The sequence below is a fragment of the Mesorhizobium sp. M0159 genome (genome assembly GCF_040322295.1).
Taxonomy (GTDB): domain Bacteria; phylum Pseudomonadota; class Alphaproteobacteria; order Rhizobiales; family Rhizobiaceae; genus Mesorhizobium.
In genome coordinates this window covers 1-56,841 of sequence record NZ_JAMYTF010000016.1, presented here as the reverse complement: position 1 = coordinate 56,841, position 56,841 = coordinate 1, and the positions used below count along the sequence as shown (strand labels likewise).

50 protein-coding genes, 1 tRNA gene and 5 pseudogenes are annotated in these 56,841 nt (G+C 60.5%); 37 read left to right on the top strand and 19 right to left on the bottom strand.

Going from position 1 to position 56,841, the window contains the following annotated elements:
• Positions 1-33: 33 nt before the first annotated feature.
• Positions 34-510, bottom strand: a complete 477-nt coding sequence (locus NKJ32_RS17470) for a glycosyltransferase family 9 protein (RefSeq protein WP_352828201.1) — start codon at positions 508-510, stop codon at positions 34-36.
• Between the two features lie 26 nt (positions 511-536).
• On the opposite strand from NKJ32_RS17470, the gene NKJ32_RS17465 reads away from it, so the two are divergent.
• Positions 537-722 carry a hypothetical protein gene (locus NKJ32_RS17465; protein ID WP_352828199.1) on the top strand — a complete coding sequence of 62 codons (186 nt, stop codon included), beginning with the start codon at positions 537-539 and terminating at the stop codon, positions 720-722.
• Between the two features lie 549 nt (positions 723-1,271).
• Here NKJ32_RS17465 and ppdK read toward each other — a convergent pair.
• Positions 1,272-3,950, bottom strand: a complete 2,679-nt coding sequence (ppdK, locus tag NKJ32_RS17460; protein ID WP_352828197.1) for a pyruvate, phosphate dikinase — start codon at positions 3,948-3,950, stop codon at positions 1,272-1,274.
• Positions 3,951-4,098: 148 nt separating this feature from the next.
• On the opposite strand from ppdK, the pseudogene NKJ32_RS17455 reads away from it, so the two are divergent.
• From NKJ32_RS17455 to NKJ32_RS17440, 4 genes and pseudogenes are all read left to right on the top strand, one after another.
• A pseudogene (locus NKJ32_RS17455) lies at positions 4,099-4,436 on the top strand (VOC family protein).
• A gap of 113 nt (positions 4,437-4,549) precedes the next feature.
• A tRNA-Gln gene (locus NKJ32_RS17450) sits at positions 4,550-4,624 on the top strand.
• A 636-nt stretch (positions 4,625-5,260) separates the two neighbouring features.
• Positions 5,261-7,450, top strand: coding sequence for a calcium-binding protein (locus tag NKJ32_RS17445; RefSeq protein WP_352828194.1), 2,190 nt, complete (start codon positions 5,261-5,263; stop codon positions 7,448-7,450).
• Between the two features lie 546 nt (positions 7,451-7,996).
• A complete protein-coding gene (locus NKJ32_RS17440) occupies positions 7,997-8,884 on the top strand; it encodes a LysR family transcriptional regulator (protein WP_352828193.1) in 888 nt (295 codons plus the stop codon).
• 29 nt (positions 8,885-8,913) lie between these two features.
• Here NKJ32_RS17440 and NKJ32_RS17435 read toward each other — a convergent pair.
• Both NKJ32_RS17435 and NKJ32_RS17430 read right to left on the bottom strand, forming a co-directional pair.
• Positions 8,914-9,140: pseudogene (locus NKJ32_RS17435) on the bottom strand (DUF2274 domain-containing protein).
• Entirely contained in the window at positions 9,106-9,813 is a 708-nt protein-coding gene (locus tag NKJ32_RS17430) for a hypothetical protein (RefSeq protein ID WP_352828190.1), read from the bottom strand. Before NKJ32_RS17430 ends, NKJ32_RS17435 begins: the two are co-directional and overlap by 35 nt.
• Before the next feature lie 146 nt (positions 9,814-9,959).
• Here NKJ32_RS17430 and NKJ32_RS17425 point away from each other — a divergent pair, with 146 nt between their 5' ends.
• Both NKJ32_RS17425 and NKJ32_RS17420 read left to right on the top strand, forming a co-directional pair.
• Positions 9,960-10,124, top strand: coding sequence for a hypothetical protein (locus NKJ32_RS17425; protein ID WP_023678731.1), 165 nt, complete (start codon positions 9,960-9,962; stop codon positions 10,122-10,124).
• A 60-nt stretch (positions 10,125-10,184) separates the two neighbouring features.
• Positions 10,185-10,553 (top strand): hypothetical protein, encoded by a 369-nt coding sequence (locus NKJ32_RS17420; protein WP_352828309.1) that lies wholly within the window; start codon positions 10,185-10,187, stop codon positions 10,551-10,553.
• On the opposite strand, the pseudogene NKJ32_RS17415 reads toward NKJ32_RS17420, so the two are convergent.
• Positions 10,465-10,910 (bottom strand): annotated as a pseudogene (locus tag NKJ32_RS17415) (sugar phosphate isomerase/epimerase family protein); the annotation flags it as partial. The gene NKJ32_RS17420 and the pseudogene NKJ32_RS17415 sit on opposite strands and share 89 nt — an antisense overlap.
• 317 nt (positions 10,911-11,227) lie before the next feature.
• Positions 11,228-11,542: a hypothetical protein gene (locus NKJ32_RS17405; RefSeq protein ID WP_352828188.1), complete on the bottom strand. Its 315-nt coding sequence runs from the start codon at positions 11,540-11,542 to the stop codon at positions 11,228-11,230.
• Positions 11,543-12,031: 489 nt separating this feature from the next.
• Here NKJ32_RS17405 and NKJ32_RS17400 point away from each other — a divergent pair, with 489 nt between their 5' ends.
• From NKJ32_RS17400 to NKJ32_RS17385, 4 genes are all read left to right on the top strand, one after another.
• On the top strand, positions 12,032-13,219 hold the full coding sequence (locus NKJ32_RS17400) for a magnesium transporter (RefSeq protein WP_352828186.1): 1,188 nt from the start codon (positions 12,032-12,034) through the stop codon (positions 13,217-13,219).
• A gap of 486 nt (positions 13,220-13,705) precedes the next feature.
• Positions 13,706-14,980, top strand: a complete 1,275-nt coding sequence (locus tag NKJ32_RS17395) for a tetratricopeptide repeat protein (RefSeq protein ID WP_352828184.1) — start codon at positions 13,706-13,708, stop codon at positions 14,978-14,980.
• Positions 14,981-14,991: 11 nt separating this feature from the next.
• The gene (locus NKJ32_RS17390) at positions 14,992-15,801 is read left to right on the top strand and encodes a FecR family protein (RefSeq protein ID WP_352828181.1); all 810 of its coding nucleotides are present in this window, start codon (positions 14,992-14,994) and stop codon (positions 15,799-15,801) included.
• A gap of 15 nt (positions 15,802-15,816) precedes the next feature.
• Positions 15,817-17,853, top strand: a complete 2,037-nt coding sequence (locus tag NKJ32_RS17385; RefSeq protein WP_352828178.1) for a CHASE2 domain-containing protein — start codon at positions 15,817-15,819, stop codon at positions 17,851-17,853.
• A gap of 89 nt (positions 17,854-17,942) precedes the next feature.
• On the opposite strand, the gene NKJ32_RS17380 is transcribed toward NKJ32_RS17385, so the two are convergent.
• From NKJ32_RS17380 to NKJ32_RS17370, 3 genes are read right to left on the bottom strand one after another with little or no spacing between them, the layout of a single operon-like run.
• Complete coding sequence (locus NKJ32_RS17380; RefSeq protein WP_352828177.1) at positions 17,943-18,734, bottom strand: sugar isomerase domain-containing protein; 792 nt, start codon at positions 18,732-18,734, stop codon at positions 17,943-17,945.
• Positions 18,735-18,771: 37 nt separating this feature from the next.
• Positions 18,772-19,542 carry a GntR family transcriptional regulator gene (locus NKJ32_RS17375; RefSeq protein WP_352828175.1) on the bottom strand — a complete coding sequence of 257 codons (771 nt, stop codon included), beginning with the start codon at positions 19,540-19,542 and terminating at the stop codon, positions 18,772-18,774.
• Positions 19,539-20,414, bottom strand: coding sequence for an ROK family protein (locus NKJ32_RS17370; RefSeq protein WP_352828171.1), 876 nt, complete (start codon positions 20,412-20,414; stop codon positions 19,539-19,541). Before NKJ32_RS17370 ends, NKJ32_RS17375 begins: the two co-directional genes overlap by 4 nt.
• Before the next feature lie 449 nt (positions 20,415-20,863).
• Here NKJ32_RS17370 and NKJ32_RS17365 point away from each other — a divergent pair, with 449 nt between their 5' ends.
• The 7 genes from NKJ32_RS17365 (at position 20,864) to NKJ32_RS17340 (ending at position 26,781) form a co-directional block, all read left to right on the top strand.
• Positions 20,864-22,156 carry an ABC transporter substrate-binding protein gene (locus tag NKJ32_RS17365; protein WP_352594049.1) on the top strand — a complete coding sequence of 431 codons (1,293 nt, stop codon included), beginning with the start codon at positions 20,864-20,866 and terminating at the stop codon, positions 22,154-22,156.
• Positions 22,157-22,199: 43 nt separating this feature from the next.
• Entirely contained in the window at positions 22,200-23,090 is an 891-nt protein-coding gene (locus tag NKJ32_RS17360) for a carbohydrate ABC transporter permease (protein WP_352594048.1), read from the top strand.
• Entirely contained in the window at positions 23,087-23,962 is an 876-nt protein-coding gene (locus NKJ32_RS17355; RefSeq protein WP_352594047.1) for a carbohydrate ABC transporter permease, read from the top strand. The genes NKJ32_RS17360 and NKJ32_RS17355 overlap by 4 nt, the downstream gene beginning before the upstream one ends.
• 641 nt (positions 23,963-24,603) lie before the next feature.
• The gene (locus NKJ32_RS17350; RefSeq protein ID WP_352594046.1) at positions 24,604-24,759 is read left to right on the top strand and encodes a hypothetical protein; all 156 of its coding nucleotides are present in this window, start codon (positions 24,604-24,606) and stop codon (positions 24,757-24,759) included.
• A 104-nt stretch (positions 24,760-24,863) separates the two neighbouring features.
• Entirely contained in the window at positions 24,864-25,469 is a 606-nt protein-coding gene (locus NKJ32_RS17345; RefSeq protein WP_352828167.1) for an ABC transporter permease, read from the top strand.
• A 75-nt stretch (positions 25,470-25,544) separates the two neighbouring features.
• Positions 25,545-25,670, top strand: coding sequence for a DUF982 domain-containing protein (locus NKJ32_RS35510; RefSeq protein WP_502897048.1), 126 nt, complete (start codon positions 25,545-25,547; stop codon positions 25,668-25,670).
• Positions 25,671-25,854: 184 nt separating this feature from the next.
• A complete protein-coding gene (locus tag NKJ32_RS17340; RefSeq protein WP_352828164.1) occupies positions 25,855-26,781 on the top strand; it encodes an ArsR/SmtB family transcription factor in 927 nt (308 codons plus the stop codon).
• Between the two features lie 425 nt (positions 26,782-27,206).
• Here the strand turns inward: NKJ32_RS17340 and NKJ32_RS17335 are convergent, their stop codons facing one another.
• The gene (locus tag NKJ32_RS17335) at positions 27,207-28,130 is read right to left on the bottom strand and encodes a glycoside hydrolase family protein (RefSeq protein WP_352625310.1); all 924 of its coding nucleotides are present in this window, start codon (positions 28,128-28,130) and stop codon (positions 27,207-27,209) included.
• Between the two features lie 419 nt (positions 28,131-28,549).
• On the opposite strand from NKJ32_RS17335, the gene NKJ32_RS17330 reads away from it, so the two are divergent.
• The 3 genes from NKJ32_RS17330 to NKJ32_RS17320 all read left to right on the top strand — a co-directional run bounded on the left by NKJ32_RS17330 (position 28,550) and on the right by NKJ32_RS17320 (position 31,233).
• On the top strand, positions 28,550-29,722 hold the full coding sequence (locus NKJ32_RS17330) for a glycosyltransferase family protein (protein WP_352828162.1): 1,173 nt from the start codon (positions 28,550-28,552) through the stop codon (positions 29,720-29,722).
• A 2-nt stretch (positions 29,723-29,724) separates the two neighbouring features.
• Positions 29,725-30,867 (top strand): UDP-galactopyranose mutase, encoded by a 1,143-nt coding sequence (glf, locus tag NKJ32_RS17325; RefSeq protein ID WP_352707750.1) that lies wholly within the window; start codon positions 29,725-29,727, stop codon positions 30,865-30,867.
• Positions 30,868-30,960: 93 nt separating this feature from the next.
• Positions 30,961-31,233 carry a DUF982 domain-containing protein gene (locus NKJ32_RS17320; RefSeq protein WP_352828160.1) on the top strand — a complete coding sequence of 91 codons (273 nt, stop codon included), beginning with the start codon at positions 30,961-30,963 and terminating at the stop codon, positions 31,231-31,233.
• A gap of 22 nt (positions 31,234-31,255) precedes the next feature.
• On the opposite strand, the gene NKJ32_RS17315 is transcribed toward NKJ32_RS17320, so the two are convergent.
• From NKJ32_RS17315 to NKJ32_RS17300, 4 genes and pseudogenes are all read right to left on the bottom strand, one after another.
• Positions 31,256-32,422, bottom strand: a complete 1,167-nt coding sequence (locus NKJ32_RS17315; RefSeq protein WP_352625313.1) for a beta-glucosidase — start codon at positions 32,420-32,422, stop codon at positions 31,256-31,258.
• On the bottom strand, positions 32,419-32,691 hold the full coding sequence (locus tag NKJ32_RS17310; protein WP_352828157.1) for a cell division topological specificity factor MinE: 273 nt from the start codon (positions 32,689-32,691) through the stop codon (positions 32,419-32,421). The genes NKJ32_RS17315 and NKJ32_RS17310 overlap by 4 nt, the downstream gene beginning before the upstream one ends.
• Positions 32,688-32,861, bottom strand: a pseudogene (locus NKJ32_RS17305) (septum site-determining protein MinD); the annotation flags it as partial. The gene NKJ32_RS17310 and the pseudogene NKJ32_RS17305, both read right to left, overlap by 4 nt.
• A 134-nt stretch (positions 32,862-32,995) precedes the next feature.
• Positions 32,996-33,520 (bottom strand): YciE/YciF ferroxidase family protein, encoded by a 525-nt coding sequence (locus tag NKJ32_RS17300; RefSeq protein WP_352784238.1) that lies wholly within the window; start codon positions 33,518-33,520, stop codon positions 32,996-32,998.
• Between the two features lie 1,668 nt (positions 33,521-35,188).
• On the opposite strand from NKJ32_RS17300, the gene NKJ32_RS17295 reads away from it, so the two are divergent.
• The 5 genes and pseudogenes from NKJ32_RS17295 to NKJ32_RS17275 all read left to right on the top strand — a co-directional run.
• A complete protein-coding gene (locus NKJ32_RS17295; RefSeq protein ID WP_352625317.1) occupies positions 35,189-36,364 on the top strand; it encodes a zinc-dependent alcohol dehydrogenase in 1,176 nt (391 codons plus the stop codon).
• 7 nt (positions 36,365-36,371) lie between these two features.
• Positions 36,372-36,932, top strand: a complete 561-nt coding sequence (locus NKJ32_RS17290) for a hypothetical protein (protein ID WP_352828155.1) — start codon at positions 36,372-36,374, stop codon at positions 36,930-36,932.
• Positions 36,933-37,595: 663 nt separating this feature from the next.
• Positions 37,596-38,465, top strand: a complete 870-nt coding sequence (locus NKJ32_RS17285) for an MBL fold metallo-hydrolase (RefSeq protein WP_352594034.1) — start codon at positions 37,596-37,598, stop codon at positions 38,463-38,465.
• Positions 38,466-38,808: 343 nt separating this feature from the next.
• A complete protein-coding gene (locus NKJ32_RS17280) occupies positions 38,809-39,261 on the top strand; it encodes a YidB family protein (protein WP_502902691.1) in 453 nt (150 codons plus the stop codon).
• A 201-nt stretch (positions 39,262-39,462) separates the two neighbouring features.
• Positions 39,463-39,732: pseudogene (locus NKJ32_RS17275) on the top strand (IS481 family transposase); the annotation flags it as partial.
• A 215-nt stretch (positions 39,733-39,947) separates the two neighbouring features.
• On the opposite strand, the gene NKJ32_RS17270 reads toward NKJ32_RS17275, so the two are convergent.
• Positions 39,948-40,646 carry a type 1 glutamine amidotransferase domain-containing protein gene (locus tag NKJ32_RS17270; protein WP_352828150.1) on the bottom strand — a complete coding sequence of 233 codons (699 nt, stop codon included), beginning with the start codon at positions 40,644-40,646 and terminating at the stop codon, positions 39,948-39,950.
• Between the two features lie 168 nt (positions 40,647-40,814).
• Here NKJ32_RS17270 and NKJ32_RS17265 point away from each other — a divergent pair, with 168 nt between their 5' ends.
• The 3 genes from NKJ32_RS17265 to NKJ32_RS17255 all read left to right on the top strand — a co-directional run bounded on the left by NKJ32_RS17265 (position 40,815) and on the right by NKJ32_RS17255 (position 45,183).
• Positions 40,815-41,726: a LysR family transcriptional regulator gene (locus tag NKJ32_RS17265; RefSeq protein ID WP_352828148.1), complete on the top strand. Its 912-nt coding sequence runs from the start codon at positions 40,815-40,817 to the stop codon at positions 41,724-41,726.
• A gap of 362 nt (positions 41,727-42,088) precedes the next feature.
• Entirely contained in the window at positions 42,089-42,814 is a 726-nt protein-coding gene (locus NKJ32_RS17260; RefSeq protein ID WP_352707764.1) for a phytochelatin synthase family protein, read from the top strand.
• A gap of 512 nt (positions 42,815-43,326) precedes the next feature.
• On the top strand, positions 43,327-45,183 hold the full coding sequence (locus NKJ32_RS17255; RefSeq protein ID WP_352594030.1) for a TPR end-of-group domain-containing protein: 1,857 nt from the start codon (positions 43,327-43,329) through the stop codon (positions 45,181-45,183).
• A gap of 383 nt (positions 45,184-45,566) precedes the next feature.
• On the opposite strand, the gene NKJ32_RS17250 is transcribed toward NKJ32_RS17255, so the two are convergent.
• The 3 genes from NKJ32_RS17250 to NKJ32_RS17240 form a co-directional block, all read right to left on the bottom strand.
• On the bottom strand, positions 45,567-46,676 hold the full coding sequence (locus NKJ32_RS17250; protein ID WP_352828144.1) for an IS110 family RNA-guided transposase: 1,110 nt from the start codon (positions 46,674-46,676) through the stop codon (positions 45,567-45,569).
• 105 nt (positions 46,677-46,781) lie between these two features.
• The gene (locus NKJ32_RS17245) at positions 46,782-47,027 is read right to left on the bottom strand and encodes a hypothetical protein (protein WP_352594028.1); all 246 of its coding nucleotides are present in this window, start codon (positions 47,025-47,027) and stop codon (positions 46,782-46,784) included.
• Positions 47,028-47,251: 224 nt separating this feature from the next.
• Complete coding sequence (locus tag NKJ32_RS17240; RefSeq protein WP_246804769.1) at positions 47,252-47,911, bottom strand: Crp/Fnr family transcriptional regulator; 660 nt, start codon at positions 47,909-47,911, stop codon at positions 47,252-47,254.
• 236 nt (positions 47,912-48,147) lie between these two features.
• Between NKJ32_RS17240 and NKJ32_RS17235 the strand changes: the two genes are divergently transcribed.
• Positions 48,148-48,309 carry a hypothetical protein gene (locus NKJ32_RS17235; protein ID WP_167522729.1) on the top strand — a complete coding sequence of 54 codons (162 nt, stop codon included), beginning with the start codon at positions 48,148-48,150 and terminating at the stop codon, positions 48,307-48,309.
• 165 nt (positions 48,310-48,474) lie between these two features.
• Positions 48,475-48,741, top strand: a complete 267-nt coding sequence (locus tag NKJ32_RS17230) for a YjiS-like domain-containing protein (protein ID WP_352828142.1) — start codon at positions 48,475-48,477, stop codon at positions 48,739-48,741.
• 346 nt (positions 48,742-49,087) lie between these two features.
• On the opposite strand, the gene NKJ32_RS17225 is transcribed toward NKJ32_RS17230, so the two are convergent.
• Complete coding sequence (locus tag NKJ32_RS17225) at positions 49,088-49,606, bottom strand: GNAT family N-acetyltransferase (protein WP_352643182.1); 519 nt, start codon at positions 49,604-49,606, stop codon at positions 49,088-49,090.
• A gap of 626 nt (positions 49,607-50,232) precedes the next feature.
• Here NKJ32_RS17225 and NKJ32_RS17220 point away from each other — a divergent pair.
• From NKJ32_RS17220 to NKJ32_RS17195, 6 genes are read left to right on the top strand one after another with little or no spacing between them, the layout of a single operon-like run.
• Positions 50,233-51,237, top strand: coding sequence for an ABC transporter substrate-binding protein (locus tag NKJ32_RS17220; RefSeq protein WP_352594563.1), 1,005 nt, complete (start codon positions 50,233-50,235; stop codon positions 51,235-51,237).
• 32 nt (positions 51,238-51,269) lie between these two features.
• On the top strand, positions 51,270-52,379 hold the full coding sequence (locus tag NKJ32_RS17215) for an ABC transporter substrate-binding protein (RefSeq protein WP_352594565.1): 1,110 nt from the start codon (positions 51,270-51,272) through the stop codon (positions 52,377-52,379).
• Between the two features lie 26 nt (positions 52,380-52,405).
• The gene (locus tag NKJ32_RS17210) at positions 52,406-52,963 is read left to right on the top strand and encodes an SCO family protein (RefSeq protein ID WP_352625526.1); all 558 of its coding nucleotides are present in this window, start codon (positions 52,406-52,408) and stop codon (positions 52,961-52,963) included.
• Positions 52,929-55,037, top strand: coding sequence for a sensor histidine kinase (locus NKJ32_RS17205; RefSeq protein WP_352594568.1), 2,109 nt, complete (start codon positions 52,929-52,931; stop codon positions 55,035-55,037). Before NKJ32_RS17210 ends, NKJ32_RS17205 begins: the two co-directional genes overlap by 35 nt.
• Positions 55,034-55,399, top strand: coding sequence for a response regulator (locus NKJ32_RS17200; RefSeq protein ID WP_352594569.1), 366 nt, complete (start codon positions 55,034-55,036; stop codon positions 55,397-55,399). Before NKJ32_RS17205 ends, NKJ32_RS17200 begins: the two co-directional genes overlap by 4 nt.
• A 12-nt stretch (positions 55,400-55,411) precedes the next feature.
• Positions 55,412-56,560, top strand: a complete 1,149-nt coding sequence (locus NKJ32_RS17195; protein ID WP_352594571.1) for a response regulator — start codon at positions 55,412-55,414, stop codon at positions 56,558-56,560.
• Positions 56,561-56,841: the final 281 nt, after the last annotated feature.

Genomic DNA, 56,841 nt, shown 5'->3' with positions numbered 1-56,841 from the left:
TGACCGCCGGCCTGACCTTTGGCAAGCGCGAGGTCACAATGCGTGCTCCACGTCCTTAACCTTACGTGAAAGGATCGCGAGCACCGCGTCGACCACCGCTTTGACCTCAAGTCGCCAGACGCAGCAAGCCTTGCTCGGATCGGGTCGGCGGCACAGGTCCCTGGCTATGCACTCGCAAGGCATGGAGGGCCGCGGCGTAACACTGGCCACGCCGACAGGGCCCCAGACGGCCGGGTCGGTCAGGCCGAACAGGCCGACAACCGGCGTTCCCGCGGCGGCGGCCATGTGCATCGGGCCACTCTCGTTTCCCAGAAACAGGCGTGCCTGGCCGAGAACCGCCAGCAGCGTTGGCAGCGACAGCGCCCCGACCACGTTGACGACCGGCGAAGCGGCCTTGGCGACGATGCGCTCGGCAGATGCCCGTTCATCGGGGCCGCCGACAAGCAGGAAGTCCAATCCGGTCTGCCGCGAGATCTCGTCGATCGCCAGCGCAAACGTTCCGGCTGCCATTGCCGCCCCCGGAAGCTCGCTCCTGCATGAACGGCTATGAAGGCGTTATGCCGGAGATGATGCCGGTCGAGAAGCGCCAATGCCCTGGCGGTCTCCAGCGGCAGCGGCTCAATCGTTGGGACCTGCGCACGCAACTCCACGCCAAGCGCCTCAAGCGGCGAAAGATAGCGGCAGAGATAATGCTGGCCACCAAAGCCAAACGGCTTGGCTAGGACGTTGGCGGGCTGGCGTTCCAGCCAGCGCAACGGTTTTTCGGGAGGATCATATCCAACGCGGGTCTTGGCGTTGACGAGCCTGACGATGATGCGTGAGGTTTTGGAATCGGCCAGGTCGATGGTCAGGTCAAACCGGAACCGGCGCAGAGCGCGCACCATGGCGTAAAGCTCGCGACCACGCTGCACAGGGGTGCCACGCATCCGTACGCGTCGGAACGCCACCACGTCCGAGGCGATGCCATGAGCCAACAGGAAACTGGCAAAGTTCGCCTCGCAAAGGAACACTATCCTGGCCTTTGGATATTGGAGGCGCAGGTTTCTGGCGAGCGCGGAGGCGAGGACAAGATCGCCGATGAATTTCGTCTGGAGGATGAGAATCGAGCGGACGTGCGTGGGCGGGTTCTGCAACATCTGTTTCTGGCACCGGGGCGGGTTCGGGGGCCGGAAACTGGGCAGAAACGATGTCGGGATTTGGAGCCGACAGACGCACGTTCGCGTGAATTCGGTTACAAATCGGTAAGGTCAGATGCCGGTGGACTCCAACTCCTATCCGCGGCCGTTCTTTGCAGCCTGCACCGCCGCTTGCGCGGCGGCCAGCCTGGCGATCGGCACCCGGTATGGCGAGCACGAGACGTAGTCGAGGCCGACCTTTTCGCAGAAATGGATCGAGGCCGGGTCGCCGCCATGCTCGCCGCAAATACCGAGCTTGATGTCGGGCCGCGTCGCCCTGCCCTTTTCGGCCGCCATCCGCACCAGCTCGCCGACACCCTCTATGTCGAGCGACACGAACGGATCCTGCTCGATGATGCCTTTTTTCCGGTAGGTCTCGAGGAACGAGGCCGCATCGTCGCGTGAGATGCCAAAGGTGGTCTGGGTCAGATCGTTGGTGCCGAACGAGAAGAATTCGGCCGCCTCGGCGATGATTTGGGCGCGGATCGCGGCACGCGGCAGTTCGATCATGGTGCCGGTGAGGTAATCGATCCTGACACCGGTCTCCTCCATCACGCTTTTGGCGACCGCATCGATGCGTGCCTTGACGAAGTCGAGCTCCTTCACCAGCCCGACCAGCGGCACCATGATTTCGGGGACCACCAGCGCGCCGGCCTTCCTGCCGGCTTCGACGGCGGCCTCGAAAATGGCTCGTGCCTGCATCTCGGCGATTTCGGGATATGAGACGGCAAGCCGGCAGCCGCGATGGCCGAGCATCGGATTAAACTCGTGCAGCGCTTCGGTGCGCCGCCTGAGCTTGTCCGGCGATACGTTCATGGCAGCGGCGACCTCGGCCACCTCCTCCTCGGTCTTCGGCAGGAATTCGTGCAGCGGCGGATCGAGCAGGCGGATCGTCACCGGCAGGCCGGCCATGATCTCGAACAGCTCGAGGAAATCGGAGCGCTGCATCGGCAACAGCTTGGCCAGCGCCGTTCGGCGGTCCTTTTCCGTATCGGCCAGGATCATCTCGCGCATGGCAATGATGCGATCGCCGTCGAAGAACATGTGCTCGGTGCGGCAAAGCCCGATGCCTTCGGCGCCGAAGGACCGCGCCATGCGCGCATCCAGCGGCGTCTCGGCATTGGTGCGCACCTTCATGCGGCGCGCGCCGTCGGCCCACTCCATGATAGCGGCGAAATCGCCCGAGAGTTCCGGCTGCAGCATCGGTACGGCACCCTTCAGCACCTGGCCGTTGCCGCCGTCGATGGTGATGATGTCGCCCTTGCGGAAGGTCGCGCCCATCGCCATCAGCGTGCCGGCCTTGTAGTCAACGCGCAGCGAGCCGGCTCCCGAAACGCAAGGCTTACCCATGCCGCGCGCCACAACAGCTGCGTGGCTGGTCATGCCGCCGCGCGTCGTCAGGATGCCTTCGGCCGCATGCATGCCATGGATGTCTTCGGGGCTGGTCTCGATGCGGACCAGGATCGCCTTTCGGCCTTGCGCCTTCGCCTCCTCGGCGTCGTTCGAGGAAAACACGATTTCGCCGGTGGCAGCACCTGGCGATGCCGGCAGGCCGACCCCGATGATATCGCGCGCCGCCTTCGGATCGATCGTGGGATGCAGCAATTGGTCGAGCGAGGCCGGATCGATGCGGGCGACGGCCTCCTCCTTCGTAATCAGCCCGTCCCTGGCCATGTCGACGGCAATCTTCAGTGCCGCCTTGGCGGTGCGTTTGCCTGACCTGGTCTGCAGCATCCACAATTTGCCGCGCTCGATGGTGAATTCGAGATCCTGCATGTCGCGGTAATGCTTTTCCAGGCGGTCTGAGATGCTGACGAAAGCCTGGAAGGCGTCAGGCATCAGCTTCTGCAGCGACGGCTTGTCGGAACCGGCGGCAATGCGCGCCGCCTCGGTGATGTTCTGCGGCGTACGGATGCCGGCAACGACATCCTCGCCCTGGGCGTTGACCAGGAACTCGCCATAAAGCTGCTTTTCGCCGGTCGACGGATTGCGGGTGAAGGCAACGCCGGTGGCCGAGGTGTCGCCCATATTGCCGAAGACCATGGCCTGGACGTTAACCGCCGTGCCCCAGCTTTCGGGAATGTCGTGCAGGCGCCGGTAGGTGATGGCGCGGTTGTTCATCCAGCTGGAAAACACCGCGCCGATGGCGCCCCAGAGCTGCTCGTGCGGATCCTGCGGAAACGGCTGGCCGAGCTCCTCCTCGACCTTGGCCTTGTAGAGCGCGATCACGCCTTGCCATTCGATGGCCGTCAGGTCGGTGTCGAGTTCATGGCCGAGGCCGCCCTTCTGATCTTCGAGGATTTCCTCGAACACCTCATGGTCGAGACCCATGACGACATCGGAATACATCTGGATGAAACGGCGGTAGCTATCATAGGCAAAGCGCGGATCGCCTGAATCGGCGGCCAAGGCTTCGACCGTCTCGTCATTCAGGCCGAGATTGAGCACGGTGTCCATCATGCCCGGCATCGAGGCGCGCGCACCTGAGCGAACCGACACCAGAAGCAGTTTCGAGGGATCGCCGAAACGGCGCCCGGTCAGCCGACCGATATGGTCGAGCGCGACCGCAACGTCCGCTTCCAGCGAAGCCGGGTACTTGTGGCCGTTGGCGTAATAGGCGTTGCAGACCTCGGTGGTGATGGTGAAGCCCGGGGGCACCGGCAGGCCCAGGCTGCACATTTCGGCCAGGTTGGCGCCCTTGCCGCCGAGCAGATTGCGGTCGCCGGCACGGCCTTCCGCGGCGCCATCGCCAAAAGTGTAGACCCATTTGGTCATGCTTGCTCCCCGGTTGCAGGAGATTGGAAATACGGACAAATCGAGCGATATGATGCTGCAGTGCGAAAGGCAAGGCGTCGACCAAGCCGGCCGGCCTCTACAATCGATTAATGAAAAGCGGGGCCGAAAAGACTTGCTTTTTGGAAAGATGACCGGAAAGCTCGATTATCTGGAAATGCCGGCGACGGGCGGACGCTGGACAGCGTGAAGGCTTTCTACAGCGCGGCCTTCTCATGGTCGTTCACCGATTACGGGCCGACCTATTCAGCTTTTGCCGAAGGGCTGGACGGCGGTTTTCAGGCGGATGGCCAAGATGCGCCGGCCAAGCCGCTGCCCGTGCTCTATTCCGAAAGGCTGGAGGAAATACTGAGCGCCGTCGAAAATGCCGGCGGCACCATCGTCAAGCCGATCTTTTCATTCCCCGGCGGCAGGCGGTTCCATTTCGTCGATCCGGCCGGCAATGAAATGGCGGTATGGGGTGAATAGATCCGTTCAAAGTGGCGATTGCAAAATGGTGGATCGGTCGCGCATAGTCGGCATTGAGCTTTCTCCCGGCTCGTCCTATAAGGCCGCGCGCACAGCGGGCAGGCTCCGGCTGTTGGGGCGTCGCCAAGTGGTAAGGCATCGGTTTTTGGTACCGACATTCCCAGGTTCGAATCCTGGCGCCCCAGCCAGTTCTCCAATTCTGACGATCTTCCGAGTCGTAATCTCAGTTGCAGACACCTAGGTCGAGGACTGGTATCTGCGGTATCTGTCCACAACAAATTGGTGTCTCCGGCAGAGAGCGCGATGCGGCTGGCATCTTAGTTTAATGTCGACTCAATTGGCCGGCAGTCAAATGCATCTTGTGGAGAAAGCAGTTTTTCTGCCACGGTTTGGCGTTCGATCTTATAGTTTGAGACTTTTATAATCCAAAACATTGGATTTTTTGTCGCTTTTCTTCAGATAAATCAGCGCCTCCAACGCCTCTCTAGTAGCAACCGGCCAATCATCAAACTAATTTTAATAAAACTCAATTTCTTTTTTAGACGGCATCGATCATGTTATCTTATGCTGTCAGCAACAAGTAGAATGTAGTAGAAATATCAATAAGTATCTATCGGAAAACAACGTGGGCATCTCTGAAGATAAATTTTCTTTTATCGCACAATGTCGACTCTCCCTAAGTATATTTTTCGCCGCGATGTGACAATCCTGCCGCCGATCAATCATTCTATCAGGGCGTGCAGGTATGTGATTTGGCGCTAATATACACCTTCTAGTAGGCAGGCATCCGCGGGGCGCTATCGAATCAAAATGAGGGATTATGGATGGCGACTCTCCATTACACGTCGGGCGGATCCGGCACGGACATTGCAAAAGCCGGATTCAATCTGGCTAGCGTGCAATATGTCGACCAGGTCAACGAGCTGCCAGAGGGCATGAAAGGCTTGGTCTACCTCGACGAGGCCAACGGAGTAACCCAATCCTTTATCGACAAGGTTACTCCTTTCCTCGGCAATCCGAACGTATTTGGGTTCTTCCTGGTTGACGAGCCGGATCCCACCGGCCAATGGGGTACCTACGCCTCTGCCGCAAATCTGAAGGCAGAATCCGACTGGATCCATGAGCATTTTCCAGGCGCCAAGACCTACATCACAATGATGAGCTTGGGGACGTCGGCGAATCCGGATTTCAGGGGCACGTACAATCCCGCCAATACGGGTATCGATTACTACGGCATAGATGTCTATCCGGTCCGCACGGATGGCCCGGTCGACTACAACATGATCGATAAATTCGTCGCCGCCGCTCAGGCATCGGGCATCCCGACGAGCCAGATCGTTCCGGGCTACCAGGCGTTTGGAGGTGGCGAGTATAACACCGACATGGGTGGCAAATATGTGGTGCCCACCGCCGCCCAGATGGAAACCATGATGGAGCACTGGGCCAAGCTGGTTCCGTCACCCGCCTTCGACTACGCATACGCTTGGGGTTCGCAGCGAGGCGACACCGCACTTGAGAGCTCCTCGGAACTGCAGGCCGTTTTCCGGGAGCACAATCTCGCAACGACTGGGACCGCTCCGCCTCCCGTCGACACAAGCGACACCTTGTATGGCACCAGCGGCGACGATGTGTTTCACGGGGCCGGCGGCCACACGATGATCGGCTATGGCGGCAATGACACCTATTATGTCGATGACGTCCGCGATAAGGAGATTGAGGCGGTGGGCGGCGGTACCGACAAAGCACTTGCCTCCGTAAGTCATGCTCTTGCGGCCGGCTCCGAGATCGAGCTTCTCGCCACCAACAATGCATCAGGCACGGCGGCAATCAACCTCACCGGCAATGAGTTCGCCCAGACCATCCAGGGCAATGCCGGCGCGAACGTCATCAACGGCCTCGGCGGTACCGACACCATGACCGGCTATGGCGGCAACGACACCTATTATGTCGACAATGCTGCCGACAAAGTGGTCGAGGCCGCTGGCGGCGGCTCCGACAAGGTGCTCGCCTCGGTGAGCTATGTCCTTTCGGCCGGCTCGCAGGTCGAGCTTCTTGCGACCACGAACCCCTCCGGTACGGCCGCAATCAATCTCGTCGGCAACGAGTTCACGCAGACCATCCAGGGCAATGCCGGTGCCAATGTCATCAACGGCGGACGCGGCGCGGACACCATGATCGGTTATGGCGGCAACGACACCTATTATGTCGACAATGCTGGCGACAAAACGATCGAGGCGGTAGGCGGCGGCACCGACAAGGTGATCACTTCGGTGAGCCATGCGCTTACCGCCGGCTCGCACATCGAGCTTCTCGCCACCAGCAACTCGTCCGGCACGGCGCCGTTCCACCTCAACGGCAACGAGTTCGCCCAGACCATCCAGGGCAATGCCGGTAGCAATGTCTTCAATGGCCTCGGTGGTGCCGATACGATGGTCGGCTATGGGGGCAACGACGGCTACTATGTCGACAATGTCGGCGACAGAGTGATCGAAGCGGTAGGCGGCGGTCGCGACAACATAGCCACCACGGTGAGCTATGCGCTTGCGGCCGGCTCGGAGGTCGAGCTTCTCGCCACGAGGTATCCGTCCGGTACGTCTGCAATCAACCTGACCGGCAACGCCTTTGCCCAGACCATCCAAGGCAATGCCGGCGCGAACATCATCAACGGTGGCGGCGGTGCCGACATCTTGACCGGTAACGGGGGCAATGATGCATTCGTGTTCAACAGCGCTCTTGGAGCCGGCAATATCGACAGGATCACGGACTTCAACAAGCTCCAAGACAAGATCCAACTCGACGACGCGGTTTTTGCCGGCCTAAAGCTGGGTGGCCTTTCATCCGATGCTTTCTTCGCTGGCACGGCCGCGCATGACAGCTCCGACCATATCATCTACAACAGTTCAACTGGAGCGCTCTCTTTCGACAGCGACGGGATCGGCGGCGCAGCTCAAATACAGTTCGCCACGCTCTCTCCAGGTCTGTCGCTTGCAGCAGGTTCGTTCCTTGTGATCTGAAAGAGCCAGAGCGGCGGACCTTCATTCGAGCCGGTCCGCCGCTCCGTCTTTGTTCAAGCACCGGATTTCCGAGATAGATGTTTTGGCCGGTGTTGTCGCTGGAGCTAGCGGGCGAGCCCCTCCATTAGATGAGCGAGAAAACGGAGTGGTCTCTTTCGAGTGAGTGTCCTTCGGGATCATCGCTGCGTGCGCCCTACCATCGCTGATCGGCTCGTGCGAGTCCTCCCCTGCTGACCCACCGTACCGACGCAGCATGAATGACGGCGAGGCGCCGTGGCCGACCATGAGTGCCACTCGATAAGGTTCCCCTCAGGTCAAGCGGCGCAAACCATACACACATTCGAGCTCGTCTACTCCGATGCGCATTCAGGGATCGCTCCCGGTGATCGCGAGAGATTGCTGCACGCCACCTGACCGTCCGTTGTTTCTTTCATAAGAGGCGTCGGTGGCCTCATCTGAGTCAATACTGAGATTTGGTGATAGCCCGCCGCGGCCAAAAGCGCTCAAACGTCTGCGATTTTGTCGTTGCCTTGACGTCGAGCAGAGATGCGGAACTCCATTCAACTAGCGACTCTCAATTATGCGCTTGTAGTCGCCGAGGAGGGCAGCTTTCTGCGCGCGGCACGGCGCACTGGGATCGATCACACCGCGCTCAGCCGGCGCATCCGCGATCTCGAATACGAGATGGGAACGAGGATATTTCATCGCCATGCCCGCGGCGTTGGCCCAACCCCGGCCGGCGAGCGTTTCCTCGATCGTCTTCGCTCCGTGCTGCTCGAACTGGACAATACTCTGACGCTGGCCAGGACGGGCATCAAGGATGAACAACAAAGGCTTTCCATCGGCTCCAACGGACTCATCCTCGCCGGGCGAGCGCTGGGTGCAATCATTGAGTTCGGGAAATGTTATCCAAATGTGACTGTCAGCTTGATAGAAGGTTCTCATCCTGAGCCCAGGGCTGCGATGGGCGGCACGCAGGTCGACGTCACCGTCACTTCCTCCTCCCGATCCACTGGCGGCGCATTCGAACTGAAATTGTGGAAGGATACCCTAGCCGTCGTTCTCGCTTCCAGTCATCCTCTCGCAAGCCGTCCCGTGATCGAGTGGTCGGAGCTAGGCCAGGAGACGCTGCTCGTGCGCAGGGGCGAAGCATTTCTGCTCGCCGACGCTGTTGGAAATGGCGTGCAGCTTCCCGCGATCGTCGAACATCACGTCTGTGCGGGCATCCTTCTGCGCCTTGTCGGAAATGGCCTCGGTGTCGCTCTGATCCACGATGGAGACGCCAACAGCGTTCCTGAAGGCGCCGTCTGCCGTAAGCTGCGGATCGCGGGCAAGCCGATCCAGATCTCCAATTTTGCCCGTTGGCGCCCGGACAACGCCAATCCTGCCCTGCCGGTCTTCATCGCGTTCCTGCGCGATCGGTATTCGTCCTGACGGCGGTCCGATCGCGATGACCCAAATAGTTATCTCGGCCTCAGCGTTCGTCGGGCTCTGGCAAACGCTCTGTCCGTTGTCATGAACCGGGTCACCATCGGCACTATCAGCTTTGCCGGATGGGCGGTTATCTGTCCGGTCTCGCGGCCAAGCAATTCAGCATAGGCGACAGATCGCGATGAACCGTGCCGGTCAGTTCGACGGAGATCTTGACCGGACGGTTATCGGGAATGGCGGAGAGTTTCAGCTTGGTCATGACGAATCCTTCGGCGCCGCGCCCGTTCAGCACCAAAGCCTTCGGCGATGCGCACTAGATCGCAGAGCGCTGTGCGGATTTGCGGCCAAGGGAAGTCGGAGCATTCCTCCCACGCCTCACCCTCGCGCAACACGGCATCGAGCTTGCCCGCCACACCGGCAAGAGTCGTCGCGTGGGTGGTTGAGAACGCTCCCAGAAGATCCTTCGCCCGGTCGCAAGCCTCGCGTTCGGCCCTGAGAGCAGCGGTGTAACCTGTCTCCTCCGCAGCCGAATCCCAGCGTGCCTGATGCGCCGCGAGATCAGCTTCGGCTTTATCGCGGAGAGCCGCCATATCCGGCGCTTTGCCGAGCACTTCATTGAGCATCTCGATCGAATGGACCGTCACCTGCTCACCCTCGGTCAGGCGGACGGTCACACAGGGAAAGCCGACGCTCTCGACAAGCCTTGTCTCCAAGCGCTGCTGCCTCCGGCAAAGCCGCTCGGTCTGTTTGTAGACTCTCTCCCATTCCCGCCAAAGCGCCAGTGCAGGATCAGAACGCACATTCGTGCTTCCGGCGCCGCTTGCGGGCGCGTTGCCTTGGAGCGTCCACGCGGTGGTGGCCACGACTGTTCCCTCAAGTACTCGCCTGCGGGTGACGTAAGGCAGAGTCGTGGTATTGTCGGAATCAGCCATGATCCGAGCTCCAATCAGCTTGGGTTGTGGTCAGGCTGACTGGAGTGTTGGCGCACTCTGGCCAGCCGCCGCACGTGCGATGCAAGTGCGATGCACGTGCATATCTATACGCCTTTTGAAACTGAATATCAAGCCGCAGAGCGAAAATGACAAAAAAGCCGTTCACCACCCGCCTTGATCCGCCGGTGTTGGCCTTGGCGCAACAGCTTGCAGACGCGGAGCGGCGTTCTATCACCTCGGTGATAGAACTCGCATTGATCGAGTACGCGGAACGGCGCGGAATCAAGATAAGTGCGAAGGAAAGGGAATAGTCAGAAGGGAGCTGGCGGACGCCGCCAAGGTACCGGGTTGGCGAGCACGCATGCGATCACATGGAGCAGAAATCGGCCTATGGCCCGGCTGGCGAACGGGTGGATGACTTGTATGTTTCCAGCCCCTGCCCGCGCTCGACCACCAGGGACAAGCCAACTAATGCTGGCCGTCGTATCGTGGACCGGCAGGCGAACTCTTCTTACAATCTCATCGAAACAGACCGACAAAACTCGACCTTGCCAATGCGGAACGGCTCGCTGCCAACGAGTTCGGCAGCTCTGGCCGACATTGGCAGCACAACAGCCGCGGATTCTCCGTTTTTACTCCGCCGCTCCGCGCTCAGCGCGATCGTTCAACGTGACGAGATTTTTTTGCCCGGGCCAGGCAATCGGGTTGCTCGTTGGGATAGCGGGGCCCGATTTCCATGATGAGGACGGTCCCGGGCAAGAAGGCCAGCTCACTGAAGATGCCATCCTATTCGATATCGCCCCAGCCAAGCGGCATGTGCAGGTCGCCTATACCCAGCGCTGCATCCTCCTGCGAGAGATAGGTTCTGTGGAAGCCCTGCGGGCGCCCGAAGGAGTCATGGACATGCAGGTGCCCCGCCACCGGCGCCATTGCCCGCAGAAGTTCAGGCCGCGATGGGTGGATTCAATATAGGCGTGACTGAAATCGATAAGCGCCACCAAGTTCGGATGGCCGACCGCCTTAACCGTCTGCGCCACCTCGGCCGGGGTCTGCCGGCACTGACCCGGTTCCATTACGAAGAGGTTCTCGAAGGCGATGATGATCACCGCCAGCTTGCGGGGCCACCGCGACGCCGCCTCTGCGGTGGCAGGAGCGTTTGGCGGTCGCCTCACCCCAGCTCTTGACCTTGTCCCTGCCCTTGAAGCGGATCACCAGACCCGATACCGCCTCGCAGAGCGCACGCCGCACATCCGAGTTGCCGGCTTCGAGATCCCTAGACGTCAATCGTGTAGCCGGATTGCCACCGCCGCGCCAGCGAGCGTGCCGAGGCATGGTTGCACGGCTTCGACGGCCTGCCGATTGGCGGTGAGCCGAAGCCGATAAGCAACCAACTAAAGACCGAGTTCGAAAGCCGTCAGCGGTCGGTCCACCAACCGCTGGCACGGGCGGCATCGAAGCACACTTTCCTAGGGTGGGGGCCTTTGAGCGCGGCTTTCAGAGCGGCAACGCCACGATTGTACTCTTTCGTTTTGTCATACTTCCCATCCTCAACAAGAAAGTCGCCAAAACGTCTGTCGTTATAGATCGATTGAGAGCAAAATAAATAAGCCGCCATCTGATATCCATAATCGAAGGCAACCGAGTTAGCGCGGGCGCCGGTTGGAACGAACGAGTTTGCGCAAATCACCATTGCCGCGACCGGCATCATGCCTACGCAAGATAATTTCATTGTTGTTGCCCTCTCCCAAGACGCAACGAACTTGCCGAGTTTTTGCCTTGGTGCAAGACCGTCATGAAATCGTCCTCGAAGGAGCTCGTGCTCCACATCCTTCTGTGCAAGCAGTCGCAGATCTTAACCGGCCGTGGCGTCAATAGCTGGTGAAACTGGCAAGATGCGCCGGATGAGGCAATCAATTCGAACGCCGGAGACCCTGCCTCTGCAGAATTTCCGGGTTTAAGTTTCATTGGTGCGGCGTGCTCGCAAAGCCCAAAAGACCGGTGAAGTTCGCAACACGTCAAATTCTCGGCGACACTCTGACGTTACAGCCCGCCTGTATGCACCCACGCAATGACGCAGATCTGTCTGGGTTCGGTCCACTCGGGCCCGAGAGGCGAAGATTTCGGGATCGAGGCGCTTGGGCCACTGCGCGCCAGACAGAGCGATCCGATCCGTGTCATACTGTCAGGCAAGACACTAGCAATTTGGGGGCGGCGGCAGATGAAAGAAGAGAACGACGTTCAGAAGTTGGTGCGCACGCTGCGTGCTCGAGCACCTGATGACGCGGCTGAATTGCTTGCCCGAGAGTCTCCCGAGTTCATCCGGGACACACTAAAATTGTTGCCGCATGGGCACGCTCGCAAGGTGGCGGAGCATTTGCCAGCGCATATGAGGCCTATCAAGCCTGATAGCGATGGCAAGGATTTCGTGATCCCCGATTCGCTCGTCGAACTGATAGACCCGATTCCCGCCAGCGTTCCAGTCGGGACGACGGTATCCGCCGCAGTGGAGACCGTCAGAAGTGCCCAGGTGCCGACCGAGCTCACCTACCTCTACGTCACGGAGGGGGGCGATAAGCTGGTTGGCCTGGTGGTCTTGCGCGATCTGATGCTGAGCGAACCGGACGCGATGGTCGATCAGATCATGCTGCCCAAGCCGTTCGCCCTTAACGTCGGTTTGTCTTTGAGCGACGCCTGCAAGGCGGCGGTACGCCGTCACTACCCTGTCTATCCCGTGGTGGACGCGAATAACCGGCTGCTCGGGCAGGTTCGCGGCTGGCGGCTGTTCGAGCAGCAAATCATCGAGATTTCCGCCCAGTCTGGCCAGATGGTGGGTGTCCAGAAGGAGGAGCGTTCTTTTACGCCGCTGTTTTCAGCCTTCTTGAAGCGTCATCCGTGGCTGCAGCTGAACCTGCTGACGGCCTTCATGGCCGCTTTCGTAGTCAGTTCATTCACAGGCACGATCGAGAAGATCGTCGCCCTGGCGGCGTTCCTCCCGGTCTTGGCCGGGCAGAGCGGAAACACCGGCTGCCAGGCACTGGCTATGACGCTGCGTGGCCTTGCCCTGGGGGATGTGGACAAACGACCGAAGCTGCACCTAGTGATGAGGGAGGGCGCGCTCGGGATCGCCAACGGCGTGCTCGTCGGTCTTGTGGCGGCTGCGGCGATGTGGTTCTACGCCTCGCGGCAACCGGAGTCGGCGGCCCAGGCACCCATGCTGGCACTTGTGATCCTGCTCGCCATGTCCGGATCGTGCCTCATGTCCGGAATCTCCGGCGTGCTGATCCCGCTGGGCCTGCGCCGGGTCGGCGCCGATCCGGCGGTCGCTTCGGCGATCTTCCTCACCACCGTGACCGATATTGTAGGCATGGGCCTGATGCTGGGGCTGGCCACCATGCTCGTGCTGTAGCAAGACGCGTCCGGTGACGCGTCCCTGGGAGTCGGGGCGATAAGCTGACCTCGTCGCGTTCAACGAAATAGCAAGAGCCAGGCCGCATCGCGCACGCGTCGTGAGAAGCACCTTCCGGCAGCTCTCCGACCCCTTGCGCAACGCGACGGAAGATCTTTGGATGAGCCGTGAGTGACCTTGAAGCCTCATTCGATGACCAGATACGCGCAGAATCACGCAAACAATATTAATCTTGTCGGCTATGCGATCCGCCACTGATGATGATTTGAGTTAGTTGCCACTGGTGCCGAATACTTCAATTATGTACAGCAACGCTGAGAAGATGTTTTGATAACCAGCGCAGCCGAAATACGAATCAACCCGATAGTTTGTTGCGCCGCTGCAACAGCTGCTGAGACTCGCATGGTCCGATGACAGTTCAGTCGCCTTTTTCTTGTGGTCGTGCTAAGTCCTTCGCACTAGTCGGGTTTGGGGTGGGTTCTCGGCATGCAATCTTCGTTTCGAACGATCGTCGGCTGCGCCGCGGCGCTGCTTTATAGCGGCTTATTGCCGGCCGGCGCGCAGGGTCTTTTTTCGGCCTATGACGATGCGTTTTCAGCCCGCATCGCCAGTCCGGCCGACAACGGAACGCTCGCCCAATTCGTCACGGTTGCCGTCAATGCCGGGCAGTACGATCAGGCGATCTCCTCAATCGAGCAGTATCTGATCAAATATCCCCGCGATGCGCGCGCCCGACTGGCGGCCAGCCGATTGTACTATCATGTCGGCTCCTATGAATTGGCCCGGCGGCAGGTGCAGTACGGCATCGAAGTCGGCGGCCTGACCGCAAGTGAGCAACAGGAAGCTGTTCACCTGCTCGCCCGCATCGAGCGCGCGTTGCGTGGCGTCACCTGGGAACTCGCCCTGACCGGCGGCGTGTTCAGCGCATTTACCGATTTTGAGCCGGGCGGGGCGCAGGACGACGACAGCTTCGTCTCGCCTTATGGGCGGGCGGAAGGCTTTGTCCGGTGGGACCTCGGCACGCCAAGTGCCGACGCTCTCGTCCTTTCAGGGTCGTTGACGGCGACACAGCGCTTTTTCACGGAAGACCTGTCGGTTCCGGGCAGCGAGAAGACCTTCATCCACGGCGACGCAGCGATTACCTGGGACAAGGGGCTACCCAACAGTGGGATCGATTCGCTGCGCCTGCTGCTTTCGGCGTTCACAGTTACGGATCGTTTCGACAGCGATATCCACGAGACCGGTATCGGCGTCAGTGGGCGCTTTCTTGTGCGCCCGACGGTCGAAACGACGCTTTTCGCCGGCGGCGGCTACATCGATCTAAGCGCCTCGCAAGGCATTTTCGCCGATAGAAGGGTCTTCTATGAGGCAGGCGGCAGCTACCGCTTCCGCAATGGCCAGGCGCTCGGACTGCGCTTTGTCGGCTCGAATGACTTCGCTTCCGGATCTGGCGAAATCGGCCGCAGCTACACGGGCGAAGTCCGCTATGGCGGCCTGTTGATGAACGTACCGGATCTTTTCGCATGGTCGCACCAGATCGCCTTCTCGGCCGGCCACAGCGACACTCCCGATCTGTCCGTCGGCATCGGCACAAATATCAAGAGCGACTTCTGGCGCATTGCCTCCGAAAGCGATTTCCAGCTCACCGAGGCGCAGAAGATCAGCGTCGATCTCGCCTATCGCGAAACCAACTTCGACATCGCAAACCGCGACCGAAAATCGTTCGAAATGCTCATGAGCTATACGTTGACGCTCAATTGAAAGAGGCCGCGATGAGGACCCCGTACCGTCAGATCGCCATTTTTATTGCCTGCCTTGCCTTCGCGGCACCATCCGCCGCTGAGACGGTCGGGTCGATGACGGCCTATCAGACCAACATCGTCCGCAACAACGCCGGGACAATGAACGTTGGTGCCGGCGTCGAACTCGGCGACCAGCTGCGCAGCAATCCCACCGGTCTTGGAATGCTGGTGTTCCGGGATGAATCGAGCGCCAAGATTGGTCCGAACACCAGCCTGACGATCGATGAATTCGTCTACAATCCGGGCTCCGGATCGGGAAAGATCGACATCGGGATGAACAGCGGCCTGGCCCGTTTTTATGGCGGCCAGGTTTCGAAAGGGGGCGTCATGCAGGTTGCGACGCCGCACATGGTGCTCGGCGCGAGAGGCGGCATCATCGAAGTGCTGGTGGCAGCCGGCCAGACCGTCGGCATACTGCGCGCCGGCCGCATGACCTGCACGATCAATGGCAAACGGCTGGTCATCACAAACCCGGGCTACGCCTGCACATCGGAAGATGGCAAGCTGCTGACCGGCTACGGCGGAATCGACACCTTCCCGATATTGGACAGCATCGACCGGATAGCCGGCACCGGCCTGCCAGGCGCACCGGGTCCTGGATTGGACGTAAGCGCGATTTGTGCGTCGGCACTCGGCGGCTCGCTCAAAGTCTGCGATTCCACGGACGGTGCATTGCCAGGAGTGGTCATGGAGTTCCCTGACAGCCCAACGCCACCTGTTGGCGGGGGCGTGGATAAGGGCGAGTGTGAGGGTGAGGGTTGCTGCTACTACTGCAATTAGGCCTGGCCGCATGACATGAGCCTCTTGGTCGGTTGGCGCTGGGCTGATTGGCGGCAAGCTGGCAGGCGCAAAATATCCGGCCTTGTGATCGTGCTCCTGCTGCTCGCTTGCCATTTGACTTTTGACGGGCCGTTGTCGCGCCTGCGTGAGCGTACCTACGACTTCTACCAGTTTCTGGCCCCGCGCCAGGCGACGAGCAATCCTGTCGTGATCGTCTCGATAGACGATGCCAGCCTCAAGGCACATGGGCGATGGCCTTGGAACCGTGGCCTACTGGCCGATCTGGTCGATGGCATCACCGAATCCGGCGCGGCGGTGGTCGGGCTTGCGCTGGTACTCCCCGAGGCCGACACCTCGCCTGAGGGCATCGCCGGAGACAAGCGCCTGGCAATGGCACTGGCCAAAAATCGAACGGCGCTTGCCGTCAGCCTGGGCAATGAGGCGACGGTTTCAGAAGCAGAACCCAAAGCCGGCTGGTCGATCGTCGGGCAGGTACCCGACACACTTCCCGGCTTCACCGGCCTGACCGGCTCGCTTGCCGAATTCTCCAACGCCGCCGCGGGCCTCGGCGTGATTCGCACCTTGCCCGATCCCGACGGCGTACTGCGCCATGTGCCGCTGCTCTGGCTTCGCAACACCGCTCAAGGCGTGCAGCTGTGGCCGTCCTTCGCACTCGAGCTCCTGCGCCTTTACGCCGGACAGGATGGTTACATAGCCCGGATGAATGCAGCCGGGTTTGACGCACTCAGGATGGCCGGCGCCATTGTGCCGCTTGAGCCGGAGGGGGGCATCCGCCTCTGGGAAACCAACACCGATACGCCCCGCCTGTCTGCCAGCACTATCCTTTCGGGCGCCGGCGATCCGCGGCTGCGGGACGCCATCGCCATTGTCGACCTGTCGGCTGTGGGACTGACGCAGTACCTGCCCACCCCGACGCGTCCAGCGCGACCAGGCGCGGATATCCACGCCGAAGCGATCGGCCAGATGCTTGCCGGGCGCTACCTGGCAGAGCCAACGCACGCGCGCATGCTCGAGCGGCTCTGGTTCGTCCTCAGCGCCATCGTTTTCATCGGACTTTCCGGAGTGCTCGCCGGGCGTGTCGTGCTTGGTGCCCTGGCTCTCGTGCTGCTGGCCGTCACGCCGTTCGTGTTCGGCGCTCTCGAATACAGCCTGCAGGGTGCACTCTATGACCCGCTGCAGCCGGCGCTTGCGACGATCCTGGTAGCCGGCTTCGAAGGCTATGTCCTCTACAGGCGCAGCGAGCAGCGCCGGTCCACCCTGGCACGGCAATTCTCCCAGTATCTATCGCCTTCCGTGGTGCAGCGCCTCGCAAGCTCGGACACCGAAGCGATCCTGTCCGGCGAGAAGCGCGAGATCACAATTCTGCTCAGCGACATACGCGGCTTCACAACGATGAGCGAACAACTCGATACCCAGGAAATCGCCAAGGTGGTCAACCACTTCCTCGGCATTGCGACCGATGAGATCCTCAAGCGCGACGGCACCATCGACAAGTTCATGGGCGATGCGGTGCTCGCCTTCTGGAACGCGCCGCTTGATCAGCCGGACCATCGCGAGCGCGCGCTCGACGCGGGGCTTGCCCTGATCGAACGGGTGAAGCGTGAAGACGCCGCCTTCAGTGCGGACGGCCACCCCTCCATCGCAATCGGCGTCGCCATCGAGACGGGCATTTGCTCGGTAGGCAATTTCGGCTCCGAACGGCGCTTCGATTACACCGCGATCGGTTCGCCGGTGAACCGCACGGCACGGCTCGAGTCGACGACCAAGAAGCTGGGTATCCCCCTGGTGCTTGGTCCCGGCTTTGCGGCAGGAGCATCGATGCCGGTCGTCCAGGCGGGCGCCTTTGAGCTCCAGGGTTTCAAGGGCGAGGTGCCGGTTTTCACCATTCCGGAGATGCACCAAGGTATGAGCCCCGAAAAACAGGTCCAACGTGGTGAGCAGTCTGGCGCCCCTGCCATGGTGGTTGGTTCGCCGCCGTCCCGGGAAACAGCTCCGCCTGATCTTGCACCCCGAACCCGAAGCACACGCTGACCGGATTCAGCGGATCGAGGGGTGCCGACCTGCATTGGGAACTGATTACCGCTTGGGGGGCCCAGCGGTTTGCGTGCCCTCCCCGGTTGTCATTCGCCGCGCATGGTCGCCTGGAAGGTCGGCAGGTGCTTCTTCTGCGCCTCGAGCATTTTCTCGCGATAGACGCCATAGATGACGTCGGTGTCGTGCAGTGTGACGCCGGCAATTGTCGGCGAGGCAAAAACCGGCAGTTCGATGCCGCGTTTCGAAAGCGCCTCGGCGGTGCGGGCGATCAGCTCATGCGCCAGGATCATGGCAAGCACGGTCGACGAACCGGAGACCGGCCGGCTCCAGCCCTCGACCGGCACGATGGCATCCTCGATCGGCGAGCAGGTGTCGATGACAAGGTCGGCGGCATCGGCAAGCCGTTTGCCGGACGAGTGTGTCGCCGGCTTGTCGAGATTGTTCTTGCTGGTCACCGCGACGACGAAGATGCCGCGTTTTTTCGCATAGAGCGCCGTGTCGATGCCCGACGAATTGCGGCCGCTGTGGCCGAAGATGATGATCGAATCGCCTTTGTTCAGTGGCTGGTGGTCTAGGAATTTCTCGGCGTATTTCTCGGTTCGCTCCAGCCACAGAAGTTCGCGCACGCCACCGGCGCCGAGCACGTTGTGCCACATGACGCGCGGGTCGGTCAGCGGATTAAAACCGACATAGCTGCCGTAGCGCGGAAACACTTCCTGGACCGGCAACACCGAGTGGCCCGAGCCGTAAAGATGAACCAACCCGCCGCTCTCGAGCGTGTCGGCAAAGCGGCTGGCCGCCACGCCAAAGGCTTCGGCATTGGCTTTGGACGCCTGTTCGATGAGGGCGGCAAGGCGAGGTATGTAAAGATCGGACACGTCGGTACTCCTGTTATGTGTCGGCTTCGGTAATGGCTCAGCTTCTTGCGTTTGGCGGGGCGCGGCCGGCGCGCAGCGTCGAGCGGATTTCATAGCGGTCGCCACGCATGACCGAGACGGTGAATTCGAACGGGCCGCGCTCGTCGGTGGTGATGCGCTCGACCACGAAAGCGGGACTCCCCGCAGGCAGATCGAGCAACTCGGCATCCGCCGTCCCGACAGCGCCGACACGGTAGTTTTCGCGCGCCGCGACCGGCACGATGCCGTAATGGCGTTCCAACGCTTCGTAGAGTGAGCCCTGCAACAGGCCGGCATCGAGAAAGCCGGGCACGCGCGCGGCCGAGAGTTGCGCCGTCTGAATACCGATCGGTTCGTTGTTGCCGAGCCTGAGCCGCCGGATGCGCACCACCGGATCACCCTCCTCGATCTCCAGCGCTCCGGCCGCGGCGGCATTGGCGGTGGTCAGGCTGCAGTCGAGTAAGCGCGAGCCGGCGACCACGCCCATATTGCCCATTTCCTGGGTGAAGCTGGTGAGTTCGCGGGTGCCAGCGACCAGCGTGGTGGAGCGCACGAAGGTGCCACGGCCATGTTCGCGCCTGAGGAGCCCGTGCTCCTCCAGATTGCGCAGCGCGTGGCGCAGCGTGATGCGGCTCACCCTGAACAAGGCGCACAATCTGTCTTCGGCCGGAATCTGGTCACCGGTCGCCCACTCGCCGCTCTTGACAATGGTGCGGATCGCTTCCTCCACCTGATACCAGAGCGGCTCGGGCCTGCTGCGGTCCGGTTGCTGAAAGCTCGGCGCGCTCACCTTATCTGCCTCCACTGTGCTCCGGCGAGACCGGCCAGCGAGGCGCCGACGAGACCGGCGCGAGAGCCGAATTCGCCGGACCGCAGAACGACATCGCGCAGATGCGGCGGCAGCTGACGCCGCAATGCCGCAAGCAGCGGCGGCCCTATCACGTCCAGTGCATCGGCAAGGCCGCCGGAAATCAGGACTGCCTGGGGATCGAGCAGCGCGACCGCACCCGCAAGGGCAGTGCCCAGCCGGCGCGCCGGCAGCTCCAACGCGTCAAGTGCGGCCGTCTTGCCAGCCCGGGCGGCCTCGACCAACCTGCCGCCATTGGCCAACCCGATCTGACGCGCCGCGGCGTCGAACGCCCGCCCGGAAGCGAAGCGCTCCAGCCAGCCGCTGCGGTCCTCGCCTTCATCCTCGACGTCGGCGCAGGCCCAGCCGAATGAGCAGGCGCCGCCACGTGCGCCGGCGACGATGCGGTCATTGGCCATAACGGCGGAGCCGATACCGGTACCGATGGCCAGCAGGATGGCATCGGAGAGGCCCTTTGCAGCACCTTCGACCGCTTCGGCCAGCATGGCGACCTGCGCGTCATTGCCTATGGCGACACGCAGGCGAGGAAACAAGGCCGCCATGTCGATGCCGTCGAGATAGGGCAGGTTCGGGATCCAGCGGCAGACCGAGCCCTCGACAAGTCCGGGCACCGCAAGCCCGAGGGCGTCGACCGGACCGGCCTCGGCTCGCAACGCACCGATACGGGCGACGAAGGCATCAAGGCTTGCCGGCGCAGGCTCGCGGCCCAGCATCTCCAGCCAACGAACATCGCCGGTATGGATAGCGGCGCGCAAATTGGTGCCGCCGAGATCGATGGCGAGAACGCGTGTCATGGAGAGCGGCCCCGACTGGCGGCCGCCCGCTCCTCGGTGCGCCAGCTCCCCAAGGTGTCGGCGACTCTGGTCGGCAGTGCGGTACATGCCCCGGTGCACGCGGCGGCAAAGCCGCCGAGCAGACTGAGCGCGTCGTGTCGATGAATCGAAAACATGCTCAATTCTCCCGTCTTATCGACATCCGCATCCCTGTGGCTTAATGTCATTATAACGACATGACTTCGATCGCAAGAGCCTCGCGGCATGTTTGGGCCTGGCCGGCAGGGAGAAACAGCTTGAGCTGTTTCAGATAATTGTTTGTTTTTAAAATGCGATCTCGCACTTTATAGATTGAAGTAAGAAATCGCCGCAGCGCCGGCAGGAACTCTCCAGGAAGATAGCGCTTGCATCATTGCTTCAGGTTGTCATAACGTCATTGATATCGCTGTGCGGCTACGCGGAGGATCCGGATGTCTTTGGCTTGGATTTCGAAACTGGCACTGGCTGCAGGGTTGTTGACATCGCCCACCGTCGGCTGGGCTCAGTCGGTCAACATCTCCTATCTGACCCACTGGTCGCCGGAGACGGTGGCGTTGCTGGACGCCGCGGCCAAGGACTACGTCAAGACCAATCCGGATGTGACCGTCACCGTCCGCGCCGTTCCCTTCGGCGACCTCCTGACGACACTGCGTTCCCAAGGCGGCAGTTCCGATGGGCCGACGATCAGCGGCATCTACGATTTGTGGCTGCCCGAACTGGCGCGAGACAAGCTGGTCGCGCCAGCCCCCGACACGGTTGCCGGCGAGGTCAAAAGTGCGTGGCCGGCCGGTGTCGTCAGCGCAGCCTCCGTTGGTGGCACGCTCTACGGCATTCCAAACGAGATCGACGTCTATGCGCTGAACTACAATAAGAAGCTGTTCAAGCAGGCAGGCATTACGGCGGCACCGAAGACCTGGTCCGAATTGAAGGATGCGGCCCAGAAGCTGACCAGGAAAGACGCCGGCCAGCAAGGTTTCGGCATGATCAACTCCTGGGCGGCGGGCGTCGTCCATCCCTTCGCCTCGCTGCTGGTCTCCAATGGCGGCGACTTGGTCAAGGACGGCAAGCCGGTGCTCGACAGTGCTCAAGCCGGCGAGACTTTCCAGCTCTACGAGGACCTGATCAAGTCCGGCGCCAGCGATCCGGCGATGGCCACCGCCGACGCCAACACCACCGGTCCCTTCCTTGACAATTTCGTCTCCGGCAAGACCGGCATGATCATCATGGCCAACTGGTGGGAAAGCGCGTTGAAGACCGGCATGGGCGACAAGTTCTCCAACATCGCCACCGCACCGATCCCGGTCGGTCCGAGCGGCGACAAGCCGCATTCGATCTCCTATTCGTGGATGACCGTCGTCAACGCCAATGCCGGTGAGGCCGAGCAAAAAGCGGCATGGGATTTCCTGGCATGGCTGAACAATCCAAAGTCCGGCAAGAACGGCGCCTCGGCCATGTCGGATATTCTGATGTCGATGGGCATCCTGCCGTCGCGTGCCTCCGATATCGAAGCCCATAAGGACAAGCTCGGCTCCGAGTTCCTGTCCGGCTATGTCAGCGTGCTTGCCGACGCCAAGCCCTTCCCTGTCGTGCCGGGTGGCCAGGAGTTCAGCGAGTCGTTGCAGCAAACGCTCGAAGCGTTGCAGTATGGGCAGCTCTCGGCGAAGGATGCGCAGGCGAACGCGCAGGCCGATGCCGTTTCGATCCTGGAGCGTGCCGCCAAATAGTGAAGGCGCTGTTTCGAGAGCTCGGCGCTTTGGAAGCAGAGCGATGATCAAGACCTATCGTGCCTCGGCGGGCATCATGCTGGCGCCCGCGGTGACATTGATCGGCGTGTTCATCCTGCTGCCGATGCTGCTCACCATCTGGCTGTCGTTCCAGGACTGGTCGACGCAGACGCCTTTTTCCAATGCGAGCTTCATCGGCTTCGACAATTTTCGCGAAATATTCGGCCCGACCTCGGTCGGGCGGGATTTCAAGAGAGCGCTGCTCAACACCGCGATCTACACGGCGCTGTCGGTGGTCCTCATCCTGCCGCTCTCGCTAGCATTCGGCCTGATGGTCTACCAGCGTGATGTCGCAGGCGGCACGGCACTCAGGACAGTGTTGTTTTCCACCTACATGGTGCCAATGATCGCCGTGACGCTGGTCTGGTCGAAGCTCTATTCGCCGAGCGAAGGGCCGGTCAACCAGATGCTCGGTTTGATCGGCATCGGCGCGCAACCATGGCTATCCTCGCCAAGCTCGGCGCTGATCTCGATCGTCGTCCTCAACGTCTGGCAGCAGATCGGCTATTTTACGGTGCTGGCGGTTGCCGGGCTGACCCAGATCCCGGGCAGCCTTTACGAGGCGGCGACGCTGGACGGCGCCAACCGGCGCGAACAGTTCCGCTTCATCACCTTGCCGCTGCTGCGGCGCACGCTCCTGTTCAGCGCCGTAATCGCCATCATCAACGCCGTGCAAGTATTCGAGCCGGTTGCGCTGATCACCCAAGGCGGCCCGGTCGGCTCGACTAACGTGCTGACCTACCATATCCGCCGTGTCGGCATCGAGCGCGCGCAAGGCGGATTGGGCTCGGCCATGGCAGTGATGCTGATGCTGGCGCTGATCGTCGTCGTGTGCGCGCTGTTCGCCTATGCCGACCGGAAGGACGCCGAATGAGCGCGCCTGGCCGCTCGGGATGGTCGAGCCGGTTGGCGCGCAAACGCCCGGCGGGCCGCAGGGCGCTGCTCGCGACGGTGATGCTGCTGGTTGCCGTGGCCTCTGCCTTCCCGCTGTTATGGATGATGCTTTCCAGCCTGAAGACGCCGGCCGAAACCATGCAGGTGCCGCCGGTGTGGATACCGCGCACGCCGAGCCTCGAAGCCTACGAGAAAGTGTCCGGCGTGATCAATGTCGGCCGCTCGATGTGGAATTCGCTGGTGATCGCCACCATCACCACCGCCGGCATTCTGGTGACCAGCATGATGGCTGGCTATGCCTTCGCCAAGCACCACTTTCCCGGCCGCTCGCTGCTGTTTTCGGTGCTGATCGCCACCATGTTCCTGCCGCCGATCGTCACGCTGATTCCGCTTTATCGTCTCGTCGGATCGATCGGCCTGAATGCCAGCCTTGCCGGCATCATCGTGCCCAACCTCGCCAATGCGTTCGGTATTTTTCTGATGCGCCAGTTCATCGCCGGCGTGCCGGACGATTTGATCGATGCCGCGCGGATGGATGGGGCGTCGGAACTTCTGATCCTGTTCAAGATCGTCGCCCCGAGCGTGGCGCCCGCGATCGCGGCACTGGCGCTGTTTGCCTTCGTCTATCATTGGAACAGCTATCTGTGGCCGCTGACAGTTTTGCAGGGCAATGCAGAGGATTATCCGATCGTCATTAGCCTCAGCCGCCTGCTCAGCTACAACAGAGGCGCCCTCAATACAGGACTGGTCATGGCCGGCGCCACGCTCGCCGTGCTGCCGCCATTGGTGCTATTCGCCTTCCTGCAGCGCTTCTTCGTGGATTCGATCGTCGGCTCGGCAGTCAAGGGGTAGCGTCCGCGGCACGGCCGGCATTCGCCTGGCTGTCATCGGGACGCGCTGGTGCGCAGAACGGAGCTAGGCAGATAGCCGCGTTCTGAAAGCTATCAGTTCATCAGCGAACCTGGACGCGAATACCCCCACCGCCTCAGCTACAGCCAGAGCCTCAGAAGGGTCTTGATGATGTTATGGGGCTATACTCGGCGTTTCCACCCTGCCCGGGAACGCAGTTTATTGTCGGTCTAATGCGTGTGACTGCAGCCGAACTTAAGTCGGACGCATTGTTGCGGCCGCCGTTAAGGAATGTGGATGAGCCAGGCGAATTGTGGTCGGCCCGAACCGATGGCGCCGGCGCGATATGCAGGTCCATAGCTCCTGACTGGCCCGCGTGGGCCGCCGCTCGACGCCGCTACGGCCTCTCACGTTCAGCCTTTGCATATACTGGTTTTTCTTGGAGGCAGAGGAACACAATGCCGCAATGGTGGTTCGGTGCCGGCAGCGGTCCTCACTCACTGCTGGCAGATTGAAGGGCCCGATCGGCCCGCGTTTTCGAGAGGCGCGGGCCATCGAGGCAAGCAAAAGCGGCAGGGCAAAGCGTGGGCACCCGACGGATCGACAAGGAAAGATATGAGCGCACCACAATCGCAGCTCGCACATTGACCGACTCCGAGCGTCTTGCACGCCAGGCGAAAACTGCGCGATTGCGCGAGCAGCGACTGAGCGCTGAAACATCGCCGTCGAAGCCGATTGCTGCGGACGCGGAAACCAAGCTGCCCCCGAAGAAGAAGGGCAAACCAATTCAGGCCGGCTAACGACTAGCGCGTCCGGCGCTCATCGCGTGTGACGCGTCCTCACGGCCGGTCTGCCCACCCGCTCCCAGCCCGCTGCCGTCTTGTCAGGACATTCCGCGCGGCTGATGGGCCTCCGGGCCGATCGCGCCAAATTCATGGTTTACCTAGCCAGTGGCGGCCTCGCGGGGCTGGCCGGCGTCATTCTTGCCGCCCAGTTTGGTGCCGGGCAGCCCATAAGGGGTTGGCTGGCAGCTGTTTGCCGTCGCCGCGGTTATTGTGGCGCCACAGTGCTGACCGGCGGCTCCGGCTCGGTGATCACGACGTTAGCCGGGGTGCTGCTGCTCGGTATCCTGTTCAATGTTCTGAACTTCGAGAACGGCCTGGGCTGGATTTCCCTCTCAGCCTATTGGCAGAGCGTCATCCGCGGTTTTTTCTGCTGGCGGCTGTGCTCCTACAGGCGCGACTTGCCGGCCGACGCGTCTCCGCGTGACCTGCGTTTTGCGTCGAAAGGGGCGCACCGCGCGTGTCGTGATCTGCGCCACAAGAGCTGTCCCCGCGCCCGCGGCCTCCCGAAGGGGGCGAGGGTCGATCGGTGCGCACCGATCTGCAGCCATGCATTGGGAGGGAGACATTGCTGCGGCCGCCGAACCTTGATTGTGACTTCGTGTTCCAGAACTAAAGGAAACGGACGGAACAGCAATGCGATCAGTTCGCCAGGCCCGCAGCTCTAAGGACCGCTTTCACGGTATCGGACGCGGTCGAAGTTTTGCTGAAGGATTGGCCGAAGCCTCGCTGCGACTCGCGGCTTGCTGCAAATCGAGGCGTGCCTTGCCAACCTGCGCTGCAAAAAGCCACCAAGAATAGCGCGTAAGGCGTCCATTACCGCAGCCAAGGACGCCAACATTGCGCGGCGAACAATTTCAGACCTGTAGCCAAACATCCTTGTTGCGGTGTGGCTTCAATGCGTACCGAAGGTGTAGCCGCGTGCATGTAACCAAATTGCCGGCTCGGCGTTTCCTTCAACGCCGTTGCAACGGTCCCGCCCACCAACGCAAGCTTACCGAACACGAATTGGCGAGGCGATAGCTTCTTCCACGAGCATAGACTGGCAAATTCATGAGTGGCAATTTTCTGGTGATCCAACCTGAGGAAGGCATTGCCGTGCTCAAGGGGCTTGCCTCCTCGGCGCGGATCTCGATGCTGAAACTGCTGCATGAGAAAGGGCCGATGAATGTCAACGAAATCGCCGCCGTGCTGTCGCTGCCGCAATCGACCGTCTCGACCAACATCCAGGTGCTGGAGGATGCGGGGCTGATCCGCACCGAGAACCGGAAGGCGAAGAAAGGCAATCAGAAAATCTGTTATCCGACCGCCGAAGAAGTGCTCGTCGTGTTCAAGGGCGAATATCGTGCGGTCAAGAACGACGCGATGGAAGTGTCGATGCCGATCGGGCTTTATACCGGCTTCGAGGTTACCGCGCCCTGCGGCCTTTGTTCGCCGGACGGCATCATCGGTCTGCTCGATGTGCCGAACACTTTCCTCGATCCGGCCCGCATGAAAGCCGGGCTGCTGTGGTTCACGCGCGGCTTTGTCGAATACCAGTTCCCCAACAATGCCAAGCTCGCCAATGCCGAGATCACCGAACTCGAAGTGGCGATTGAGCTGTCCTCGGAGGTGCCGGGCACCAGCGCCGATTGGCCCTCTGACATCACGCTGACGATCAATGGCGTCGATGTCGGCACCTGGACGTCGCCGGGCGATTTCGGCGACAAGCGCGGCGTCTTTACGCCCTCATGGTGGAAGCTCAAGGGCTCGCAATACGGCAAGCTCAAGAACTGGCGAATTGTCAATGAAGGCACCTATATCGACGGGGTCAGGATTTCCGAAACCGGCCTCGCCGCACTTGACCTGAAGAACCATCATTCAATCCGTATCCGTATCGGCGTCAAGGACGACGCCAAGCGCCCCGGCGGCATCAACATTTTCGGCAAGGGCTTTGGAAATTACGATCAGGACATCCTGCTCAGGATCAAAACCGGTTGATATCATCGACCCCGGTTAGAAAAATAGTGACTCAATTTCAGCTGCTTCCTTTCATTGAGCCAACTCGGCATCCAATTGTCAGACTTGCGGCTATCTTGTCACCGGCGCTGAGAAACCGATTGGCACGACTGGTCTCACCGAGGAGTTCGACGAGAGAATTTAAATATATTATCTGACGCGACCAACTTACCTTTTTTACTCTCAACCTGCCTCGTCGCAGGCTTCGCCGACTGCCTACGTCATCAGCCTGGGACATCTAGCCCATCGGTTATCGCTGGACGACCATCGATCAGAAACGGCGACTGGCAGCACCATTGTGATGAGCGAGCTTAATCTGTGCCTTTCTTGGGTTTTTGTCGGCGTCCGTCGGGCAATGCGACCTGGACGAGGTGGGTAGCCCAGCGGCTACGATTGGATCACGTTCTCTAGGCAACTCTGGAAAGTATGTGCCGATCCAAGTCGCACTTGGCCAGACCATATCGCCAGCGGTGGTTCGTCGTCTCGCGTCTGCTCTGGTAGAATAAAGTCAATTGCCGGCCTTCGATCATTACGGTCGAATGGCCATTCTCTCCTGGCTCGCCAGGATCAAGGACGGGGCCGACAGAGACATAAGGACCCTCTACCCTATCGGCGATAGCAAAGAAAACGCGTTGACGGCTTCCACGGGGGCCGTCGGGGAGGAAGCAGGTAGCGTTGAGAAGCACGCGGCCATCCGGCAATTCAACCAGTTGCGCCCCTTCTATCCCCCACTCGTAATCGGGGTGCTCGCGCGCATTGTGATGCGGCACGTCGAGATGATCGAGTATCTTGCCGAGACGTTTCCATGGCCCGAACCAAGAATCGGATTGGCTGCGCGCCAGATAGACATCAGGCTGAGGCACCCTGGTGAATTTGGGCATGCCTGAATAGACGATATAGCGCTTGCCGCCGATGATTGCGGGGTGGGGATCGTAGATGCCGTCCTCATCGGTGTCGGGCAGCGACAATATCGCCGGATTGAGCACGACCCAATGAAAGCCGTCATTGGAGACCGCGTGCTCGCAACGTCCGCCGGACTTCATGAATTCGGTCTGGATAAACATGTGGAAGACGCCGCACTCATGAATGACGCCGGGCGCCGCAATGCCCGATCCGGTTACCGGCAAAACGATCGCCTCGTGCTCTATCCAGGGTCCATAAAGATCCGGCGCTGTGGCGTGGAGGATTTTCCAGCTCTCGGTTGTGACGGTGCCGCTGGAGCCGAAGACGTGCCAGAGCGTGCCATCGAACACCGGACAAGGGTCCTTCACATCATCCACCGCCTGCGGGTGAAACAATGGAAAGACGTTGGTTTCAAAGTCGATCTTCATTCCCAAGCATTCCCGCGATTGTTTCGCGGACCCCTTTGATTTGGACCGTCTGCGTGACTCAGCCGAATCGATTCGCAGCCCTCATTTATAACTCCGCCCATGAACGGTTGTTGAACGATTGAACGATTTCAACCGTTCTGTGGCAATGCGCCACATTTTGGGTGAGGTCACGCACGGCGCGGGGCTTCAGCTTCTGGAGCGGCCATCATGTCAGCCGGATGCAGGGTCGTCCGGCTTGACCTTCTCTCTTGAGCCATGGCCGGAATGGCGCGGATCGCTGGCCTTGCCCGAGACAGTTTGGAACTATGGAACAACTTACTGGGATGAAAGTTATAGAGATGGCTACGAATTTCATCGAAGCTGCCTCGATTAACGTATGTTATCCGAGGCAATTTCTAATTGTAACGAAGGATTTCTATATGGAAATGGCGGTGGGCACCCCCCTAAAACCAGATACCACCGTACAGTCGTCAATTTTACTTTGCTTTTCCCACCTCCGATGGAATTTTGTATTCCAAAGACCGCAACAGATCCTGACGCTCGCCTCAAAACAGCAGCAGCTAATTTATTTCGAGGAGCCGATTTTCGACGAAAGGCGCCACGCTTCGATGCGGGTGAACGATGTTTCACCTACGATCAAAATTGTGACGCCGGTTATTCCAGTCGGCACGTCCGCGACCAAGGCGGATGCGCTCCAGCGCAGATTCGTCGACCAGATCGTCGCCTCTACGCCGCATGAACGGTTAACCGCGTGGTATTACACGCCCATGGCACTACGTTTCAGCGACCATCTCGCCTATGACGTCTGCGTCTACGACTGCATGGATGAACTCTCCGCGTTCAAGAACGCACCCGCAGAGTTGAATCAGCTGGAAAAGGCGCTGTTCCAACGTGCCGATATCGTCTTCACGGGCGGGCAGAGCCTTTACGAGGCCAAGCGAAGCCTGCATCGTTCGATCTTTCCTTTCCCAAGCAGCATCGACGTTGCACATTTCCATCAGGCGAGAGAGCCGGGTGAGGACCCACTCGACCAGGCCAACATACCTCACCCGAGAGTGGGGTATTTCGGGGTCATTGACGAGCGGCTCGACGTCGAATTGGTAGCGGAGACGGCTGCAGCAATGCCGGACGTGCAATTCGTCATGCTCGGCCCTGTGGTCAAGATCGATCCGGCGAGGCTGCCCACGGCAAGCAACCTGCATTGGCTGGGCGGCAAGTCCTATGCCGACCTGCCACGCTACCTCCGGCATTGGAGTGCCGGCTGGATGCCTTTCAAGCTCAATGAGGCGACACGCTACATCAGTCCGACAAAGACTCCTGAATTCCTGGCGGCAGGACTGCCGGTGGTTTCCACAGCGATCGTCGACGTCGTGCGCACCTACGGCGCCGAAGGCCTGGTCGACATTGTCGACGCCGAGGATATCGAAGCCAAGCTTCGATCCATCCTGGCGCGTCCCCGCGATTTCCTGGTGGAGAAAGCCGACGCCTACCTCGCCGACATGTCCTGGGAGAAGACCTGGAATGCGATGGCGGCCCACATCCAGCGCGCCCAGGCGATGAAGAGCGTCGTGCCGTTGCTGAGGGGAGCGTGAGCATGTTCGACTGGCTGATCGTCGGCGCCGGCTTCGCCGGCAGCGTGCTGGCGGAACGCATCGCATCGCAACGACAAGAAAGCGTGTTAATCGTTGACAGACGAAATCACGTCGGCGGCAATGCGTATGACTGTTATGACGAGGCGGGGATCCTGGTCCACCGCTATGGGCCGCACATATTCCACACCAATGCCCAATCGATCGTCGACTACCTGTCGCAGTTCACCGAATGGCGGTCTTACGAACACCGCGTGCTGTCGCTGGTCGATGGAAAGCTGCTGCCGATACCGATCAATCTAGACACCATAAACCGCCTTTACGGCCTTAAGCTGACATCCGAGCAGTTGCAGGAGTTCTTCGCTTCCCGGCGAGAGACGGTGGAAGAAATCCGCACAGCCGAAGACGTCGTCGTGAGCACCGTGGGCAGGGAGCTCTACGAGAAATTCTTCCGCGGCTACACCAGGAAGCAGTGGGGTGTTGACCCTTCCCAGTTGAGCAAATCAGTCACAGCGCGGGTGCCAACGCGGACCGATCGGGATGATCGCTACTTTGGCGACACTTTCCAGAAAATTCCGGCAGGCGGGTATACGCGCATGTTCCAGCGCATGCTGGATAATCCCAAGATCAAGATCATGCTGCAGACCGACTATCGTGAGATTCGCGACAAGATTCCGTGCCAGCGGATGATCTACACCGGGCCAATCGACGAATTTTTCGATTGGAAGCTGGGTCGCTTGCCTTACCGCTCGCTGCGCTTTGAGCACGTGACGCTTGATTGCGAGGAGTTTCAGCCGGTCGCCGTCGTCAACTATCCGCAGACGGAAAACTACACCCGCATCACCGAGTACAAGCATCTGACCGGACAGAAGAGTCCGAAGACCAGCCTGACCTACGAATATCCCTCGGACATCGGAGATCCATATTACCCGGTGCCGCGGCCCGAAAACGAGGCGTTGTACAAGAGCTACGAAGCGTTGGCAGCGGCGTGCCCACAGGTCTGGTTCGTCGGACGTCTGGCGACATATCGCTATTACAATATGGATCAGGTCGTCGGGCAGGCTTTGGCGACGTTCGCGCGCATTCAAAAGAGCATGCCGGCAAACGGCATCGGGCAGATGCCGACGCAGCGCGAGGCGGCGGAGTGAACGATGCGCCGGGATTAAGCTGCGTTCGAGGCGACCATTAACATTTGAGATGGCGCAAAGATCAGCCGAACCTAATATGCCGTTGGAGGGGTCGTGCGTACGAGACGTTTCACAAAGCCGATAGTCGCTCAACCCAGCCGGATCGATCGCGACAGGTTTGTTGTGTCGGTAACGGACGCGGCCCAGGTTCTGCTGAAGGATTGGCCGGAGCCGGCTTGCAAGTCGAGACTCGCAACAATCGAGGCGTGCCTTGCCGTCCTGCGCAGCGAAAAGCCGCCAAGGGTCGCACGCGAGGCGATCATCGCTGGAAGGAGGCATCTATCTCGGCGGACAGATTTAGGCTTACCGCGTTGCCGATGCCAGTAAAGCGCGGCGCACTATCGGCGGGCTATACCGCGCCTGCTGGCTCGTTTTCGAAGGCCTCGAACAATCGGCGCTGGCGTTCCAACTCGTCGGCAAGCGGCTTGTGAAGAGTGCGCGAACCGTCCGCATGAATGGTGGAGAACAAGCCTACTTCGGCGTGGCGCGAATTGTCCCAACCGGGGTAGGCCGTCACCGGGTACAGGCATATGCCCTGAATAGGTGCTCCGAGGCTCATCGCATCGCGCACTTCGTCGCAAACATAATGGAGCCAAGCCGGCCGTCCTGAGCCCTCGGCGCCGGTCTCGGCAATAAACATCGGCTTCTTGTAGCGCTCGTCGACCTCGGCCAGCATTTCCGAAAGCGCCCGGTATTCGTGGTGCCCCATCGGTATCGTTGGCCCATTCAAGTACCATTGGTTGTGCGGATAGAAGTTGAGGCCTATGACGTCGACAAGGTCCTCGCTGCCACCCAACTCCGGCTCCGCGCGCCCGACCAGCATGTCGTAAGCCTCGAACTGGCCCTGACGAGCATTTTCGGCGCGCCGCCGCTCGGCGCGAGTGCGGTCACGAGGAGCAATATGGATGAGCGGTTCAGCCCAGATGAACCTGCAACTGGGTTCGGCCTCCCGCATTGCTCTGATCCCGGCGATCGCTGCCCTGACAAGGTGGCGTTTGAACCATCCGCGCTTGTTCTGCCCGACGCGCGGGAAATAGCCGACCTCCACCGCCCACGCAAAGAACGAAATTTCGTTGATCGGACATACCAGGGGAGCCACTCCGGTGGCTAAGCGATGAACCCGAACAGCTTCCGCGGCGAAACGGACATAGGCCTCGACAAAGCCGAGGCCACCTTGGTCGACGTGGTCTGGCGAACCATAGTGGAAGATATCCCAGATAACCTGCACCCCGGCCGCTTGGGCTGCTTCGATCACCGACATCCAGCTCGACCAGTCAAAGACTCCCGGCGCTGTTTCGATCAAGTGCCAGCGCAAGCCGTCGCGGATCGTGCGAAGCCCAAGCTCGGCACAGCGGCGATAGTCGCCGGATGCATGGGTGTCATGTGAGGTCGCCCGGATCAGATCAAGGCGCACCCCGTCGGCACGACGATGCGAGGAACACTCGAAACCAGCCATGAAAAAGCTGTCTATGCCAGAAGGATCTGCCGCAGGCCGACGAGCCGGTTCCTCGTTCATACCGGCATCCTGTCGGCCAGGGATGGCGCAAGCACTTGCGTTCGGCGATCGCCCTTTGCCGGGTTCGGTCGCCTCTTCGATTTCGATTCGGCTGCCATCACGTCGACATGTTGGCGTTGCCGGGCGATCACCGCCATGGTCTCCTCGCGCAACACGGAGACGAGATCGGGCTGGTTGCGGCTTCGACGCTCGTAAGCCAACAGCAGTTGCAAGCGTTCGCGCGCCACGGGCGCGCTGCCGGGGCGCTTGAAGATATCGAGCAGGTTCATGCTGCCCTCCTTCCCAACAGCCGGTCGAGGAGGCCCCTCCGCTCGAAAGGCAGAATGACCGGCAGGTCCTCGCCCTCGAGTCTTCTTGCCGCGTCGATATAGGCGCGTGCGGCGGGGTTGGTGTTTTCGCTGAGCGTAACCGGCGCGCCCACATTGGATGCGCGCAGTAGTACAATGCGGTTGGTGCCAAAACACGTGTGCTCGACAGGCAAGCGACAGAGAAAAATGGCCAAATCCGAATTCGCTCCTTGCGCTGCTCAAGAAGCTGCAAATTTCGGATTGGCCACCCCAGCAATACGCCACCTCACGCGGCCTGCTGCATTGCCCGTTCGTTGACGCCAGTTTCGCCGAGTTGGGTGAGCGCCTCATCGGTGGCTTTTTCTTCTTCCAGAGTCTGTTCCAGAAGTGGGACTGCGTCTCTTAGGCCGAGCAAGCCCGCCCACGTCACAAGAGTGCCGTAGCGCGCGATTTCATAATGCTCGACGGCCTGGGCTGCAGCCACGAGCCCTGCGTCCAATGCTGGAGCGTCTCCGAATTCCTCCAAAATCTCCTGCCCCTCCTCGATCATGCCATCGATCGCTGGGCAGGTCTTGCCCTGAGCCCTCTTGCCAAACGCGTCGAAAACCTGCTGCAGGCGATCGATTTGACCTTCTGTCTCGTCTCGATGCTTTTCGAACGCGGCCTTCAGCTCCTCGGACTCTGCGCCCTTTGCCATTTTCTTTAAGGCGGTCAGAATCTTCCGTTCGGCGTAGTAGATGTCCTTCAGACCATCGTAGAAAAGGTCTTCCAAGCCCTTGGAGCTGCCTTGTGATCTTCTCGTCGTCGCCATTCTCATCTCCTGTTGAAAGCTATCGATGGATGTACGGCTCTAACGAGGCCAGTGCCTTGTTGTTCCTTCACCATGGCCCACAACTCGCTTGTCCTGCCAATGCTGGAACGAACTGCTCATTCTTGAGTGGAGGCGCGTCTATTTTGGTCCGGTTAACCGATGTGAATGCGCATCTGAGAAACTTCCGCAATTGATGTGGGGTGAAGTTGAATTGGAGGTGTGTGGTGCGACGGCGTGAAGATCCTATCGAAAAATATATCGGCACGCGAAGTCGCCGCCACCGCCTGATCTCGACAGAGCTCACCTTCATAGCGCCGAGGCAAATTGTTCCGACGCCCTCGATTTCAGACCGCGAGCTCGAAAACATGGTCGCTGGCCATGCGGTCAGTTGTGGTCTCGCCGTGGACTTCGATCATACCCGCTAATGTCGGATGCGACCTCGCGCCACGGGCGCCTACACTAAAGGCCTCCCCGACGTTCGAACCCGCCCCATTTATGACGTTCTGCCATTGTGAGTCCAAAGGCCTTATGCGAAATGCGATCGCAATCGCCTCGGGTCCCACGTCGACCTGGCTCAGGCCCAGTTCCGCAATCCGGCAACCGCCAGCAAGGCGCGCGTTCCCGTGGCCACTTCGAGTTTGGCGGACGTTGTGCTGTTCCAGTCTGCACCGATCTCTGTCACCGGCGGGGGTTGCTCACGGCTCGCGCGCAATGGATCAGGGATTGCTGCGCACGGTGGCAGTCGGCTGCTCGTCGTGCAGGTGATCGCCTCTTTCCTTCAACGTCCACGCGACGCTTCGCCGAGAAGCTCCAGCACGCTGGCGCGTGGGCGACTGAGGCGGCTTCTCACCGTTCCCAGCGCGCAACCGCATTTGCTCGGCGCCCACGGATCCGGTTCAACGGGACGGCTTGGTCTTTCACCGCCTTCATAGGATTTTCGGGGTATGTAGGTCGTTGACATGGCCCGCGCCCGGGAATAGGCGCGGGCCGATCGGACAACCCCGATCACGCAGCTGGAGGAAAACGCTGCAGGAATCAAACCTTGCTCCGGCGCTGTTGTTCCAGCTCTGGTGCAAAAAGCTCGTGTCCTGTTCGCGGCTTGTGCACCGACACGTCCGGACCCAGCGCATGACATCCATATCTGCCGATCCCGATTTGAAAATCCCTGTGTCCATGTCCGGGCAACTTCCCTCGAGTATCCAGGTCTGCCTTGGCGCTAGCTGCGATTGCTGGATGTGAAGGTGAGATGGGCCTGCCAGCCTGGTCCTGTGGGTACATAGGAAGAAGATCACTGATGTCCCGGCAGATCACTGACCCTAGTTCGGCTGCGTCCAGGGCAAGGCCTTCGGCCTGAAGCCGCCACACCCGGTGAAACAAACCGCTGAGCCGGAGTCCATGTCCCAACCGGGCAGCGACGGCTGTGAAAGGACCCTGGTGCTCCGCGAAAACCGACTCTTCTGATAATGCGGGGCCGAGTTTTTTAAAGACGCGGGAACATCGATGCTGCCTCACGGGTTCGGCGCAAGAAACCTCCATAATCCGAAGGAAAGCGGCCGGGGTTGGCTCCGGAATGAAGGAAGCAGCCGTTTCTCAGCACCCGTTTGCGCGGGAGTTCGGTCAAGGGCGTTGCCGGCGGCGCTGCAGATGGGCATCCACAGGAGATGAAGCATGCGGGCTCTCGTTTGGCATGGAAAAGAAGATATACGTTGCGACCAGGTTACCGATCCCGAAATCGAGGACCCGCGCGACGCCATTGTCAAGGTGACCAGCTGCGCGATCTGCGGCTCGGATCTGCACCTCTATCACAACTTCATCCCGGCGATGCTGCCTGGCGACATAATGGGCCACGAGATGATGGGAGAGGTGGTGGAAGTTGGGTCCGGCGTAAACGGCGCCCTCAAGAAGGGAGATCGCATCGTCGTCCCCTTCACAATCATTTGCGGTGAATGCGAGCAGTGCAAGCGCAAGAATTTCTCGGTTTGCGAACGCACCAACCGCAACAAGAATATCGCCGACAAAGCATTCGGGCACACCACGGCCGGGCTGTTTGGCTATACCCATCTCACCGGCGGTTACCCGGGCGGACAAGCCGAATATGTTCGCGTGCCGTTTGCCGACGCCACGCATATCAAGGTACCGGACGGCCTCTCCGATGAGCTGGTCCTCTTCCTCGGCGACATCTTTCCAACCGGCTGGCAGGCTGCTGTTCAGTGCGACATCGAGCCGTCCGATACCGTCGCGATCTGGGGCTGTGGCCCGGTGGGGCAGATGGCCATACGCAGCGCCATCCTGATCGGGGCCGAGCAGGTTGTGGCGATCGACTGCCTGCCGGAACGCCTTTCCATGGCTGAGGCAGCCGGCGCCATCACAATCAACTTCAAGGACGCGAGCGTAATCGAAACGCTGAATGAGCTTACGGGTGGCAAAGGGCCGGACAAATGCATCGATGCCATCGGGATGGAAAGCCATGTGTCACTTGGCCAACCAGACACTCTCTATGATCGCGCGAAACAGATCATGCTGATGGAAAACGATCGCCCACACGTGCTGCGGGAGATGATCTATGTCTGCAGGCCGGCCGGCGTCATCTCAATCCCGGGCGTGTATAGCGGGTTCGTCGACAAGATCCCGATGGGCCAGGCCATGAACAAGGGCCTGACTTTCAGGATGGGCCAGACGCATGTGAATCGCTGGGCCGACGACCTGCTGCGCCGCATCGAAGAAGGTCAGATCGACCCCTCCTTCGTCATCACCCACACGGTCGGGATCGAACGAGGACCCGAGATGTACAAGGTATTCCGCGACAAGCAGGATAGTTGCGTCAAAGTCGTACTGAAGCCCTAGGAGAGCCATGAACATGCTTACCAAATTCGGCAATCTCAGCAGATCGCCAAGCGACCCCAGGGTGGTAAAGTCTGGCCCGACCGCGCTCACAGCCTCCGATATGCTTGCAAGCAAACTCGGCTGGTTCAGCATAGCGCTGGGTGTCGCCGAGCTTGTGGCCTCCCAACGGATCGCCCGCGCACTCGGCATGCGCGGCAAGGAGAGCATCATCCGTGCCTACGGGGCGCGGGAAGTCAGCAGCGGCATTCTCTCGCTGTCGGTAGACAAACAGGCAGGCCTTTGGAGCCGTGTGGCCGGTGACGCGCTCGACATAGCAACACTCTTGCCGGCGTTCCGGCGCGACAATCCAAAACGTGACAATGTCGGCCTTGCTCTGGTCCTCATCGCCGGTGTGACGCTCATCGATTGGTTGAGCGCCCAAAAGGTAAGCGCCCGGCACGCTCGCGGCCGCGCGCAACCGCAGGATTTTAGCAACCGCAGCGGCTTCCCACGCGGAGTGGCCGCCGTGCGGGGCCTTGCGCGGACGGAGAGGTCGACATCTGCCGGCCAGAACCGACATGCTGGTTGACCGGCACCACGCCTGTCCTCCTTCTCTGCCGTCGCCGCTGCCCGAAATGGCCGTGGGTCAACAGGATGGCAGCCGGTCGGGCGCCACTGCCAAAAGGTCTCTCGGCGAGATCGACAATAGTATTCCGGACATTTGGCTGCCACCGCAGTCTGTCGCGGATGGTGCGAAGGCCGAGTTCGGCGCAGCCGCGGTAGTCGCCCAGGGCATGCAAATTATGCGAGGTCGCACGAATAAGATCGAGGCGAACTCCGTCCTTGCGCCGGTGCGAGGAGCACTCAAAGCCTGCGATGAAAAACTGGCGAAGCGCGAAGCTTGCGGAACCGGAGCCTCCACCTGGTGCTCGTCCCTGCGCCCCACTTCGCTCATTCGAAGTCTCCTTTCAGCAGTCGGCTTCTAACTCGGCCGCCTCGTTAGGACCGGGAACCGCGTTGGCGAAATACCGCATCCAATCGGGCGCGCGCCATCTTCGTTGCTCAGTCCAGCTCGTCCTTGCGTGACCGGGTAATGCCGAACCGATTGGTCGAGCCTTTGTTCCTGTGGTGGACTGTCCGGAGCTGGGTGGCGAATGAGGAACAAGGAGGGACGTGCCAAGTTCGAGGCGATGTACCACCGCCGCCGATCGACTCGAGCGGCTGCTCAGCAACAAGAGAGGCACGGGATCACATGACCGTTCAGATTCGACTTTCCGAGATCGACCACGCCAGGCGCGAGGATCTTGGCGACGGCGCTTGGAGCATCGCACCGGACTTGGGCTATTTGAGGCTAGCAATCGTCAATGTCGTGTTCTTCGGCGCACCGGGCAGCGGAGATCGGAACTGGATGCTGATTGATACCGGGTTGCCGACGTCCCGCAGCAGCATTCTTGCGGTCGCGGAAAAGCGGTTTGGCACGAACGCACGGCCAGCCGCGATCATCCTGACCCACGGCCATTTCGACCATGTGGGAACGGTTCTAAACCTTGCGAATAAGTGGGACGTGCCTGTCTTCGCGCATCCACTCGAGCGCCCCTATTTGGACGGAACCGCATCCTATCCGCCACCGGATCCCTGGGTCGGGGGTGGACTTATGGCGCTGCTTTCGCCCCTTTTTCCACGGGGGCCAATTGATCTTGGCAACCGTTTGGAACTCTTACCTGCCGACGGATCGATCCCCGGAATGCCCGGATGGCGATGGCTACACACACCCGGGCACGCTCCTGGGCATATCTCGCTCTGGCGCGAGAAGGACCGCTCGCTGATCGTAGGGGACGCTTTCATCACCACCGGTCAGGAGTCAGTCTATGAGGTCGCCGTTCAGGATCTTGAGATGCACGGTCCGCCGCGCTACTTCACGCCGGACTGGGATGCGGCGGAAAGATCCGTGAAGCACCTGGCTGCCCTGAACCCGCAGATGGTCATCAGTGGACACGGTGCGGCTGCTGCGGGAGTGGGCATGCGTCAAGCTCTTGACAGCCTGGCTGAGCGGTTCAGGGTGTTCGCCGTCCCGCCGAAATTGAAATTCGTGCGCGAGCCGGCGGCAGTCCAAGGTAGCTGAGGCCAACCGAGCCGCCGTCGTTCTGAAATATGGTCAAGTTGGGCAGACTCTATTTCTCGAGCCGGTAGAGCTACCCGTCGGGTCGCGCCCCCCACCGTCCCCGACAAACTCTGACAAGCGGAACAAACCCGGAAGGCGCCGGGTTAGGGCGTTCGATCGGCGCAGGGCGACTGCGGCCAAGCGCCCCGAAGTTCCGCGTCAGGAGAAGACGTCAGATGGAAAACGAGTACCCCGAGGACGCGTCCTCTCCGCCGTCGAGCCGACCGGCAAGAAGTTGTTCGAGCGGCATCCGCCAAGACTTGGCTTCGATTCGCTCATGGGCCAAAACCGTGGAGGAGACCAAATGGCAAATCTGGGAAGATTGGCGATCGCGATGCTTGGCGTTCTGGCATACCAAAATCGCGACAAGCTCTGTGAATTGATTCCGGGAGCAGGGTATCTTAACCCAAACGACCCACAACGCAGAATTCTGGCTCAGATAACGAATGGCGTGTCGAGGGCTGACCTTGGTGAGATCCTCGAACGGTTCAGGGAGGTGGGGGCAGGATCGAAGGTCGACTCGTGGGTTAGCAGCGGGCCAAACCAACCGATCGAGCCAAGGGACGTCGAAGCGGCAATGGACGAAGGTACACTCAGGTCCATGTCGATGCAGATGGGTCTTTCGCGCGAGGAGCTAATCAGAAGGATTGCGCGGGATCTACCCGAGACAGTCAACGAGATGACGCCGAATGGTGAATGGCCGCCTGAGCCGATACAAGGCTTGGATAAGTCGACCCTGCTCGACAATGTATCCTAGGGGACACAGCTAGGAATGCAGCCGGAGATCCAGGGTGGCAACTCTACACCGGGAATCCAATTGCTCGGACGCACCCAGTTGGACAGCCCGCCCGCCAAGTTACCGGCCTTGGGAAGGCTCGTCGGTCGTGTCCCGTCAGGTGGTGTAGCTCGGCGGTTACGAAGCCGCTCGCGAGCGCGCCGTTAGTGGTGAGTGAGCGGCTCGCCCGCCACCATCAGGCGGGTTCTCAAGCGTGCCGGGCTGTCGCGGCTGAGCGATATCGAGCCGGCCGAACCGGTCCGACGCTACGAGCGCGAGAACCCCGGCGAGATGATCCATATCGACATCAAGAAGCTTGACCGCTTCAGCCAAGTCGGCCATCGCATCACCGGTGATCCGAAAAAGGGTAAGTCTCGGAGCGCCGGCTGGGAGTTCGTCCATGTCTGCATCGACGACGCGTCCCGCATCGCCCTTTCGCAATCCTGCCATGACCCCGTCCTGGCGAACAAAGGACAGCAGATGCCCAGACGACGACAGCGATTGAGCAGGGAACATTCAGCGCGCGAGCGGCGGCGATCGACCTCTCGATCATCTGCTGGGCATCCGACAGCAATATCGTGGAATTGACGGCAGGACATGACAAACTCCCGCCTCTGATGGTGATCTGCCGACGCGAGCCGTTGGCAGATCACGATGCTTCCAATCGCTCAGGCGGTCTTTGCCTTCATTTGGCTCAGAGCAGCCAAAAGCGCCTCCGCTGCCTCACTCGATGATGCTGGGTTCTGACCGGTGATGAGCTGGCCATCGACGACTGTGTGCACGCCCCAGTCCTTGATCTTGGAGAAGACCGCACCGAGGCTGATGAGCTCGTCCTCGACGAGGAACGGCACGACCTGCGTGAGGCCTACAGCCTCTTCCTCGCTGTTGGTGAAGCCGGTCACGTATCGGCCTTGAACGAACGGCGTGTCGTCGGGATTGGTTACGCGACACAGGACGCCCGGTGCATGGCACACGAGGGCGATCGGCTTGCCGGCCGCGATGAAGGATTGGATCAATCTGATCGAATTCGGATCTTCGGCCAAATCCCATAACGGGCCGTGGCCGCCGGGGTAGAAGACCGCATCGAAGTCCTTCTGGTCGACGCTGTCCAGGCGCACAGTTTCTGCGAGGTGCGCCTTGGCAGCCTCGTCGGCGTTGAAGCGTCGCGTGAGGTCGGTCTGGAACATCGGCTCGTCGCTCTTCGGGTCGAGAGGTGGCTGGCCGCCCTTCGGCGAGGCGAGGGTGATCTCGTTACCGGCGTCTTTGAAAACGTAATATGGCGCTGCCAGCTCTTCGAGCCAGAAGCCGGTCTTCTTGCCGGTGCTACCGAGAACGTCGTGGGAGGTGAGTACCATTAGCACTTTCATCGTTTGCATCCTTTCGTCAGGTGATGCCGCGCCATGAGGCGCCGTGGCCGGTTGCACTGAAGCTCGATCAGCCGCATCGGCTTGTCGATGAGCTGATAATCGCACCTGCCCACATATTTCAGAAATTTACTTATTTGATTTTAGATATTCAGATGGGATTATATCTCGATGAGATATGATCTGAACCTGCTCCCGGTTTTCCTGGCCCTGATGGAGGAGCGAAGCGTGACACGGGCAGCAGTGCGACTGGGCATCACCCAGCCGGCGCTGTCCAATTCGTTGAACCGCCTGCGCGACACCCTGCGGGATCCGCTGTTCATCCGGGAAAGGTACGGCATAAAGCCGACGCAACTGGCCGAGGAGATCGCTCCGACAATCGAAGCAGCGCTGGCGCAACTGGACGATCTCATTTTGAACCAGCAGGAGTTTCAGCCAGCAAACGCCGAACGACTGTTCACGCTTGCCCCCAACAGCTACGTGGAGCTTGTGTTGATGCCGGCCCTTGTCGCGAGGACGCGTGAGCTAGCGCCGGGCATCAAGCTCCGCATGACAGCTTTTGGCAACGATCTCGCCGAGACCGGCGTGATTTCCGGTACCACGGCGATGGTGCTTGGCCGGATCATCGATCCGCCGGACAACCTTGTCGTCCAGCATCTTATGGACGATGGGCTCGCCTGCGTGGTGCGCAAGGACCATCCCGACGTTCGAGACCGTATTTCCCGAGATCAGTACGAGAGACTCAAGCACGTGAACGTGCTCCCACCGGGCCGGCTGCGAGCGGGCCTCTTCCAGGCATTGGGGCAGCAGAACCTCAAGCGAGAGGTTGCCGTTTCTGTCACGCACTTCCTAGCCGTGCCTGAGATGCTTGCCGTCACGGACTACTGTGCAACGCTGCCGAGCCTCATCTGCCGGAGCCTTGAGCGGGATCCGCGCCTGAAGGTACTACCCGCGCCCGTCGACCTCGGCACTTTTCCAGTGCAGATGGGTTGGCACGTTCGCTACCGCCACGACCCGGCCCACAGGTGGTTGCGTTCGATGATCGGCGAACTGGCAAAGGAAATGACTTCGGAAGCCACCTAAGTTGGCTTTCTTGTAGTCGTGTTGCTGTCCGCCAAGAGCCATCAGTGCCGGTTGCCGCGAATGTCGGCTATCAGGCAGCGAAATGGGCTGATGAAGGGCAACTCTGGTCAGATCGCGTCATGCGACGCTCGCAACTGAACGACCGCCAAAAGGGTCGAACTCGGTCGTTCAGAGCGATTTGGATGGTTTTGGCGGCGAGAGCAGCCGGCCATGAGGAGATCCCGAACTTTGAACGAAGTTGTCGGCCGGGCGCGCCTGATACGGCCCCTCCTCTCGAACCCGACCTTCGACCCTGAACGGGGATGGTGATACACGCCCGTCCTTCTGGTATAGTGGCACGATCACCCAGCGGAGACGTTGCCATGTCTAAGCACTTCGTTCATGGGGCAGTGGTCGCATTGGGGCTGTTCGTCACCAGCGCAAGCGCCGAAACCCTGAAGCTTCCTGACAATCTGGCCGGCTTTAGTTCTGATATTGGCGAAAACTACTTTGTCGAAAGCGATGCACGGGAGGCCTATTTCCCTCTCGCAAGCAACTTTCTGACGCAGAAGACACAGTCCTATTGCGGTGTCGCCAGCATCGTCATGGTGCTGAACGCGCTCAATGTACCGGCGCCTTCGGTTCCGGAGTATGAGCCATATCGCACTTTCACGCAGGACAATGTCCTCGATGAACGAACAGACGCCATTCTCGCCCGAGATGTTTTGGCGAAGAAAGGTATGACCCTCGATCAGATCGGTGGAATTCTTGCGACGCAGCCGGTCAAGGCAGAAGTCCATCATGCCGCCGACAGCTCAGTCGACGAGTTCCGCAAGCTGGCGAGTTCCCATCTCGGCCAGTCGAACCATTTCGTGATCGTCAATTACCTCCGCAAGGCAATCGGACAGGAGAAGGGCGGCCATATCTCGCCGCTAGCAGCCTATGATGGGAAATCAGACCGCTTCCTCATCCTTGATGTCGCACGGTATAAATACCCTCCGGTGTGGGTGAAGACATCTGAGCTTTTCGATGCCATGAACACCCAGGACTCCGACAACGAGAACAAGACCCGCGGCTTCGTCCTGGTATCGGCGGCTTCTGTTCAATAGTGATCACCGCCTTCAACGCGATCATCCAGTCTGTGAGCGAGGGGTCACGCGCATTGATGCGGGGCCCCACAAACCATCCCGCCCCCGCCCGCCGATGAACCCGGTGGGTGCCGACCCGGCATGCGCTCGCCCCGGCGGCGGTGGTCTCACACGCTGGCGTTCTAGGGTCAAACTCTACCAACTGGCTGCCGCCAATGGCCGAGATGGATGGTTTGTTGCTGTTCGCCTCGTCCACTGGAACGAGTAAGGTGCGCCAGTAGCGGACCTTCCAGAACGTGCCTGTCGACTTCGGATAGGTGCAGTAAGCGGACGCTCCGTGATCGCCGTAAAAAAATCCAAAGGCCTTTTGACGCACGGGCTTTCATCGCTTCCGCTGTCATCTCCGTGACCACGCCTCGTCTGCACCTAAGTTTCAATGCTCTCTCTTCCGAATTACGATGAGCGGATTTAGTGTGATGCCGCTGCTGTGAGAACCTGCTACCCTGACTCGCCGTAAAACAGGCTAGCCGCGCATGGAACGAAGACTTAGCGCAATACTTGCCGCCGATGTGGTCGGTTACAGCCGGCTCATGGGTCTCGACGAGGGCGGTACGCTTTCGGCGCTCAAGACGCATCGGCGAGATCTGGTCGACGGCAAGATCGCCGAGCACCAGGGTCGGATCGTGAAACTCACCGGCGACGGCATGCTGGTCGAGTTCCAGAGCGTGGTGAACGCGGTCGCCTGCGCGACCGACATCCAGCGCCGCATGCGCGAGCGCAACGCCGACGTGCAAGAGGAGCGGCGCATCGAATTTCGCATCGGCGTCAATCTTGGCGACATTATCTTCGATGACAACGACATTTATGGCGACGGCGTCAACGTGGCGGCGCGAATTGAAAGCATCGCCCGGCCCGGGGGCGTCGCAATCTCCGGCACGGTTCGCGACCATCTCGGCAAGAATCTTGATCTTGATTTCGAGGACACGGGGGAACACGAGCTCAAGAATATCGACCGGCCGGTCAGAGTCTACCACGTCGCACTCGCCGCGCCTTTCCGCTTCGAGAACAGCGCGGCAACAGCATCGCCCGAGGGGCGCGAGAGGGAAAAACCTTCAATCGCCGTCCTGCCGTTCACAAATATGAGCGGCGACCCCGAGCAGGAGTATTTCTCCGACGGAATTACCGAAGACATCATCACCGACCTGTCGAAAATCTCCGGACTCCACGTGCTCGCCCGCAACACGGTATTCACCTACAAGGGCAAGGCGGTGAAGGTGCAGCAAGTTGCGCGGGAACTCGGCGTCAAATTCGTTCTCGAAGGGAGTGTGCGCAAGGCCGGTCAGCGCGTCCGCATAACGGGACAGCTTATCGACGGGGCGGATGGCGGCCACGTCTGGGCCGACCGATACGACCGTGAACTCACCGACATCTTCGCCATTCAGGACGAAATCACTCACACCATTGTCGATCAGCTCAAGGTCAAGCTGCTGCCGGCCGAAAAAAGGGCGATCAAGGCGGCTCCCACTGAGAACGTCGAGGCCTATACTTACTATCTGAGGGGGAGAGAGTTTTTCCACCGGACGTCCAAGACCTACTATGTGCTGGCGAAGCGGATGTTCGGCAAGGCAATCGAGCTCGACCCTCTTTATGCGCGCGCCTACGCCGGCATCGCCGACTGCGACTCCTTTCTATTCCTCAATTACGACGAGAAGGTCTCGCTCGAGAGCATCCTCGCCAACAGTGGCAAGGCGCTCGATATCGAAAGTGGGCTGGCCGAAGCACACGCGTCGCGTGGTCTCGCTCTCTCGGTCGGCCAAAGATATGAAGAGGCAGAAAAGGAGTTCGAGCAGGCTATCGCAAGTGATCCCAATCTGTTCGAAGCGCACTATTTCTACGCGCGCGCCTGCTATGCGCAAGGTAAGCTCAAGGCGGCTGCCCACCACTACGAGCGGGCCGCCGAGATCAAGCCCGATGACTACCAATCTGTTCTTCTGCTTATGCAGGTTTATCGTTCTCTAGGGCGGCCGGAAGACGAAAGGGATGCGGCTCGCAGAGGCGTCGAACGCGCCGAGCGCGAATTGGCGAAATATCCTGAGAACCCCCGGCCAGCCTATCTCGGCGCAAATGCCCTCGCCTTAATCGGGGAGACCGAACGTGCGAAGGAGTGGAGCGCGCGGGCGCTGGCGATTGATCCGGACGATCTCCTGACGCAATACAACACCGCCTGCCTTTGCTGTCATTTCGGCGAGTTCGATCGTGCATTCGACCTGCTGGAACGCCTGTTGCCTCATGCCAACCACGAAACCAAGGCATGGGTGAAGCAGGATTCTGACTTTGCGCCACTGCACGAACATCCGCGCTGGCAGCGCGTATTGGAGCTGGCAGCTTAGCCATTAAGCCCTGCCTCACAGCGATGACCGGCCACATGCCTGACCTTGGCCGCACAATCGTGTCTCTCAGGGGAGTATGAATAGCCGCTAGTCTCTCATGTTCCCTGTCAAGGTTGAAGGCAAGAAGGCTCGCCTGCTTGGCAGGTTTGCGAAGCAGTCGGACCGGCTGAAGCTGCACAGGGCTGGGGGTGGAGCTCAGAGACGACGGTTGATCAGACTCTCATCCGCGGGTTGGGTACCGGCCTTCCGTATCTTCGTCTCGGGGCTGTCCTCGGTCTAGAGGGCGGGCGTCGGGCGCATCGGCTTGGCCACATAACTAGCGACGGGAGTTCCCCACCGTGGCCCCACCCCCAACACTGTGCAGCGGGTTGGGTCGAGACCGGCTATGACGGCGCGACCTCCCGGCCGATGGCCCACAAGAAGGCGGCCATCTCGCATGCGATCGCAGCCACGACCACCGGCGGTTTCTTGCCGGCGGCGCTGAGGCGACGATAGCGGGCGCAGAGCCGGAGCTGCCCCTTCCAGGCAATATCGCGGACGGCCTTGGGCAGCCCCTCGAGCCGCACCCTCAGGGTCTCACTGACCCTGGCAGGATAGCGGTAAGTCCATGCCGCTTCGACCAGGGCGCGGCTGGCGCGTCGATTGCCGGCGAGCGTAAGGCTCGACCGGCGAACCGTGTCACCGGTCGAGCGCTCCCCCGGGACAAGGCCGAGAAAGGCCATCAACTGCGGCGGCGTATCGAAGCGACGCACATCCCCAATCTCGGCCGCAAATATCACTGCGACCAGGAACGAGGCGCCGCGCATGGCCTGATAGGCCTCAACGACTCGCGCCATGAACCAAGTTGGCACGACGGCGCGCAACTGCTCATCCAGGCGGTGTAGTCGCTGAGCCGCGTCCTCGATCGCGTCGATCTTCTCCTGGAACACGATCTGCTGCGCGGTATGCTCGAAGTTCTGTCGGGCAAGCCAGCGCCGGTGCGCCAATGTCCAATGACCGCCGTTCTGGTAGATCCGCCCATGGCGCAGAAGGAATGAGAGCAGCTGCTGGCGTTTGCGGCGCAGGTCGTCGGCTGCGGCTTCGCGGGCTCGGACCAGATCGCGGACAGCCTCGTGGACTACGTCCGGCACCCACACCCCGATCAGTTCGCCCGCCCGATGCAGTCGCGCCAGCGTGACCGCGTCCCGCCGGTTGGTCTTGACGCGCTCGCCCGGCCGCTTCGGGATCAGGGCCGGCGCAACCACCATGCAGTCGTGACCAAGATCGCGGACCTGCCGGCACAACCCATAACCCGTCGGCCCAGCCTCGAAGCAGACGTGCAGTCGATCATACTTTCTTCCCAGCTTCTTGATCGTCCGCTCTATCGCCGCCGGACTATTCTCGACCTCGCCGACGAACCGGACCTCGCCGGTGCGGCCGCCCTCCGCGATCGCAACCGCGTGCTTCTTCTTGGCTACATCAAACGCGACAAATGCTTCGCTATACTCTCCCATGGCTCGCTCTCCGTGCGTGAGGATCGGCTCGGCCCATCCGAGCAACCCTCGTCTTTTAATCGCACGAAAGGGCGGGCCACCGTTCTCCGCCTCGGAACATGACGTCTAGGGCATATGGAAGAGGCCAGGGAGGAAGCAAGGCAATTCCTCGCCTCCAATCCGGATTTCTCGATACAGCACTGGGCAAGCACACAACCGTTCCGGCACGAGGCCGATCGACAACATTTCATGGATGGCTATGAAGACGCCGGCCTGCCACTGTAGGGTCGGGACGTGGCCGCGACCCATGCGTGCATCGTCCACCAAATCGGCATAGGTCGAGCTGACGAAGATTTGGTATTTAACGTCCATGCGGCTTCACCCTTCGATCCGCCCTTGTAAGTCTGCAAGCAGGCTGGGGATAACGTTCCGCGCCCGCATCAAGAAGCCGAGTCATGATTCTTGCAAGGGGTGAAGCGATCAAAGCCCGACCCGCGCGCTGGCACGCTAGGTTGCCCGGTTTGCCGGAAGGAATAATCACTTGCGGCCGAGGAGTATGAAACGTGCGGTGCCCCCCGCCGCAGCGACAGCCTTCGCTATTCCTTCTTGTCGACCAGCGCCCGTAGTGCCGAGACGTCATGCAGCAATAACCTGCTGCCGCGCTTTTCGATCAGGCCTCTCTTGGCGAGGTCGCTCATTTCGCGCGAGACCGCTTCCCTGTGCGTGCTCATCGTTGCCGCCAGCTCGGAATGCGTCGGTGCCGGGCTTATGGACACCTCGCCGTCCACGAGTGCGGCTTTCTCCGCCCGATGCAGGAGCTCGACGATCAGCCGTTTTCGTACGACCAGAGTGCTGTATTCGAATACCCGCTCGGTCATGCGCCGGAGCTGGGCAGACAGATGCTCAAGCAGCATCCAGGCAAAAGTCGGGTGGGTCATCACGATATCCCGGAATGCTGTGCCGGACAGCCGTGCAGCGCGGGTTGCCTCCAGCGCGACGACGCTGGCAGAGCGTGCAATCCCGTCAATGCCTCCGAGCTCCCCGAAAATGTCACCCGGTTCGACATCACGATACGCTATCTCCCTGCCGTCCGCTGAAACCAGTGTCACGCGAGCCCGTCCTTCCAGCAGGAAGAAGACATCGCGACCAGTGTCGCCGTGGGAAATGATTAGCTCGTTGTGTCGATAGCTGCGCTCGTGCCACCGTTTGGTCAGCGCGGCGAGGTCGGCATCGCAAAGTCTTGAGATGAAGGCCAAAGAGCCTGTCACAACGGTCTCTTGTTCAATCAAGTGTACCTCACCTTACTCCCTATCCAAGGAAATTTGATGGCCGCAGGCCCCGCTTTCCGGGATGCAAACTGGGAGCGGATTTCGCCAATGTTTTGCCCGGTGTGGGAATTCCCACAGCCGAGCCTGGTTCGACTGTCATATCCTTGTTGCAACGTCAGGCCCGCCGGCTCGTGTGCCAGCCGGCGAAGGGAAAGGGAACAGTCATGAAATTCTTGGCTCCCGTCACAAAACTTGCTGCGGGGTTTCGCAAATTCGTCGCGCCGCGCTACCGCCCGGAGCTTTATTACATGCGTGGCCCGGGGCCAGCCACCGCCCGCCGTATGGGCACGCCGCGGCAAAACCAATCCATCGACCACTACGCCTAACTTCTCGCGGACGGCTGACGCTCTCGCCCGGAGTGCCGTTCGCGCCGTTCCGTACCGGTCAATTCAGATCAATGAAGGGACGATCTGATCATGGTTATAATTCATGCTGCCGCCATTGGTCCATTTCGCAGGTGGTTACGCCTCCGCGCCGAGCGAAAAGCTCGCTTGTCGGCAACGGACCAGTTGAGCCGTTTACCCGATGACGTCCTTGGCGACATCGGCATCTCACGTGACGAAATCATGTGCGATTTGCGAAGCCGCGCCAACCGTCATGCGGAGGCAGGCGCGGCCGGCACGACGATCGAGCGCACCAGGATCGCTTCGGCCTCGATCCCGAAACGGTTGGCCGCCGGCAGTGGCTACGCCTCGGCCGAGATCCCCTTTGGCTGGTCCACGAGCGCGCGATCGAGCCTTACATCGCGGCTTCGATAAGCAGCGGCGCGCGGACGGGACCTTCGAACGGCACTACACCTGCAACCCCAAGGACTGAATGTTGACCGACGGGAGCTGGGGAGGATCTCAAAATGATCATGTCAGTTGTTAAGTCCTCGCGCCTGTGACGCTCGGCACCGTGCTGATCGCAATCAGTCCGGCTTCATTGTCGGCTTCTGACGCTCAGGACCTCGCGTTCGCTCACGCTGACATGCAAATCAAACAGCTGAAAGACGTCTATTTGGATTGCGAGCGGGGAGGCCGCCGGTGCGCTGGGGACGGAAGACGTGATGTACTGTTCGATGCGCGAGTTCCGACTAGGCGCGAGATAGCAGATTGCGCATAATCAACGATGCATGGCCTTCTGCACCGTGCGACGCGGCCCTGCGATCGACCACTTCGAACCATGTTTGCAGTAAAAGGCCATTGCCCGGTCGTTTCCCTCGAGCACTTCGAGTGCGATGCTCGGGATGCCGGAATGGGCGGCAAAGACAGCGTGCAATATATTAGCGGCTAGCCCGGTGCCGTACTCGCTTTGATCGATGTGGAGCCGGTCAAGCACGACGTCGCCGGCTTCATTCATCTTAGCCATCGCGTAGCCGGCAATCGAGCCGTCTGGCCGTTCTGCCACGAACGACATTTTGTTGGTGTCTGTCAGTTCCGCCGCAATCCGCTGCAGCGTGTGATCTTCATCCGAAATGCGGGCCGCGGTCTCGGCACCCATGATTGGCGAGTACGTCCTGCGCCAAGACTCTCCAATGAGCAGCGATACCGACGGCACGTCCTGCTCAGTCATCGCTCTGATTTGCGTCATCGATAACGTCCCCTGCCGGTCAATTATAGCGTTGCCGGACGGGCCGCTCAAATTCGGAGCGGCGGCCTACCGCCGCTTCATCGCATGGGGGTCACGCCGTTCCCTTACACCTACCATCAGGCATGGTCCGCAGGTCGACTCCTACCGATGAGCTAACGTCCGCTCTGGAGAAGCACCGCGAATGTCTGAACATGGCGCAACTTGCTCGTTCCAATTGACGAGGCGAAGGGCAACATTCCACAGCCAAAACAGAAGTTCGTTCGACGGCGGTCGAATTCAAACCCATGATCCGATGCAGACGATCGTCGACACGCTGTCGAAGGTCCGAAAAAGAGTACGGCGGACGTTCGGGTGTCGGAGGCTGCGGGGCAGCCGATGTGGCGATCTGTGTTCGCGTGGCTCAGGTAGAATGTGGACCCAAAACGGGCCCCGCTGCTCTAGGTTGTGTTTTGGCAGCGATTGAGCTTTACCCTCGCTCCAAACGCAAATCAGGAGTATATTTGCTTATCGCTGGTTGGGACATTCCTGGTCCGGCGACTGAGAGCGCAAGACTCCCACATCTGGACTGGGCGCGCTTTGACTACTCGGCGCGCTCACGAGACTATCCGCTTCTGCCGGAACCTCTTTTGTTCGTTCCGACTGCAATCTGTTTGCAGCTTGTGGGAGAGCAGCATCCGATGCAGATCCAGAATCGCCGCCATTTCTTAGCCGGCGCTGCGGCAGCTGGTCTCGCGCGCCTTCTCGGCAGAGCGACAAGCGCCCGGGCCGAGCCCCCGCCTGAGACCACCTCCATCCGCCTTGCAAAGATCAGTGGCATCTGCATTGCGCCGCAGTACGTAGCAGAGGAACTGCTGCGGGCAGAGGGCTTCACCGACGTCCGTTATGTGGCAGCGGAAGCAGGCGTCGGGCAATCGGAGAAGATCGCGCGCGGCGAGGTGGATTTCAGTCTGAATTTCGCCGCACCACTCGCCCTTGCGATCGATGCCGGAGATCCGATCACGGTGCTGGCGGGCGTGCACCCCGGTTGCTTTGAACTCTTCGGAAAAGAGAATATCCGCAGCATCACAGACCTGAAGGGCAAGAGTGTCGGCATACAAGGACTGGGATCAACCCCGCATGTGTTCGTGACCAGCATGGCAGCTTATGTCGGGCTCGATCCCGACAAGGACATCAGCTGGGTCTCCAGTCCCTCCGCAAAGCCCATGGAGCTTTTCGTAGAAGGAAAGGTCGATGCGTTCCTCGGCTTTCCGCCCGAGCCTCAGGAGCTGCGCGCCCGCAACATCGGCCGTGTGGTCGTAAATAGTGCTATCGATCGTCCCTGGTCGCAGTACTTCTGCTGCATGCTGGCGGGCAATGCGGAGTTCGTTCGGAACAATCCGGCTGCCACCAAGCGCGTATTGCGCGCCATTCTCAGAGCGGCGGACCTTTGTTTCACCGAGCCACGGCGCGTCGCGCAACAGATCGTCGATAACGGGTTCACCGCCAACTATGACTATGCCCTGCAGACGATGAATGACGTGCCTTATGGCAAGTGGCGCGAATACGAGCCCGAGGACACCGTACGGTTTTACGCCCTGCGCCTACATGAAGCCAGCATGATCAAGTCAAGCCCACAGACGATCATCGCCGAGGGCACGGACTGGCGCTTCCTCAACGAGCTGAAGCGCGAGTTGAAGACGTGAGCAACTAGTAAATATATGGCCTGGAGCTCGCCATGCTGGCATGGCCGACGCTCGGGCTTGTCCACCGGTCAGCGTTCTCGGTGTCACACTGGCCAGCATTTGGAAGGGAGGTTCCCATGCATACCCTATACCCCGGACGATTCAGCCGACGGAGGTTCCTGCGTGGGATAACGCTGGCGGGGACAGCGGGGCTACTGGGGTGGCACCCCAGGCGAGCCGCCGCTGCGGAGCCACCGCCTGAGACGACGCGGATCCGGCTCGTCCGGATTCCCAGCATCTGTCAGGCCCCCCAGTATGTAGCCGAAGAACTGCTGCGCAGCGAAGGGTTCACCGAGGTCACTTACCTCCAAAAAGAGGGGACCGCAGATATCGAGACGGCCCTCGCCTCCGGTGAAGCCGACCTCAATAACCATTTCGCCGCCCCGCTCCTTCTCCGCCTGGAGGCGGGGGATCCCATCGTCATCCTGGCAGGACTCCACGTCGGCTGCTTTGAGCTGTTCGGGACCGATCGCGTCCAGGCGATTCGCGACCTCAAGGGGAAGACCGTGGCCGTGCCGGCGCTGGATTCCAGCCGATACGTCTTTCTCGCCACTATGACGGCGTATGTGGGCCTGGACCTCCACAAGGACATACACTTCGTCACGCATCCGGGATCCGAGTCCATCCGGCTCCTAAGTGAGGGGAAGATCGATGCCTACCTAGGCTTTCCCCCCGAACCGCAGGAGATGCGGGAGCAGCAGATCGGCCATGTGGTCATTAGCAGCACCGTGGACCGGCCCTGGTCGCAATACTTCTGCTGCATGCTGGCTGGGAACCGGGAGTTCGTCCGCACGAATCCGGTGGCCACCAAACGCGCCCTCCGCGCCATCTTGAAAGCGGCGGATTTCTGCGCCAGCGAGCCCGAGCAGTCCGCGCAGTTCCTGTTGGACCAGGGCTTTACTAAGCGCTACGACCTTGCCGTCCAGGTCATGAAGGAGATCCCCTACGGTCAGTGGCGCGAGTATAGCGCGGAGGACACCCTGCGCTTCTACGCCCTGCGCCTACACGAGGTCGGGATGCTCAAGAGCGCCCCCCAGAAGCTCCTGGCCCAAGGCACCGACTGGCGTTTCCTCAACGAACTGAAGCGCGAGTTGAAGATATGAGCAGGTGGCTGGCCGGCGCTCTGCTGTTGGCGCTGCTTGTTCCCTGGCCAGCGCACGCGCACGACGCGCCGCACGACCAGCGCCTGCCGAGGATCGGACCGGCCCCCGATTTTACGCTGACGTCGCAGGATGGAGCGCCCGTGTCGCTCCACGACTTTCGCGGCAAGGTGGTCGCCGTCACCTTCATCTATACTTATTGTCCCGACCTCTGCCCGATGCTGACCGCCAACATGGCGCACGTGCAGGACAAGCTAGGTTCTGCGTTCGGGCCCAGTGTTGCCTTCGTTTCGATCACCGTCGATCCGGAGCACGATACGCCCGAAGTGCTGAAGCAATATGCACAGGACTTCGGCGCTGATCTGGACGGTTGGGCGTTTCTCACAGGCGATCCGACAACCATCCGTGAGGTCGGACGCAAGTACGGCATCTTCGCGAGGAAGGTGGCGAAAGGAGACGTCGATCACACATTCCTGACGTCGCTCATAGACCCGACCGGCACCTTGCGCGTACAGTATCTCGGCGTCCGGTTCGACTTGGAGGAGTTCCGGGGTGACCTTCTCAGCCTCTTGGACGAATCCAAATAACATCACAAACCGGCTGGTGGGCTGGGTTGCGCGGCTGCCGGCGCGCGTGCAGACCAAGCTGCTGATCGCCTTTCTGTCGATCGTCGGCCTGCTGATCGTGCTCGGGGCCGTCGGGTTGCAGGTGTTGAGCGGGATCAACGATCAAACAAATGAGTTGATCAAGCTGCAGCGCCGGATCGCAGCCTACCGCCAGGTTCAGCACGACACGACGAACCAACTCTACAGCATCTCTACCGCGCTCTTGCTTCAGGACGACCGGATGCTGGATGCAGCGCTGCGCCAGCTCAGCCAGTTTGGCTACGACCTCGACCGCATGGAGTTCGTGGCCGAAAGTGAGGCGGCAGTGCTCGGCCAGGTCCGGCAAGAGTACGACCGGTTTACGGCGGGGGTGACACAGGTCGTGGAGCTCATCCGCGCCGGCCGCACGGACGAGGCGCGCAAGGTTCAGCAAACTGAGATCATGCCATTGGCCGAGCGCCTCGAACGGCTGACGAACCAGTTGGTCAACATCGCCGAAGCCGACATGGTGACCGCCATCGAAACGACCAAGGGGGCGTACGGCACCTCCCGGCTGATCGTGGTCTCCTTTGCGGTGGGTAGCATTCTGCTGGCGCTGGCGCTTGGCTACATCATCTCCTGGTCGTTGATCGAGCCGGTCAAGAAGATTGAGACGCGTCTGCGCCAGATAGCAGCCGGCGACTTTGCGCAGCAGGTTGCCGTCGTCAATCGGGACGAGCTCGGAGTGCTTGCCGGCAATGTCAACCAGACGTCCGAGCAGCTGGGGCAGCTATATCAAGAGGTGCAGGCGCGCACGGCCGAGCTTGCGCGATCAGTCGGCGAACTGGAGGCGCTCGGGGAAGTCAGCAAGGCGGTCAATTCGACGCTCGATCTCGACACGGTGCTACAGACGATCGTGGCGAAGGCGGTTCAACTCTCGGACACGGATGCGGGCACTATCTATGTGTTCAGCAGCACCAGACAACAATTCCGCTCACGCGCGACTTATGGGATGGGCGATGAGCTCATTGCCGCGATTTCCGACCAGGCCATCGGGCTGAACGATCCCGGGATTGGCGACGCCGCACGGCGCCGTGCGCCTGTCCAGGTACCCGATCTCAGCGAAGGAACGCCCTCTCCCGCTCAGAAGATCGTCCTCGACGCCGGATATCGCGGCGTCCTGGTGGTTCCGCTGCTCAGGCCGAACAAGATCGTCGGCGCGCTCGTCGTCAGGCGACGCAACCCAGGTGAATTCGACCAGCAAATCGTCCATCTGATGGAAACCTTTGCAGCCCAATCGGTGCTCGCCATTCAAAACGCGAAGCTGTTCCGCGAGATCGAAGAAAAAGGCCGGGAGCTAGAGGCGGCCAGCCGCCATAAGTCTCAGTTCCTCGCGAATATGAGCCACGAGCTGAGGACGCCGCTCAATTCGGTTCTGGGCTTTACCGAACTTTTGGTCGACGGGATTTACGGGGAGCTCCCGGACAAAGCAAAGGCAACCGTGGCGCGCGTGCAAGCAAACGGCCGTCATCTCTTGGGGCTCATCAACGACGTGCTCGATCTTTCAAAGATCGAAGCGGGTCAGCTCACGCTGGCGCTCGAGGATTATTCCGTTGGGCAAATTGTTCGATCGACCGTTACAGCTGTGGAGCCGCTGGCGCGTTCAAAAGGGCTTTCGCTCGCTGTGACCGTCGCCGAAAACCTTCCGCTGGGCCGCGGGGACGAACGCCGCCTGACCCAAGTCCTGCTCAACCTTGCCGGCAATGCCGTCAAGTTCACGGAGAGGGGCGCGATCGACATCCTTGCCGACGCGGTAGACGGCCACTTCGAGATAATCGTACGCGACACGGGTCCCGGCATTGCACCCACAGACCAGGCGCTCATTTTCGATGAATTCCAACAGGTCGACAACAGCAGCACCAGGCAGAAGGGTGGCACGGGTCTCGGCCTGGCGATTTCGAAGCGTATCGTCGAAATGCATGGTGGAACCATAAGCGTCGAGTCCGTGCCGGGTTCAGGCTCGACATTCCGCATGAAGATACCGATCCGAGCGGGAGAGGATGTGAAGGCAGCATGAGGAAGAGAATCCTGATGGTGGAAGACACCGAGGACAACCGGCAGATCGTGCGCGATCTCATCGCCACCACCGAATACGAACTGATCGAGGCCGCGGACGGTGCTGCCGGCGTCGCTGCCGCCGCAGCGCAAAAGCCGGACCTGATCCTGATGGATATTCAGCTTCCGGTGATCGACGGGTATGAAGCTGCCAACCGCATAAAGGCTGACCCGGCGCTCCGGCACATTCCGATAATCGCCGTCACCTCCTACGCATTGTCAGGCGACGAGGCGAAGGCCCTTGCTGCAGGGTGCGATGGCTACATTGCCAAGCCATTCAGTCCGCGCCAGCTGCTTGCCAAGATCCGGGAGTTGCTTTCCTGAGGAGACAGGGCCTTGCACGATCCGCCTCGCATTCTCGCCGTCGACGACACGCCGGAAAATCTCGAAATCCTGCGCATGCGCCTCGAGGCGAATGGCTACGAAGTGGTGACTGCAGCGGACGGCGAAGAGGGGCTTGCCATGGTGCGCAGCCTCAAGCCGGACCTGATCCTCCTCGACATCATGATGCCGAAGCTCGACGGGATAAGCGTCGTGCGCACGCTTAAGGCAGACGTTTCCCTGCGATCGATCCCCGTTATCCTTGTGACCGCAAAAGCCGATACACGAGATGTGGTCGAGGGGTTGGATGCCGGCGGCGATGACTATCTAACCAAGCCGTTCGAGCACAGGGCACTAATGGCGCGCGTACGCTCGATGCTGCGCCAGAAGGCGCTATACGATACCGTGGAGAGCCAGACGCGGCTCCTCGAGGATCAGGCAGCGCAATTGGCTGCATGGAATCGCTCTCTTGAACAAACAGTGGCGGAGCAGGTTACGGAGATCGAGCGAATCGGCCGGCTCCGACGCTTTCTTCCCGCGCAGGTCGCCGACCTTGTCGTTGCGGCAGGCAATGGAGACGCGCTTCTTCAAAGCCACCGTCGCGAGGTGACCGTCGTTTTCTGCGACTTGCGCGGCTTTACAGCCTTCGCCGAGACTGCCGAGCCCGAGGAGGTAATGATGGTCCTTGGCGAGTACCATTCCTGTCTCGGCAAACAAATCGTCCGTCACGAGGGGACTTTGGAGCGGTTCGTGGGCGACGGTATCGTTGTTGTTTTCAATGATCCGCTGCCCTGTGCCGATCACACCGAGAGGGCTGTCTCAATGGCTGCGGCGATGCGTGACGCAATTGACGAGCATTCAGAGCGATGGCGCAAACGGGACTACTTGCTTGGCTTCGGAATCGGTATCGCCCGGGGCCACGCCACCATAGGGCGGATCGGTTTCGATCAGCGCGCGGACTATGCGGTGATTGGCACTGTGTCGAATCATGCGGCTCGATTGTGCGAGGAGGCCAAGTCTCGCCAGATTCTCGTCAGCCAACGGGTTCTTGGTGCCGTTGAATCATTGGTCGAATCCGTTCCAGTTGGCGAACTGAGGCTGAAGGGGTTTCGCCGCCCTATGCTGGCTTACGAAGTTGTCCGGTGGCTTGGCCGGTCAAGTTAGTGATGAACGCAGCCCAATGAGTGACCCGCGGGCGAACCGAGCGACGGCATGAAATGACCGGTGTGGAAAGCGGTCGTTCGTCGGCAGCAAGCGAACGGCAGCAATTGGCGCTTTTTTCTCGTTCCGATCGAGGGAGCTACGGAAGAAAACCACCTCTCGCGACCTTCCCTAGTCGCGAAAACTCCCGATCAAGGCAACGGTTTTGCATGGGACTTTTGCACAGTCGCAGAACTCAACTTTTGCGACAACATTTCCTGCTTCCCGCTTTCCTTCTGATGTCG

What these genes read in the sequence shown, in the direction of transcription:
- NKJ32_RS17470 (WP_352828201.1), bottom strand. Translation starts at nt 510, where the DNA reads ATGGCAGCCGGAACGTTTGCGCTGGCGATCGACGAGATCTCGCGGCAG.
- NKJ32_RS17465 (WP_352828199.1), top strand. Translation starts at nt 537, where the DNA reads ATGAACGGCTATGAAGGCGTTATGCCGGAGATGATGCCGGTCGAGAAG.
- ppdK (WP_352828197.1), bottom strand. Translation starts at nt 3,950, where the DNA reads ATGACCAAATGGGTCTACACTTTTGGCGATGGCGCCGCGGAAGGCCGT.
- NKJ32_RS17445 (WP_352828194.1), top strand. Translation starts at nt 5,261, where the DNA reads ATGGCGACTCTCCATTACACGTCGGGCGGATCCGGCACGGACATTGCA.
- NKJ32_RS17440 (WP_352828193.1), top strand. Translation starts at nt 7,997, where the DNA reads ATGCGGAACTCCATTCAACTAGCGACTCTCAATTATGCGCTTGTAGTC.
- NKJ32_RS17430 (WP_352828190.1), bottom strand. Translation starts at nt 9,813, where the DNA reads ATGGCTGATTCCGACAATACCACGACTCTGCCTTACGTCACCCGCAGG.
- NKJ32_RS17425 (WP_023678731.1), top strand. Translation starts at nt 9,960, where the DNA reads ATGACAAAAAAGCCGTTCACCACCCGCCTTGATCCGCCGGTGTTGGCC.
- NKJ32_RS17420 (WP_352828309.1), top strand. Translation starts at nt 10,185, where the DNA reads ATGGAGCAGAAATCGGCCTATGGCCCGGCTGGCGAACGGGTGGATGAC.
- NKJ32_RS17405 (WP_352828188.1), bottom strand. Translation starts at nt 11,542, where the DNA reads ATGAAATTATCTTGCGTAGGCATGATGCCGGTCGCGGCAATGGTGATT.
- NKJ32_RS17400 (WP_352828186.1), top strand. Translation starts at nt 12,032, where the DNA reads ATGAAAGAAGAGAACGACGTTCAGAAGTTGGTGCGCACGCTGCGTGCT.
- NKJ32_RS17395 (WP_352828184.1), top strand. Translation starts at nt 13,706, where the DNA reads ATGCAATCTTCGTTTCGAACGATCGTCGGCTGCGCCGCGGCGCTGCTT.
- NKJ32_RS17390 (WP_352828181.1), top strand. Translation starts at nt 14,992, where the DNA reads ATGAGGACCCCGTACCGTCAGATCGCCATTTTTATTGCCTGCCTTGCC.
- NKJ32_RS17385 (WP_352828178.1), top strand. Translation starts at nt 15,817, where the DNA reads ATGAGCCTCTTGGTCGGTTGGCGCTGGGCTGATTGGCGGCAAGCTGGC.
- NKJ32_RS17370 (WP_352828171.1), bottom strand. Translation starts at nt 20,414, where the DNA reads ATGACACGCGTTCTCGCCATCGATCTCGGCGGCACCAATTTGCGCGCC.
- NKJ32_RS17365 (WP_352594049.1), top strand. Translation starts at nt 20,864, where the DNA reads ATGTCTTTGGCTTGGATTTCGAAACTGGCACTGGCTGCAGGGTTGTTG.
- NKJ32_RS17360 (WP_352594048.1), top strand. Translation starts at nt 22,200, where the DNA reads ATGATCAAGACCTATCGTGCCTCGGCGGGCATCATGCTGGCGCCCGCG.
- NKJ32_RS17355 (WP_352594047.1), top strand. Translation starts at nt 23,087, where the DNA reads ATGAGCGCGCCTGGCCGCTCGGGATGGTCGAGCCGGTTGGCGCGCAAA.
- NKJ32_RS17345 (WP_352828167.1), top strand. Translation starts at nt 24,864, where the DNA reads ATGGGCCTCCGGGCCGATCGCGCCAAATTCATGGTTTACCTAGCCAGT.
- NKJ32_RS17340 (WP_352828164.1), top strand. Translation starts at nt 25,855, where the DNA reads ATGAGTGGCAATTTTCTGGTGATCCAACCTGAGGAAGGCATTGCCGTG.
- NKJ32_RS17335 (WP_352625310.1), bottom strand. Translation starts at nt 28,130, where the DNA reads ATGAAGATCGACTTTGAAACCAACGTCTTTCCATTGTTTCACCCGCAG.
- NKJ32_RS17330 (WP_352828162.1), top strand. Translation starts at nt 28,550, where the DNA reads ATGGAAATGGCGGTGGGCACCCCCCTAAAACCAGATACCACCGTACAG.
- glf (WP_352707750.1), top strand. Translation starts at nt 29,725, where the DNA reads ATGTTCGACTGGCTGATCGTCGGCGCCGGCTTCGCCGGCAGCGTGCTG.
- NKJ32_RS17315 (WP_352625313.1), bottom strand. Translation starts at nt 32,422, where the DNA reads ATGAACGAGGAACCGGCTCGTCGGCCTGCGGCAGATCCTTCTGGCATA.
- NKJ32_RS17310 (WP_352828157.1), bottom strand. Translation starts at nt 32,691, where the DNA reads ATGAACCTGCTCGATATCTTCAAGCGCCCCGGCAGCGCGCCCGTGGCG.
- NKJ32_RS17300 (WP_352784238.1), bottom strand. Translation starts at nt 33,520, where the DNA reads ATGGCGACGACGAGAAGATCACAAGGCAGCTCCAAGGGCTTGGAAGAC.
- NKJ32_RS17295 (WP_352625317.1), top strand. Translation starts at nt 35,189, where the DNA reads ATGCGGGCTCTCGTTTGGCATGGAAAAGAAGATATACGTTGCGACCAG.
- NKJ32_RS17290 (WP_352828155.1), top strand. Translation starts at nt 36,372, where the DNA reads ATGAACATGCTTACCAAATTCGGCAATCTCAGCAGATCGCCAAGCGAC.
- NKJ32_RS17285 (WP_352594034.1), top strand. Translation starts at nt 37,596, where the DNA reads ATGACCGTTCAGATTCGACTTTCCGAGATCGACCACGCCAGGCGCGAG.
- NKJ32_RS17280 (WP_502902691.1), top strand. Translation starts at nt 38,809, where the DNA reads ATGGCAAATCTGGGAAGATTGGCGATCGCGATGCTTGGCGTTCTGGCA.
- NKJ32_RS17270 (WP_352828150.1), bottom strand. Translation starts at nt 40,646, where the DNA reads ATGAAAGTGCTAATGGTACTCACCTCCCACGACGTTCTCGGTAGCACC.
- NKJ32_RS17265 (WP_352828148.1), top strand. Translation starts at nt 40,815, where the DNA reads ATGAGATATGATCTGAACCTGCTCCCGGTTTTCCTGGCCCTGATGGAG.
- NKJ32_RS17260 (WP_352707764.1), top strand. Translation starts at nt 42,089, where the DNA reads ATGTCTAAGCACTTCGTTCATGGGGCAGTGGTCGCATTGGGGCTGTTC.
- NKJ32_RS17255 (WP_352594030.1), top strand. Translation starts at nt 43,327, where the DNA reads ATGGAACGAAGACTTAGCGCAATACTTGCCGCCGATGTGGTCGGTTAC.
- NKJ32_RS17250 (WP_352828144.1), bottom strand. Translation starts at nt 46,676, where the DNA reads ATGGGAGAGTATAGCGAAGCATTTGTCGCGTTTGATGTAGCCAAGAAG.
- NKJ32_RS17245 (WP_352594028.1), bottom strand. Translation starts at nt 47,027, where the DNA reads ATGGACGTTAAATACCAAATCTTCGTCAGCTCGACCTATGCCGATTTG.
- NKJ32_RS17235 (WP_167522729.1), top strand. Translation starts at nt 48,148, where the DNA reads ATGAAATTCTTGGCTCCCGTCACAAAACTTGCTGCGGGGTTTCGCAAA.
- NKJ32_RS17220 (WP_352594563.1), top strand. Translation starts at nt 50,233, where the DNA reads ATGCAGATCCAGAATCGCCGCCATTTCTTAGCCGGCGCTGCGGCAGCT.
- NKJ32_RS17215 (WP_352594565.1), top strand. Translation starts at nt 51,270, where the DNA reads ATGCTGGCATGGCCGACGCTCGGGCTTGTCCACCGGTCAGCGTTCTCG.
- NKJ32_RS17200 (WP_352594569.1), top strand. Translation starts at nt 55,034, where the DNA reads ATGAGGAAGAGAATCCTGATGGTGGAAGACACCGAGGACAACCGGCAG.